Genomic DNA, 57671 nt, shown 5'->3' on the forward strand with positions numbered 1-57671 from the left:
ATTATTTGATGTAAGAGAGTCATAATCGTGTCTCAGTTAACCCCTTGGCAGCATTATCAACAAGATCTCACCCGTGAGAACTTCTCCCACGATCCAGCTCAAGAGCAAGCTGTTAGATCATTACAGCGTGTGTTTGATGAAATAATTGCTACCAATCAACCTATATCTGGTTTATCGAAGATACTAACCGCATTTGGGAAAAAACCAACAACATCGGTTAAGGGGTTATACCTATGGGGTGGCGTCGGGCGTGGCAAAACCTACTTAATGGATACCTTTTATGATGCGCTTCCAGGTGATAAAAAACTCAGGGCGCACTTCCACCGTTTTATGCATCAACTTCATCATGACTTGGGGGAGCTAAAAGGGGTGCAAGACCCGTTACTGACGATCGCAAAAAAAATGGCCAACCAATACCAAGTGATTTGCTTCGATGAGTTTTTTGTTTCTGACATCACAGATGCAATGCTATTGGGCACCTTGTTTCAAGCCCTATTTAAAGAAGGGGTGGCATTAGTGGCTACCTCGAATATTATTCCTGATGATTTGTACAAGAATGGCTTACAACGGGTCCGTTTTTTACCTGCTATCGCTCTGATCAATAAGCATTGTGAGATTTTAAATGTTGATTCAGGTATAGATTACCGTTTAAGAACTCTAGAGCAAGCTGAGATTTACCATTACCCGCTTGACGAATCTGCGGACTTGAATTTACATACTTATTTCAAACAGCTTGCACCAGAGTCTGAGGTGTTAACCGATGCTATTAATATTGATGGTCGCTTAATTAGTATCCGTCAGCAATCTCAAGGAGTGCTGCTCGCCAACTTCAGAGATATATGTGATGGGCCCCGTTCGCAGCGAGATTATATGGAGATAGCGCGAATTTATCATACCGTATTACTCAGTGGGCTTGAGCAAATGGGTGATCAGTTAACCGGTGATGATATTGCCAGGCGTTTTTTAGCTATGGTGGATGAGTTTTACGAGCGAAATGTAAAATTAATTATTTCTGCACAGGTGCCCTTAGAAGACATTTATACTAAAGGTATGCTCAATTTTGAGTTTCGTCGCTGCCGTTCAAGATTAATAGAAATGCAATCCCATGATTATTTAGCTTCAGAACATTTACCTTAAAAAATAGTATCAATACGAAATTAGCTGTTATTTTGAGCAAAATTAAATAGTAAAAGTGCTGCTAAAACGATCAAACTATTTAACGCTTTTTATAAATATCAGGTGATTTCTATCTCATGTTTGCGTATAATCCGCACCTGCCCTCGTTACTCCGTCGAATTGGGCGGAAGTTTTAAGCCAATATTCATGCTCGAAGGGGCAAGAATCGGTCCATTTTGTGTTAATTGCGACTTGCAGTTGGCATGTGAGACAGAATTTTAAACATTGGGTTTTTGTAAAAAATGAAGACTACATTTAATGCTACATCAGAAACAGTCACACGTGATTGGTTCGTCGTTGATGCCGAAGGTAAAACTTTAGGTCGTATGGCTACTGAAATTGCTACTCGTTTACGCGGTAAGCACAAGCCTGAGTACACACCTCATGTTGATACTGGTGATTACATCATCGTTATTAATGCTGAGAAAGTTACCGTAACTGGTAACAAAGCTGCTGGTAAAATTTATTACTCGCACACTGGTTTCATCGGTGGGATTAAGCAAATTTCTTTTGAGAAATTGCAAGCTCATAAACCTGAGATGATTATCGAGAAAGCTGTTAAGGGTATGTTGCCAAAAGGTCCATTGGGCCGTGCTATGTTCCGTAAACTTAAGGTTTACGCAGGCACTGAGCATAACCATGCTGCACAACAACCACAAGTTCTTGATATTTAAAACGGGAGTAAGCTAATGTCTGCAACTCAGTACTACGGCACTGGCCGTCGTAAAACATCAACTGCTCGCGTATTCGTTAAAGCAGGTAGTGGTACAATCGTTGTTAACCAACGTCCACTAGATATATATTTTGGCCGTGAAACTGCTCGTATGGTTGTTCGTCAACCACTAGAGCTAGTTGAAATGACTGATAAATTCGACATATATGTAACTGTTAAAGGCGGTGGAACCACTGGCCAAGCAGGTGCAATTCGTCACGGTATTACTCGTGCGTTAATGCAACTAGACGAGACTTTACGTCCTTCTCTACGTGCCGCTGGTTTTGTTACCCGTGATGCTCGTAAAGTTGAGCGTAAGAAAGTTGGTCTACGTAAAGCACGTCGTAAGCCACAATTCTCGAAGCGTTAATTCGCCTTTGGAATACAAAAAACCCAGCTTATGCTGGGTTTTTTATTGGCTGCAGTTTTATAATGATAAGCTAAATGCATTCAAATTAACGGGGAGTTCAAATGACATTACAGCTTTTAATGACAGCAATTGCCTTGGTATTAATCGTTGAGGGGCTTGGTCCGTTATTGTTTCCACAAAAATGGAAAAAGTATTTATTTGAGCTTTCTGGGCAAAACCAAAATGTTCTCAGACGCTTAGGTGGATCTTTAGTCACAGCGGGGATCGTTTTATTGATTATTTTTTAATAAAATACTTGCCTATAACCCCCTAAAATCTGTTAAAATTCTATTTTATACCACAAGACGTTGCAGCTAATAATGGGCAAAAATGTAGTCGTACTCGGCACTCAATGGGGTGACGAAGGCAAAGGTAAGATTGTCGACCTTTTAACAGAACAGGCAAAATACGTAGTTCGTTACCAAGGCGGCCATAATGCCGGTCATACTTTGGTAATTGATGGTGAAAAAACAGTACTTCATTTAATTCCATCTGGAATTTTACGTAATAACGTAAAATGTTTGATTGGTAATGGTGTCGTTGTTGCCCCTGATGCGTTGATGAAAGAAATCAACATGCTGAAAGAGCGCGGCGTACCTGTTGAAGAGCGTTTACTTATATCTGAAGCGTGTCCGCTAATATTACCCTTCCATTGTGCACTTGATATTGCTCGCGAAAAAGCGCGTGGCAATAAAGCGATTGGCACAACGGGTCGCGGTATTGGGCCAGCTTATGAAGATAAGGTTTCACGTCGTGGTCTTCGCATCGGTGACTTATTCAATGCAGAACTTTTTGCAACTAAACTAAAAGAAGTGATGAAATATCACAACTTTATGTTAACTGAATACTACAAGGTAGAAGCTGTTGACTATCAAAAAACGCTAGATGATGCATTGGCTATTGCTGATTATCTGAAGAGTTTATGTGTTGACGTTACTGAGTTATTAGATACCGCCCGTAAGGCTGGTGAGCCAATTCTATTTGAAGGTGCTCAAGGTACATTATTGGATATCGACCATGGTACATATCCATTTGTAACCTCTTCTAATACTACTGCTGGTGGTGTTGCAACAGGCTCAGGTTTTGGTCCACGTCATATTGATTATGTACTTGGTATCATGAAAGCTTACACTACACGTGTAGGTGCTGGTCCTTTCCCAACGGAATTAGCCAATGAAATTGGTGATTACATTGGTGAGAAAGGCCAAGAGTTTGGTGCGACGACGGGTCGTAAACGTCGTCCTGGTTGGTTAGATGCAGTGGCAATGCGCCGTGCAGTTCAAATCAATAGCGTAAGTGGTTTCTGCTTAACCAAGCTAGATGTATTAGATGGTCTAGAAGAAGTTAAAATCTGTGTTGGTTATCAAAACCCAGATGGTACTGTTTCTAAAATTACGCCACTAGCTGCTGAAGGCTATGAGCTAGTTACACCTATCTATGAAACCATGCCAGGTTGGAAAGAAGTGACTTTTGGTGCGACTTCAATTGAGCAACTTCCTGCTGCTGCAATTAACTACATCAAACGCATTGAAGAACTATTAGAAACGCCAATCGATATCATCTCAACCGGTCCTGACCGTAATGAGACCATGATTCTAGTTAATCCGTTTAACTAAAATCAATATCGTAAAAAGGCCGCGTTAAGCGGCCTTTTTAATGAAAGCGGCTTTGAAAGTATTGGCTTAGTCCTTAAGAAAAGTGTGCAGCGGCCGATTAATAAGTTAATCAAACTGTCATAGAGAATTATTATGTTACGGCTTTCATTATTTCTCACACTTACGTTATTATTTGGCTCGTCTATTCAAATTGCCAAGGCCGTCTCTGGCGCCTATGATATTTATAGCGATGAACAACTCATTAATCTGATCCGCAGTAATCAATATCTTCAACGTGTGAAGCTTGATGAGTGCCAGTTAGTACAAGATATTGAAGCTAGAGCAGAAGTGCTACAGCAGCCCTTATATCAATTTTTATGGGGCGAAATGTTAAATCACGGCGTGTGTGTGAAAGCACATCCTTCTCGTGGAATAGCAATATTACAAACGGCCGCCGAGCAAGGCAGTGCCGAAGCTATGTTAAAATTAGCTGATTATTACTACCGAGGACAACTGGTGGTAAAAGATCGACATCGTTCAGTGCAATACACATTACCTGCAGCAGCGAATGGTGATGTAAATGCACGTATGATGTTAGTTAAACTGTTTGCTGAAGGTTATGGCAGCCCAAAAGATTACGAAATGGGCTATCATTGGCTTTATAACAGTATTTTTGATGATGAGAGTCAGCAAAAGAAAGCGACTTCATTGTTACAACAACTTGCTGTAAAAATGCCCACAAGTATTGTTGAAAGGGCCCAGCAGCAACAACTTTATATGCAATAAGGCATACAATATTATGCCGATGATTTGGAAATTGAATGATCACCGATCCTCATTTTGAGAGAGAACAAGACAAGTACGATAATCCTATTCCTAGCCGTGAGTACATTTTAGAGTACTTGCGCGCGCAAAAGTCACCCGTTACCCGTGACAAAATCGCCGAAGCGTTAAAAATAACTGAGGAAGAGCCATTAGAAGCCTTACGTCGTCGCTTACGCGCGATGGAGCGTGATGGCCAGTTAGTGTTTACCCGGGGTCAAAGCTACGGTTTACCTGAAAAAATGGATTTACTATCGGGCACTATTATTGGCCACCGAGACGGCTTCGGCTTTTTAAAGCTTGAAGAAGGCGGTGACGATTTATTTATCAATAACCGTGACATGCTGATGTATTTTCATGGCGACAAAGTGCTGGCGCAAAAAGCCGGTACAGATCGTCGTGGACGCCGAGAAGCGCGTATTGTGCGTTTGGTTCAAGAGCGAAGCGCGGCATTAGTTGGCCGATACCATGTTGATGGCGGAATGGCATTTGTTATTGCAGATGATCGCCGTATCAACCAAGAGATTTTAATTGCCAATGAAGATAACAACGGCGCTCGTGCCGGTGATGTTGTGGTGGTTGAGCTAACAAGACGACCAGGTCGCTTTGTTAAAGCAGCCGGTAAAGTCACTGAAGTCCTAGGTAAAACGATGGCACCGGGGATGGAAATTGAAATTGCACTGCGCAATTATGATTTACCCCATACCTGGTCAGATATTATTGAGAAAAAACTTAAGCGTATACCTGATGAAGTGCCTGATTCAGACAAACAAGGCCGAGTTGATTTACGTCATTTACCACTAGTCACTATTGATGGTGAAGATGCGCGTGACTTTGATGATGCGGTTTATGCGGAGAAAAAACCAGGTGGAGGCTGGCGCTTATGGGTCGCTATTGCTGATGTCAGCCATTATGTGCGCACAGATTCAGCATTAGATGTGGAAGCTCGTGAGCGTGGTAATTCGGTATATTTTCCTTCGCAAGTTATTCCCATGTTGCCAGAGAAAATTTCTAACGGATTATGTTCGTTAAATCCCCATGTTGATCGTTTGTGCATGGTGGCCGAAATGACTATTGCCGCCAGCGGTAAATTGTCAGGTTATAAGTTTTACCCTGCAGTGATGCATTCCCATGCGCGTTTCACGTATACCCAAGTTGCCGACATGCTAGAAGGTGGCGTTATTGCCCCTGAACATCAAGCATTGTTTCCACATTTACAGTGTTTACAGTCTTTGTACTTAACCTTAGATGAACGACGAGCTGAGCGCGGCGCCATTGCATTTGAAACATTAGAGACGCAATTTATTTTTAATGAACAGCGCAAAATCGATAAGATTGTGCCTAGAGGCCGTAACCAAGCGCATAAAATCATTGAAGAATGTATGATTTTAGCTAACGTGGCATCAGCTAAGTTCGTTAAAAAGAACAAGGGTGAAGTGTTATACCGTGTGCATGAAGCGCCGTCTGAGCAAAAGTTAGCAAACTTTAAAGAGTTTCTCGCTGAGCGTGGTTTATCGATGGAAGGTGGTTTAGAACCTACACCAGCAGATTACCAAGGTATTATGCTGAAAATTGCAGATAGACCCGATGCAGAGCTCATTCAGGTTATGTTATTACGCTCTATGCGCCAGGCTATTTATAGCCCAGATAATGACGGTCACTTTGGTTTAGCCCTAGAAGAGTATTCTCACTTTACATCACCTATTCGCCGTTATCCCGATCTTGTCCTCCATAGGGTGATTAAGTTCCTGCTGGCTAACAGTGAAGGCACGGTTAAAGACAAGTGGACTCAGGACGGTGGCTTTCAATATACCCTTGCTGAGTTAGATTCATTAGGTGAAGAGTGCTCAACCACTGAGCGCCGAGCAGATGAAGCGACTCGAGATGTGAGCGACTGGCTTAAATGTGAATACATGCAAGATCATGTTGGTGATGACTTCGACGCTGTAATTGCATCGGTGACTAACTTTGGCTTATTTGTGCGCTTAAATGATTTATTCATTGATGGTTTGGTTCATATATCCAGCTTAGCAAGTGATTACTATCAGTTTGATGCTATGCGCCAGCGCTTAGTGGGTGAGAATACCCGTCAAGTTTATCAAGTTGGTGATCCAGTAAGTGTGAAAGTGGCAGCAGTTAACCTAGATGATCGCCAAATTGATTTAATTATGATTGGTGACAACAGCAAAGGTCAGGGCAAACGTCGCAACAGCAACAAGCCACTTACGGCGCGTGATCGTGTTAAGTTAGAAGGAGCTAAGTCTGCTCGTGGCGCTAAAGAGGGTGATAAACCGTCTAAAGGTCGTGGCAAGAAAGTCGCTTCTGAAGGTACTGGCTCAGCAGTTAGCAAAGATTCAGCTAACAAGGGTTCAGCTAAAAAATCGACTAGCAAAAAAACTCGGGTTAAAAAACCTAACGCAAAAAAGGCTGACGCCAAAAAGACCGACGCTAAAAAAACGGCTGTTAAAAAGCCTTTAGCGAGTAAATCGAAAGCTAAGAAGACCGATGCTAATAAAGCCAACAATAGCGAATCAACCGCAAAAGCGGCTGAAGCCAAAAGCAGTAAGAGAAAGTAATTAAATGAAAAAACAAGATGTTATTTTTGGTATTCACGCCGTTGAAGCCCTATTAAAAAACAGCCCAGAGCGTGTTATTGAATTATGGTTAATGCAAGGTCGCGATGATGAACGCTTAGAACCTCTAGTAAATGCAGCCCAAGAAGCGGGTATTAAGTCACAGCGTTCAGCGAGAAAAGTGCTTGATGAAAAAGCAGAAAGTACTCAGCACCAAGGTGTCGTAGCGCGTGTAACCGCAGCCAAAGTGCTTGCTGAAAGTGAGTTAGACGCTTTACTGGATAAACTCAGTGCTGAGCAGAAAACGCCTTTCTTCTTGATACTCGATGGTGTGACAGATCCACATAATTTAGGCGCCTGTATTCGTAACGCTGATGCAGCTGGTGCGCACGGGGTTATCGTACCTAAAGATAATTCTGTTGGCCTAACATCCGTTGTGAGTAAAGTTGCGAGTGGTGCAGCAGAAGTTGTGCCGTTATTTCAAGTGACTAACTTGGCACGTACAATGCGACACATCCAAGACAAAGGTGTGTGGATTGTTGGCGCCGCAGGTGAGGCTGACAGTAACGTCTATCAAGCTGACTTTAAAGGTGCGTTAGCGATTGCTATGGGCGCGGAAGGTAAAGGCTTACGCCGTTTAACCCGTGAAAGCTGTGATTCGCTAATCTCTATTCCGATGTCAGGAACAGTTTCAAGCTTAAATGTATCTGTTGCTACCGGTATCTGTTTGTTTGAAGCGGTACGTCAACGTTTAGTATAACACCACTAATTTGTGATGAAAAAAGCGAGCTGATGCTTAACACCGATCAGTTAAGAAACTGATCGGTTGACAGCAAAAATGATCCTACGAAAATGGCTCCTTCTTTTGAACGGAGTCATTTTTTATGTTGTCTAACTGGCTTATTGATACTGAATTACTTGTCGCCCCCGAAGAACTATCTATCTTTCAAAAAGAATTGCCGTTGGAATGGATTGAACAAGCTTTGGAGCTAACCAACAAAGCAAGTATTAGGCGCAGAAAACTTCCAGCAGAATTAGTCGTTTGGCTCATCGTTGGAATTGGCCTCTACCGAAATCGTTCCATCGCTGAAGTCGTCTCCAAGCTCGACTTAACGTTAGTTGATAAGTTGGGAGAAACCGTTACACCAAGTGCTATCCCGCAAGCCAGACAGCGACTGACAGCCGCTCCCCTTAAAGCCCTTTTTGATATCACTTCTAAACACTGGTGTCATAGGGAAGACAGCCAAGATACATGGCATGGTCTTCAGTTATTTTCTGTTGATGGAACGACATTTCGATGTGCAGAAAATACCGAGAATTCAGAGCATTTTGGCTATATCAGTAATCAGCATAGGAAGCAGTCCGTATACCCAGTAGCCCGCTTATGCGCACTCATGTCATTACGAAGTCGTATGATAAGAAATGTAAAATTTGGTCCGTGTAGTAAAGGGGAAATTAGTTATGCTCGAGAGCTAATTGGATCAGTTCCAGCTAATTCTCTCACTATTTTTGATAGTTGTTACTTTAGTGCAGATCTTATGACAAGTTGGTGGGGAGCCAACCAGAATAGTCATTGGCTTACACCACTCAAAAGTAATACACGCTTTGAAGTCATCGAGCAATACGCTGACAACGATTATCTAGTTGAGATGCCAGTATCACCACAAGCGAGAAAAAAGAACCCAGAGCTACCTGAAAAGTGGCATGCGAGACTAGTGACCTATCAAGAAAAATCCCAGGGCAATCATATTACAGGTGTGCTGAGTTCATTAACCAATAGAAGCAAATACTCCTCTCAAGATATATTAGATGTCTATTTCGAACGCTGGGAGATAGAAAATGGCTATGGAGAAATCAAGCAATATCAACTTGATGAGAGTATTTTATTAAGAAGTCAGACAGTTGAAGGCATTTATCAGGAGATTTGGGGATTACTGATAGCGTACAACTTGATCCGAGTTGAAATAAGCCAAATCGCTAAAGAGGCAGAAGTGTCACCATTACGGATTAGCTTTGTAATGGCGATGCGCTATATACAGGATGAGTTGATGTGGTGTGCAATTGCTTCGCCAGGAACAATCCCTAAAAAGCTCAAAGCAATGAGGGAAAACGTTAAGCAATTTATCTTGCCCAAAAAACGAAAACGGCCCAAAAGTAGGACCGTTCGAATTAACAAAACCCGCTATCCAGTTAAGAGAAGAAACTCTTAACTGAATGGTGTTAAGCTGATGCTCGCTTTTTTGTGTTTGCAACTAAACCCAATGTCTGACTAATTTTTGCGAGTTTCTACTTGGCTTGTAATATTATTTTGGTCTGCGTGGTTAATTACATCATCATTTTTGTCATCAACTACTTGGGTGTAATCAGGCTCATCGTCTAATACATCGTCTTCTGTGCCAACCATATCAAATGCATTATCATCAGGATTAATCATCTGATCCTGCACCGATTGCACATTTACCCTAGGGTCAAAAGAGGCAGCCAATGGTGATGACACTAAATCCCCACCTGCCATCACATAGTCATTACTTGAGCCCTGTTCAGCTTTTTGCTTGTTATTAATAAATAATAAGCGAATAACTAACGTGAAAGCACAAATACTCATAAAGCCATATAGCATATTGTTACCAAAGTGCTGCATCAGTGATGAAGCGATAAGTGGGCCAATACTGGCGCCAATACCAAATGTCACTAAAATTGTGGCCGATAATCCAACTCGCTCATGTTGCTCTATACGAGAATTGGCTAACGCCGTGGCTAATGGATAAAGTGTAAAAGCCAACACGCCAAATATTCCCGTTAAGACTAATGAGATTTGAGCATCAAAAGGCACCAAAGCAATAACCAGCACCAATATACCAAGCAGACCACAGTTAATGCGAATAAGGCGGCTTCTTGGCATTAAGTCAGACAGTTTACCCATAGGCCATTGGGCTAGCAGACCTGCGAAAATAGTACATGACATATATAAGGCGACAGATTGAGGTTCAATACCTTGCGCAGTAGCATAAGCTGGCGCTAAACCATAAAAGCATCCCACTATCATGCTACCCAAAGCTATCGTGGTTAGTGCTTGCGGGGCGCGTTTCCAGTAGTGCTTCATGTTAAGTGGTGCAGGTGTTAATGGCTCTGGGTGAATACGGCGTGTAATTGAAATGGGTACAGTACACAAAGCAAAACAAATTGCGATAAGCAGTAAAGGTTCAATACCTAAGTCTGGGTATAAGCTAATGGCGCCTTGGCCAGCCATTAATGCCAAGTAAGATACAATCATATAACTGGCAAAAACGGTGCCGCGTTGACTCGGTTCAGATTGCTCATTTAGCCAGCTTTCAAGCACCATGTATTGACACATCATGCCCATGCCAACAAGCACACGTAGGATTAACCAAATGGTTAGGTTATCAATTAATGCATGACCTAAGGCAGATGCAGTCACCACACCCGCGCATGCAACAAAGGCACGAATATGGCCAACTTGCGCAATGAGTTTATGACCCACTTTGGATCCACATACCAAACCAATATAGTAGGCAGACATCATGCCACCTACCCATATTTGTGGCACGTCCATCATAGTGAGCTTTAGGCCTAAATATGTAGTCAGAAGACCAGCTGCCAGTACCATCATAAAGGTGGTGCTGTATAACGAGGTAAAACTACGTAATGGACTGGTCATCACACTGCCTCTAAAGGTTATTTATGACTCCGCTTAAATAAGCGTAATTACTGGAATGTGTACAGTAAGTTGAATGTTGTAATTGTATCCGTCTTCTGACTGTCCTGTGGCACATCAGAGGTATATTTAACGTTAACGCCAATTTTAAATGCCCAATCTTGAATGAAGGTATTTCTATAGTTCATATCTAAGGTCAAGGTGTTGTTATCTTGGCCCGTCTCAGCCGTCACATCGGCATTAAGGCTAGTATATTCCTGTAGCTTTACAGAGTACTTAGCCGCAGAACGTAAAATGATATCTCTGTTCGGCGTTGGCTCTGGATCAATAACAGATGAAGAGGGTAAGTCATAACGATAACCAGGACCGAATTCTAAACTGAGTTTAGTTCTATAGTTTTTGATTAAATCAAAACCATAACCTGAGGAAATAGTATAAATTTTGGTGAACGAGCCGTATTGGTTCCAGGTGAATTCACCGCGGCCAAAAACGTATCCTCGCTCTAATTTATAGTTACTTTGAAGATAAACCTCATATTTCTCCGAGGTTGCTTCACTTCCGTCAGCAGAGTAGTAAGCTTTTAAGGTGCCTTCTTGCTTAGTATTAAGGGTGTCGTAAGTCGCATAAGTACGCCCGTTGAAGTTTTTGGTTTCATTATTGCCACTATTAAGTTGCAACCCGGCTTCAATTTCAGCATTAAAACCGTTCTCAGGCTCTTGATAGTCAGGTGGTACGAGAGCCCACGCGGAAGGGGACAATATCAGCAAACAGCAGATAGACAGCGCTTTTTTCATAATGATCACTATTTCTTGTTATCCATTACAACTCATTCTTAACTGCCGACATGATACCTGTATTCAATAACACAGGAAAGAATACTTTATTACTTGAGTTTGTGGGGGAGTTTCGGTATCATCGCGCGCTCAAATCAGTCACTTTAATTCGTTCCTTGCCTCCACATTGGTCTGACTGAGCCAGAAAAGAGGCTACTTAACCGTAAGGAGCAATAAATGCGTCATTATGAAATCGTATTTATGGTTCACCCAGATCAAAGTGAACAAGTCCCAGGTATGATTGAGCGTTACACCGGTGTTATCACCGCTGCTAACGGTACAATTCACCGTTTAGAAGATTGGGGCCGTCGTCAATTGGCTTACCCAATCCAAGACCTACATAAAGCTCACTATGTTCTTTTGAACGTAGAAGCAACTGCAGAGTCTATTGAAGAGTTAGAGACAGCTTTCCGTTTCAACGACGCTGTTCTGCGTAACTTTGTAATGCGCACTAAAGCTGCTGTTACTGAAGCTTCACCTATGGCAAAAGCAAGAGACGAACGTGAAACACGTCGTTCATCTTCTGATGACCGTATGGACGAAGAAAGCGCTGAAGAAAACGCTGAATAATTTACTCTGTGAATAACCATTTAACTTTGTTTGGAACCATTACGCGTTCAAAACAAATGAGCAGTCCCAGCGGTATTAATCATACGATTATTACGCTAGAACATAAGTCACAGAAGTATGATGCAGAGTTATTACGTAACGTATACTGCCTTATACAAGTGGTGTTGAGTGGTCCACGCTTTAAAAGCGTAGCAGATAAATTAAAAGCAGGTGTGCAGGTTGAAGTTGAAGGGTTTCTTTCACTCCAACAAGGACGAAATGGTCAAAACCGTTTAGTTTTGCATGCTGAAAATGTCGAATTGAAAACTTAGGAGACTGTCAAAATGGCACGTTATTTCCGTCGTCGCAAGTTCTGTCGCTTCACAGCTGAAGGCGTTACAGAAATTGATTATAAAGATATCGTAACTTTAAAGAACTACGTAACAGAAAGCGGCAAGATTGTTCCTAGCCGTATTACTGGTACTAGTGCTAAATACCAACGCCAACTAGCTCGCGCTATCAAGCGTGCTCGTTATCTTTCTCTACTGCCATATACTGATTTACATCAGTAATATAGCAGTATTAATTCCTAATCGAATAAAGAGGATTTGATAATGAACGTAATTCTACTAGACAAAATTGCAAACTTAGGCAGCTTAGGCGACCAAGTTTCTGTTAAAGCTGGTTATGCACGTAACTTCCTTTTACCATTTGGTAAAGCGGTTGTTGCGAATGCTGCAAACGTTGAAGTATTTGAAGCTCGTCGTGCTGATTTAGAAGCTAAAATAGCTGCTGATCTAGCTACAGCGACAGCTCGTGCTGAAAAATTAACTGCATTAGAAGGCGTTGTTATCGCTTCTAAAGCAGGTGATGAAGGTAAACTATTCGGTTCAGTTGGCAACCGTGACATCGCTGATGCAGTAACTGCAGCTGGCGTTGAACTTGCTAAATCTGAAGTCCGTTTACCTCTAGGTGCTTTACGCACTACTGGTAACTTCGAAGTTGAAGTGCAAGTACACACTGAAGTTAAAGCTATCGTTAAGATTTCTGTTGTTGCAGAAGCTTAATTATTGCTAACGCTTTAAAAGAACACCGCCAATAGGCGGTGTTTTTTTATGGGTGTTTTTCAACGCTATATCCATAACCATCATTTGATGTCAGATTAAATTCATCGCAACTTCAAAAAATATCTTTTCTCGACCAAGAATTCACTTAATTTAACTCGATTGCTACTTTGTTAACCGCCATCATAAGATTATTTACAGTATGATCCAATGCTGGAATATCATTGCCATCGCAGACGGATTAATTTAACGTAAAGCCCAGCTATTGTGTAAAAATCGTGGTTTTAAAAACCAGTGCATTAGAGATTAATGTATTAAGTACCCCGGCTTTATCCCGAAGTGAATTGAATCGCTTGTTTTGTTTTAATAAAGGACTCTCATGCCTAGTTTGATAAGAATCGTGCTCATTAACACTCACTTACCCGGTGTGGTGGAATTGGCATTAAATGGCCACACTAATATTTGTGGTACAAACGCATCAGGTAAAACCACCTTACAACGTCTGGTACCGGTGTTTTACGGTGAATATCCAAGTCGAGTTGTACCCTCAACGCGTGACAGTTTTGAGCGCTGGTATTTACCGCACGATTCAAGCTACATCATTTATGAATACCAAAAAGATGATGGGCTGCTTTATCAAGCTGTATTAGCATCCGCAGGTGACGGTAAAGGGGTTAACTATCGCTTTATTGCCCGTGGTTTTGAGCTTGAGGATTATGTTAAAAATCGTAATGGCGATACCATTATTTGCCATTCAATGGCGGAGCTTGGACGTGAAGTAAAACGCCAAGATGTTGCTCACACCAATTTATTAAATACCCGTGAATTTAGGGCTATTATCCAAAACGATCGCAGTTTGCTTAATACCGGAGCTAATCGTAATGAGCTGCGCACATACGCGCGTCAATTCTCCCTGTGCGACAGTGAACACTCTTTACGCCATATTGAAAAACTTGCCAAAGCGGTGCATTCCAAAGAAGGTAAAATGGAAACGGTCAAATCGATGATCGCCGCCATTTTAGAAGAAGATGGCGTTAATCCGCCAACCTCTCGATTAAACCCACAAAGGGTTGAATCTTGGATCCGCGAGAGTCAGTTGGTCCAAGGCTTTGAGCAAATCCGTCCTGAATTTGAAAAGCTCGAACAGGAGTTTAATCAGCTGCTTAGTGCTGAAATGCGTCTTGCTAGCTTATCTCGTGGTTACCGAAATGATGAAACCTTAGAAGCAGATCGCCAAGATGCTAACCAAACACTGGCAAAAGAGCTTAATCTTAAGCTTAAAATGCTTGATGAAGAGTGGAAAGATATCCGTGATGAATTACAAAACGAAATATCTGCCGCAAAAGGTGACACCCAGAAGTGTGAGCATGAATTAGATGCGATTGAAGAACAGCATGGTGGTTTTTTAGATGCTGATATCGAACAAGCAAAAGCAGATTTAGACAGTTTACCCAGCTGGCGCCAAGATGTTGAAAACTTAAATGAGCGTCACAAATTACAAACTGAAAAACATCAAGACATTGAAGCTGCATTTAATGGCAGACGTTCAAAAATTGCCGAACAATTACACAGTGAATTAGAGACATTACACAAAGAGCAAGATACTCAGCGTGAAACCCGTGACAAACAACGTGAGTTAGCCACTGACGATTTAACTCAACTTGAAGGTTTTTGGCGCGAACAAACCGATGCTGGCAAAGCTAAGTTTAGCGAGCAAGAATATCAACTGAAGTTAACCGCCGCAGAACTTAAACATCAAGTAGATAGTGTGTCATACACTGAAGATGAAAAAGTGCGTTTGGCCATCTTTGATGAACGAATTAGCCTAGCAGATGAAGAGCAGGAAAGTTGTAATCAAAAGGTTGAACGCTTAACCACAGAAGAGCGCAAGCAGCGCGCTAAGCGTGATCAAGCTAATGAGTCGCTGCGCATTGCCAGTATTCGTGTTAATGAGCGTGAGCAAGCCAAAGAAGACATTCATCATATGTTGTTCCCGCAATCGCATACTTTATTAGAATTCTTACGTAAAGAAGCGGTCGGTTGGGAACATTCTTTTGGCAAAGTCATTGCGCCAGAGTTACTGCATCGCACCGATTTACACCCCAGTGTAGCCAACCAGGACAGCGATGCGTTGTTTGGGGTCCATATTGACCTAAAAGCCATTGATGTGCCTGATTATGCACAATCTGAGCAGGATTTACGGATTCGCCTAGCTAAGGCCGAAGAAGCCCTTAAAAGTGCACAAGAGTTGCAGGCTGAACATGAAGATCAGCTCGTTGCTATGAACGATGTGCTAGACAAACTTAACCGTGAACTGACCTTTTCCCGTACGGCTTATAAAAATAGCCGTGAAGATTTACGTCGATTATTTGATGAAAAACGCAGTGAGCAACAACGTATTGATCAAGCGCTCACTGAACGAAAAGCAGAATCGGGTAAGCGATTAATTCAGTTAGATAATGAATTGAAACAACTGAAAAACCAGCATGTTGAATGGTTGTCAGAGCAAAAATCCCAAGCGCTTGAAGCGCGTATGGAAAAAAATGCTTATTGGCAAGAAGTGGTCGGTGCTATCGATAACCAACTTGGGCAAATTAAGGCCAATATTGAACAGCGTCGAACCAATGCCAAAACCGAGCAAAAAGCCTGTGAAACCTGGTACAAAAACGAGCTTAAATCCCGCGGTGTTGATGAAAGTGCGATTTTGGCACTTAAACGTGAGATTCGTGAATTAGAAGCCAAAATTAGTCATGCAGAACAACGTCGTAGCGATGTACTACGATATGACGACTGGTATCAACATACCTGGCTATCTAGAAAACCTAAACTGCAAACTCAGCTTGCGGATGTTAAACGAGCAGCTTTGGCGCTTGAGCAGCAGCTAACCAACAAAACCAATGATATTAAGAGCCGCCGTACAGACTTAGAAACCCAGCGCAAAGCATCTGATGCCGCTCAGGTTGAAGCGTCTGAAAACCTCACCAAACTGCGTGCGGTTATGCGTAAGTTGGCTGAGCTAAAACTGCCGGCTAATAAAGAAGAAGCCAGCGGCGGCATTGGTGAACGTTTACGCCAGGGTGAAGACTTATTACTTAAACGTGATTATTTACAGGGCTCAGTGAAGCAATATATCGAGCATTTTGATAGCGTGATTGCCAGCAAATCAGGCTCTAGTTTGGCTGAGTTTTGGGAACGTGCCCGTGAAGAATCGAGTTATGTAAATGACAAAGGTATTCGCTTATTAGATTATCGTAAGTTGGTGCCGCAGCTTGAGCAGCTATTAAACGTAATGGTGCCACAATCGTTAATGGCCATTCGTGAACAGGGGCGTATTTTCGGGGTCGATTTAAGCGCATATTATGATGTGTTAGCTGACATTGACCGTCGTATCGCCTCCCAAAGTGCCCGTATTACCCGTGAAGTGGGTGAAGAGTTATTCCTTGATGGGGTATCAGAATCTGCGGTACGCATTCGTTCACGTATTAGTGAGTTAGAGTTTTGGCCAGAGCTTGAAGTGTTTGTAAAAGCCTTTAAAGCCTGGAAAGCCGACAACTTCAGTAGCCTTCCTGACGAGCATTACACTAACAGTATGCGCCGCGCATTAGACATAATTGGTCGAGCGGCATTAACCGGCGGTATTGCCAAATTATTGGAGATTGAACTGCGCTTGAAAGAGGGTAACAGCGATCTAATTATTCGCACCGATCGCCAGTTAAATGAATCTTCCAGTCATGGTATGGCTTACCTTATTTTATGTAAGTTTTTACTGGCCTTTACCCGATTATTGCGTGGCAAAGCCGATGTCACTATTCACTGGCCGATAGATGAGTTGGGCACCTTGCATCATACTAACGTCAAGAAGATATTTGATGCCTGTGAAAACAACAATATTAGCGTGTTAGGTGCATTCCCTAACCCTGAGTCAGAAGTGTTAAATCTGTTTGCTAACCGTTATATCATCAACAAACAGACTAAAAAATTACAAGTGGTTAAGCCTAAAGCGAATCCATTAGCAGCACGTTTAAACCAGCACAACGCTAAAACAGAGGAGTTAGCATAATGACTAGCGAAGTTTATGATAACCATGACACTGTATTGGTAGGCGCAGGTGCCATCATAGAGCAATTATTACGCGGCGAGTTTATTTGCCGCGTCACTAATGAAGATGGTTGGCGAGCACTGAAAAATAACAGTACCCGTGAACGTGTAGAAAGCTATTTGAATCAAATTAATCGCACCATTGCCAGCGCAGGTGAAGGGGAAGTGTTTTTTTGTGGTTATTTGCAATTGGGCGAAAGTGAACGCAAAGTGGTTTCTAGCCAGTTTAAAGAAATCTGCGGTGCGCTAATCCCCCTAGTGGAATGGTTAGTGTTAGTGCAAGAAGCCAGTGGTCAAGATGCTCCATTAAGCGAAGGCGCACCCATTCGATTAACTGAGCTGCAAGCGCGCATTGAAGATACCCCCGCTTTTAGTGAGCAACTGACCAAACTAAGCCATTATCGTTTATTTGGTTCAAGCAGTACTAATGTTGACGGCCAAATTAAGCTGGTATTTAAGCGCTTAGTTGAACTGGGTTATCTAACTAAACCGAACGTAGAAAAACAGATTTATATTGCCACTGGTAAATTAGATTACTTGTATGAAGTGATCCGCTTTATTGATGAAACCGAAGGGTTAAGCTTAGAAGCACAGGCTGAAACCGCGACCCAGCGGGAGTTAATATGAGTAACAACTTGCATCAAGCAGGGGTAAAGCTGCTTAAGCAGCTTGCTCGGCATGCCGATGTGATTATGGATGCCTATCTAGCGGGCTCGGTGAATGAATCAAGTCATGACCCGGCTGTGATTGAAAAACTGAAAAAAAGTGGCTTGTTATGGCGACCAGAGCCCGATCAAGAATTACGTTTGAAGCGTTCAGTGCGGGCATTGTTAGAAGAAGGCTTAAGTGATGAGCGCAATCGCCAAATCGACTCCAATGTAGGCTCTGCATTAGCGACCATAAAAACCTTAGCCGATCACTACAAAGAAGCCCGTCATAATGTGGATCACGGCGCGGCAGAAGCATACCTTGCCGATTTAAGTGAGCATGTTTACAGTTTTACCGACAGCTTACGTTATTCAATTCGGGTGCTATGGGGACGCATTAACAATGAGTTTGGTTATGTTGGCACCATTAACGCCAAAATCCGAGAAAACGAATTAGCCCAAAGCCAGGTCAGCGAGCTATTGAATGGCTTAGAAATGTTCCAGTTCAGCGAACTGGGCGAAATAGCTGGCGATATTCGTGAGCTGCGCCGTTTATTGATCACCAGTTTACAAGATACCTTAAGTTACTGTACCCAAGAACTCAGCGTAGTGCAGGGGAGGTTATTTGAGTTACTGGGACGTTTTAGACAAATTAGAGGCCGTACCCGTTTATTAAAAGGTTGGCTGCTACACACCAGTTTACACCCTGATTACCAACCTGATAATCATGCTGGACATAATAACGTCCCCGCTTTGTTCAACTATGCTGAAGCTATATTAAAACCTGCACATGTGGACGTTAGTAATCCGCACCATGAGCTTGATCTGATGAACATGGTGGCACAGGTCAAAGCCATCAGCCGTGATGAGCGCATTGTGACTCAGCGGGATTCGAATTTCACTTTCGAAATAACCGATGTAGAAGATTTCGATATTCCTGACAACCCACTTAAAGTGGCCGTTGATGAATATTTCTGCGCCATTATTGACTCAGGCTTGCGTCAATCTGCACTGGAATATCTAGAGCAACAACAACTTAACTGGGACAGCGAGAGTTGGTTGTATCAAGTGATTGGTGGCTACGAAGCCTTACCTATGGAACATAAACAGTACTTTGAGTTAGAACCTATAGGCAAACCTGATCCGATTTATACTGGTAACTTCATTGTAACCGACGTTGAATTGTGGCTGGCGTAGCGTGTGGCTAAGTTAACCAAAACACAGTTTAATGCAATCCAAACCGTGGTGATCAATCGATCTCCACGGACTAAGCTCACCAGCAATTGGCAAAAAATATTTGATCAATTTGCTATTGGTGAGCCTGATGGTGCGGGTAAACATTTATATTTTAGTGGTAAAGATTACGATTTACTGCGTGAAATGGCACAACTCGATACTGGCTTTGATGTGCAGAATGTGAGCTTTAATCAGCCACGAAATACCTTAGCTGCCCAAGGTAAAAAAGAGAAGTATGCCAATATTCGCCCCGATGCCAATTACGTTTTAGTTAAACTTCCACCTCAATGTTATCCACCTTTTGCTGCACAATATAGCCTGAGAATGACGGTTGAGCAGGTGGAAGCCGTTTGTCTTCAATTTAACTTGCTGCATCTTATTGTGGTTGAAAACTTAGACAGCTTTGATGAGTTCAAGCACTTTCAATTTGAGCAGTCGTTAGGCAGTGTCATACAGCAAGCTGTGATTATTTATCGAGGCAGTGGCGCGCATTCACCTGCAGGCTGTAAACGCCTACTGCACGTGATTGCACAAAATGAAGTATTACAGCCAATCATGCAGATCAGCGCCTTTACCGACTTAGATCCCGCAGGGTTGCAAATTGCGCAGTTGCTTCAAGGTTGCAGGTATCTGATTGCACCCACATTGGTCAATGAATCAGCACCTTTGTTACCTCAGCAAGCTCAATTATTTCAACAATCTCCATTGTCGTCATTAAATGATCCTGATGATTTTGATAAACAATGGCGGCAGCAAAAGTACCTTGATAAGGTGACATTACACAACTGGCGCAAATTAGTAGACTGGCTGCAACAACATCGTATCAGTATTAAACAGCAGCATATGTTGGCGCATCAGCTTGAGTTAACATTAATCCCTATTCAAGAATAGATTGACCTCTTTTTTTCACTAGTCAATATGCTTTTGTAATTGATTATGCTGTTTGCGATAGGTTAATTGTTTTGCTATTTCATCCTATAATCACAATTATTTTTTTGCATTTAAAATCATGAGTTTATTCTTGATGTACTGATTATTTTCGTGCTAATTAACATTTTTATTCGTTAACTAATTGAAATCTGTATTTTGATAGCTCAGTATCTTGGCACTAAAACAACAAGCCTGAATTAATCTAGGCAATAATAAGGATATACAAGTCAATGATGAAGTCATTATCAGCCCGTATTTTTACGGGTCTTTTTCTAGGGGTAATTTTAGGCAGTATTGTGCAATTTGCACTTGCTGATGTTGCATTTTTCTCCGGCACGTTAGTCAATATTACCGGAGGAATTGGCACCATGTTCGTTAATATGATCATGATGCTTGTGGTACCACTGGTATTTGTCAGTATTATTTGCGGCGTATGTGAGCTGCAAGATTTAAAAAGCTTTGGCCGCTTAGGCGGCAAAACCTTTGGTTTTTATATCATAAATACCGTGGTAGCCATTCTGGCGGCATTTATCGTGGCCATGCTCATTGAACCCGGTAAAGGCGTTGATATGAGCAGTAGTGATTCTGCAGCGATTACCGCAACAGAATTACCAAACCTCGTCACTTTAATTGTCAGTATTGTGCCCAATAATCCTTTTTCTGCTTTTACCTCTGGCAATATGCTGCAGGTGATCTTTATGGCATTGCTATTAGGTGGCGTAATGAAGTCAATGGGCAGTGCCGTTGAGGGTGCGGTTAAAGGTTTTCAAACCGCTAACAAGATTATGATGCGTTTGATTTCTGTCGTGATGAGCATTGCGCCTATCGGGGTGTTTGCCTTGATGTTCAAACTAGGGGCGACTTTAGAGCCAGAAGTCTTTGTCAGCGTGGTGGAATATTTAGTACTCATTTTAAGCTTATTACTGCTATGGATTTTTGTGGTTTATCCCTATGCAGTCAGCTTTTTTACGCCTATTTCAGCGAAAACATTCCGCGCTAAAACCCAAGAACAAATCCTGTTCTCATTGTCGACCGCATCATCAAATGCCACCATTCCAGTCACTATGCGTACGCTTACTGACAAGCTTGGTGTCAGCAAAGCGGTTGCAGGGTTTGGCGTGCCGTTAGGGGCAACGATGAACATGGGCGGGGTGTCTATTTATATTACTATCGCTATTTTCTTTGTGGCCAATGCCTATGGCATGCCAATCAGTAATGAGCAAATTCCGGCATTACTGTTTAGTGTGTTCTTATTGTCTGTCGGTGCAGGTGGTGTGCCCGGCGGTGGTATGGTGATGATTGGCGTATTAATCCATCAAATGGGTTTGCCAGTAGAAGCTTTTGCCATTGTGGCTGCATTAGACCGTATTATTGATATGGTGCTGACATCATGTAATGTAGTGGGCGATACCGCAGTATTAACTATTGTAGATCAAACCGAAGCGCCACACCGTGTTGAAGAAAAAGTGTAATAGCTAGCTTTATGTATCATAAAAAAACGGCCTTATTTAAGGCCGTTTTTTGTTTTGTAGAGCGTATCGATATCCAAGGTGATGTTAACTGCCTTAGCGTTTATCTTCGACTTTTGCCATTAAGAATAATGTTGCTGCTTCCATTTCAGTTAACCCTAACCCCGAGATTTGTTCAAATGATCGGGCAATATCGCGATACGCCTGGGGATAATTGTGTTCAACAATTTCAAGTTCAACCAGTAAATTAAGTGATTGTGATTGGCCAATAGGGTACCCCATCATTCGATGGTACTTAATCGCTTGTTTAAATTGCAGTCTTGCCTCTTCATTACGTCCAAGTCGCTGGTTAATGACACCAGCAAGTTGTGCAATATAGCCTAAGTATAGCCATTCATTCACCTTGGCTGCGTGAGTTTTGGCAACTGACAGTAACGCTAATGCTGGCTCAATTTCAGTCATTTCTAGAGCTGTCTGGGCTAGTAATAACCTTAATTTTGCTAGTTCACGTTCGTTGTTAATCGCTGTAGCGTGTTCAATTGCTGAGGTTAACGTTGCTTTAGCTAAGGTATATTGGGTGTGTTGATATTGCAGTCCTGCTAATAATCGTCTGGCGAGTAGGTTTTCAGGTTCTGCAGCAATAGTCTGGGTTAATTGCTGTTGTGCAAAAGTCCAGTCGCCAGATTGCATAAAGCCAAGACCTTTAATGAGTTGTAAATTATCAAAGTTTGAATGATATGTTGAAGGTGGTGCAGTATTGTTAGGGTTTATCTGTTGGTTAATATCAGCTGCGGTTAAAGTCATTAATGAATCTACTGTTGCTGCCTCAATTATCTGTTGTTGCTGATGATTTTCTTGATGCAAATTATAGGTTAACTGATAGCCGTTATTGGCTTTGGTGATATTAGCTTCAATAATATATGTGGCACCGGAAATGGCCATTAATCTTTTTATATCAACATGATGCTCAGAGTTATCTAGAGTGCTACTAATCGTATTACCAGCATCAGCGAGCTGCATCATACTGATCACATCTTCAGTCTGCAGTATGGGGAACTTAGCCCCTAGCGTTAATTGGTGGTTGAGATTATCCATTGCAGCGTACATATTCCACCAAGGCTCAGTGGCTTCTGCTGTTAATGTTATCGGTAAAACCAAAACAGATCCTGATGAGGGTGCGTCGTTTGAGTTTGAATTGATATAGCTATAAGCCCCTATGCTGAAAAGCACAAATACAATAACTATCCCAAGATATGTATTTTTATGAGATTGGACACTGCGCGACATCGTTGTCGTCCTTAGGTAACTGTCAAGCGGGCTAACTTAGAGGTTAACCAAGCCATTGTAAAGTAAAGGCCTTAGGTTCAAACAAAAGTTTGATGACACGATTATTTTACAAACAAAAAAACCGCCCAAAGGCGGTTTTTTGTTAATGGTTATAACTTAATCAATTACAGGTTCTTCGCTATAATCAATGCCATGATAACTCAAGCAGGTGTCCACTTCGTTGGCGCTGCCTAGAATCACGGCCACACGTTGATGAATTTCAGATGGCACTATGTCTAAAATCGTTTCATAGCCGGTAGAGGCTTTGCCGCCAGCTTGTTCAACCAAAAATGCCATTGGGTTGGCTTCATACATTAACCGTAGCTTGAATGGTTTTGCTGGATTTTTGTTGTCTGTTGGGTAAGTAAAAATACCGCCACGACAAAGTACACGATGTACATCACCTACCATAGCCGCAATCCAACGCATGTTGAATGACTGCTCACGAGGACCGATTTTACCTAATAGTAAATCGGCAATATAGGTTTGCATTGGCGCTTCCCAAAAACGTTGGTTTGACATATTAATCGCAAACTCAGCGGTATCAGGGGTAATTTGTACATTGTCATTAGTCAGTAAAAACTCACCGCTGCCAGGGTTTAGGGTATAAAACTGTGTTCCGTGGCCTGTGGTTAATGCCATCATGGTTGACGGACCATAAAGCACATAACCGGCAGCCACTTGGTTGCGGCCAGCTTGTAAAAAACTTTGCTCGTTTAGCTCACCTGTTGGTGCAGGTAATATTGAGAAAATTGTGCCCACAAGTGAGTTAATATCAATGTTTGATGAGCCGTCTAAAGGGTCAAAGCACACTAGGTACTCGCCTTGTTTACTCACTTCAACCACATAATCTTCTTCTTCTGAAGCTAATCCGCGTACATTGCCTTCCGCTTTTAACGCATCTTTAAGCATATCATTAGTGATCACATCTAATTTCTTTTGTGTTTCACCTTGAATGTTTTCTTGCTCTGTTGCACCTAATATCCCGGCTAACGCACCATGACGCACCGCGCCACTAATGGCCTTTGAGGTGTCAGCTAACGATAATATGAGCTCAGTAAGAGAGGGTTTGACTGCTTGTGTTGTTAGGGTTTGTGCCAAAGTTTGCATGCTTATTCCTATGACAAGTTTAAGGTTAAGGTCGGTTATTCTTGAAGATGATTATAATTAATTATTTTTTGAATCTTATTGGCGGCGATCATACCCTAGAATGGCGTAAATTTCAGCGCTTGATGAGGCATTTTCGTTTTAAGGTGAATTCAGGCAGAATGCGTGAGTAAAAATTTTTTAGGAAAAATAATAATGACCCTTACATGGAAGCAACAAGCCTTGGCTGCTTTTTCTGCAGTGCCTTTTCTATTTGCCAGTACATCACCTATGGCGACTCAAATGACATCAGTTAATCATGCTCAACACACAACTAGCATCAATACTATATTTAATACCACTTTACCGCTCACTGGTTTAAAGGGTGGCGATAACGCATTAACTATAGAGCGCATCCACGCTTCGCCAGCATTGGCGGGCTCAAGTCCTAGAGGATTAAGTTTATCGCCAGACGGTAAACGTGTGACATACCTTGCTGGTCGAGATGATAACCAGAGCTTTTATGATCTATGGCAAATGGAGATCAGCAGTGGTGTACGCAGTCGTTTGATTGATGCGGACAAATTAGCCGCGGATGAATTATCCGATGAAGAGAAAGCCCGTCGTGAGCGTCAACGTATTTATGGTCAAGGGATCATGGAGTACTTTTGGGCTGATGATAGTCAGTCAATTTTAATTCCTGCATCTGGTCAATTGTATCTTTTTGATGTTAAAAGCAACGCTGTCACTGTACTTGATACCGGGGAAGGTTTTGTTACCGATGCCCGTCTGTCGCCTAAAGCCAATTATGTGTCTTTTGTGCGCGATCAAAACCTATTTGTGCTTCATTTAACCAGTAAAAAAATTACCGCGTTGACCAAAGACGGTAAAGGGCCGATTAAAAATGCCATGGCAGAGTTTGTCGCCCAAGAAGAAATGGACAGAATGACAGGTTACTGGTGGTCACCTGATGAATCACACATTGCCTTTACCCGCATTGATGAGTCAGGTGTAGAACTTGTGACCCGCAATGAGATTTATGCCGACGGTATTAAGCTTACTGAGCAGCGTTACCCTTATGCAGGTAAGCCAAATGTAACTATTGAACTGGGAGTGGTAGCCATCACTGACATCAAAACCCAATGGATTGATTTAGGTAAAGAAACAGACATTTATTTACCACGAGTAAAATGGTTACCAGACAGCCAACATTTATCATTTCAATGGCAAAGCCGTAATCAACAAGCGTTAGATTTACGCATTGTGGATATTAGCAAGCCAACTGACATTAAAACCATTGTTAAAGAGCGCAGTAATGCCTGGGTTAATTTAAATAATGATCTGCACTTTCTAAAACAGCAATCAGCTTTAGTTTGGGCGTCAGAACGTGATGGTTTTAACCACCTTTATTTATTTGATTTAAACGGTCAACTGATACGCCAATTAACGCAAGGTGAGTGGGTGGTTGATAGCCTTGACTATGTTGATGAAAAACAAGGTTGGTTGTATTTTTCTGGTCGCAAAGACAGCGTGGTTGAGCGTCACTTATATCGAGTTAATTTAGCTAAAGGCAGCCAAAGCATAGAACGTATTAGTGAACGCTCTGGTATGCATCAGAGTGTCTTTGCTGAAAATAAGCCAGTATATCTAGATTACTTCAGCAGTTTACAGCAGCCACCGCAAATTAGTTTGCATAACGAATCTGGCAAGCAATTATCTTGGGTTGAACAAAATGAAGTGAATGCTTCGCATCCGCTTTATGCACTGGCAGGTCAGTGGGCAATGCCGGAGTTTGGCCACTTAAGCGCCGATGATGGGCAAATATTACAATATCGCTTATTCAAACCTGTGCCGTTTGATGACAGTAAAAAATACCCAGTAGTGGTGCGGGTTTATGGTGGGCCACACGCCCAATTAGTGGTTAATGCATGGAGCGAGGCTGATTACTTTACCCAGTATTTATTGCAACAAGGTTATGCGGTGTTCCAATTAGATAACCGCGGCTCAGCCCATCGCGGCACAAAGTTCGAATATGTGATTTATCAAAACATGGGTGATGCAGAGGTTCGCGATCAAAAAGCCGGTGTCGATTATCTGCGTAGTTTGCCATTCATCGATGGCGATAATGTGGCGATTTATGGTCACAGTTATGGTGGTTACATGGCGTTGATGAGCCAATTTAAAGCCCCTGATTACTTTAAGGCAGCTATTGCAGGCGCACCAGTCACTGACTGGCGCTTATACGACAGTCATTACACTGAGCGCTACATGGGTAACCCAGAGGCTAACAAGCAGGGTTATGATGCCGGCAGTGTTTTACCTTATGTGAAAAACTATCAATCTGGCCTGTTGATGTACCACGGCATGGCGGATGACAATGTGTTATTTGAAAACAGCACTCGGGTGTATAAAGCCTTGCAGGATGAAGGTAAGTTATTTCAAATGATCGATTACCCAGGTTCTAAGCATTCAATGCGTGGTGAGAAAGTGCGTAATCATTTGTATAAATCGTTAGCCGCCTTTTTGGATAGCCAATTGAAGTAAGGGCTTTTGGATTTGATGTTGTAGGAAAGCGAATGCGGTTTAGGCCTATTCGCTTTTTTTGTGTTTAAGACTTTGGCTGTACTGGTATTGGGTAGCTTGTTTCAGTGTTGAGCCTCAATTGATTAGAATGAGTTATTGAGCTTAATTTATTTACCCAATATGATAATGGTCGGTGATGTAGGTTAGTTTAAGCTGATAGATATTTAGGGAGGTTTGATGACGTCAGGGAAGAATAAGTTTTTAATCTTGGGTGCAACGTCTAGTGCGGTAGCAGCTTTAGCTCATTTAGGTTGTATCATTTTTGGTGGTGACTGGTATCGTTTTTTTGGTGCCGGTGAGCAAATGGCTAGGATGGCTGAAAATGGTGATTGGTATCCTACAGTCGTGACTTCTATTATTGTTTTAGTGTTAACTCTTTGGGCGCTATATGGTTTGTCTGGCGCTAAAGTGATACCTAAGCTGCCTTTGCTAAAGCTTGGGTTACTCGTTATCTCTTTCATTTACTTAGTTCGTGGCGTCGCATTTGTTATGATTATGCCGATGTTTCCCGAAAACAGTTTGACGTTTTGGATTGCCAGTTCAAGTATTTGTTTAGGTGTAGGTGTCCTCTATTCTGTGGGTACTTTTCAAAATTGGTTAACGCTAAGTGGAAAAGCTAATGCCTGAATAAAAAACGAGCGAAGAGAGCTCTTATTTTGCCAGTCATATTTCTACTTTATTTGCTAGTGGGTTGTCAGCTTACATAATGAGTGGTGTAGAACTACCTTATGTGTAGTTTATTGATTCATTTCATATTGTAAAAATACTAACAAGAGCAGGAGTATTTGGTTTATTGTTTTATCCATTTAGTCAGTTTTTTCGTTGACTGTATTCAGACTCAAAAGCAAATATCAAGTCTAATAAATAAAACCAAGGCCCAGAACCGGCCTGAAGATATGGCTAAATCCCCTTGATTTTAGTAGGTAAAAAACGTCGTTTAAATGACCACAAATTAGATTGCTCTCTACCTAGGTAAAGTTTGCTTCCGCTAATTTAAAAGCGACTTAATCAGTAAAAGTGCCTGTTACACTGTTTTAATCAAGTCGCTATTTTCGGGCTCTACTTCATTATTCAGCTAGAGTATTAAACCATTCGGCCTAATTTTCTAGCGAATAAGGTAACGGCATAATCGTTAAAGCAGATTCTTCATCACCAGCAATACGCAAAATCGCATCTGCTTCAGTGTTATTGGCTAGCACAGCCGTTAGCAATACTTGGTCGCCTTGCTGAACAAACTCAATGATAGCGCCGCCACGGCGATAGCCGCCTTCAAGGGCTATTTCTAATGCGGTTTCTTCGGTTAACGTTTGGCTACTGGTGCCAGATAAGATATAAAGTGCGCGTTTGTTACCACCACGATACTTCATACGGGCGATGGTTTCTTGCCCCATGTAACAGCCTTTGGTAAAGCTGATGCCATTAATTGACTGCACATTGCACATTTGCGGCACGTATTGGTTGGCATGTATGCCTGGAATATTAGGGTAACCTGCTTTGATTTCTAATGCTTGCCATGCCGCGGCGCTGTATAAGGTTTGGTCTGCATAAATAGCTTGGGCTTTTTCTGGGCTTAACATGGCGATGAAACGCTGGCCATCTTTAAGCAGCAAACCACCATCAACCACAGTGACTTCACTTGCAGTTTCAGGGCTAACTTCGGCAAAATGTTGTTTTACAAAAGTGTTGGCATCGCTGCCTGCAATACCGATTAATTGCCAGTTAGCTGATGCATCAACTAACTCTGCTTTACTAAATACTGAATATTTTTTTAACTGGGGTAAATCAATCGCTAATGCGCTGGTGGGCATCAGCATAAATAAGCTGTCTTGTAATGCAAAAGCGCGGAAACTGGCTAACATTTTACCTTTGGCATCACAGTGCGCGCCCCAGCGCCATTGGTCTGCGGTAAGTGAGGTAATATCAGTTGTTACCTGGCCATGAATAAAACTGCGACCTTGCTCCCCCGTTACTTCTATAAGACCTAAATGATTCAGGTTAGCTAGCATTATTGCAGGTGTGTCTTGGGTGGGGGCCCAATCTGGTTGACTTATTGAAAGGCTCATAGGATTTTCCTGTAATACAGCAACATAATGCCAGCAGTGTAGCCCAATCGGTGGGGACTCTAAAGGGGCAAGGCAATAAAAAACGACTATCTAAATATGATAAATAGTCGTTTTATTGTTACTGTGATCTGACGCTACCGATATTAAAACAATACGCGGGTACGAATTGTGCCTTCAATCAGTTTCAGTTCACCTAAGGCTTCTTCAGCTTGATCAGAATCGACTTCCATTACCACGTAACCAATTTCAGCGGTAGTTTGCAGATACTGAGCAGCAATGTTGATACCTTTAGCTGAAAACGCTTGGTTAATTTTGATCAACACACCAGGACGGTTGTGGTGAATATGCAGTAAACGTGAGGCGCCAGCGTGTTGCGCTAGTGATACTTCAGGGAAGTTAACGGCAGATACAGTAGAACCATTATCAGAGTATTTAGCTAGCTTGCCTGCCACTTCAATACCAATGTTTTCTTGAGCTTCAGCGGTGCTGCCACCAATATGCGGTGTCAGTATCACATTGTCTAGGCCACGAAGTGGGCTAACAAATTCATCGTCATTTGATTTAGGCTCAACGGGGAATACATCGATAGCCGCGCCTGCAATCTGCTCAGATTTAACTGCCTCTGCAAGTGCATCGATATCAACCACTGTGCCGCGAGAAGCATTGATGAAGAAACTGCCTTTGCGCATTTGGCTGAATTCTTTTTCACCAAACATATCTTTGGTTTGTGGCGTTTCAGGAACATGTAAGCTTACAACATCAGCTGTGGCCAGTAATGTTTCTAGGCTGTGAATTTGTGAGGCATTTCCTAGTGGTAATTTATCTTCAATATCAAAGAAAATGACGCGCATACCTAAGGTTTCAGCCAAAATACCGAGCTGAGTACCAATATGGCCGTAACCAATGACGCCTAGTGTTTTACCACGAACTTCGACACTGCCATTGGCACTTTTTAGCCAGCCACCACGGTGACATTGAGCGTTACGTTGTGGAATGCCGCGCATTAGCATGATGATTTCACCAATGACTAATTCTGCCACACTGCGGGTATTAGAGAATGGCGCGTTGAAAACAGGCACACCGAGTTTTTCAGCTGCGGCAAGATCAACTTGGTTGGTTCCAATACAAAAACAGCCAATGGCAACCAGCTTCTCTGCATGGCTAAGTACTTCAGCAGTTAATTGAGTGCGCGAGCGTAAACCAACGAAATGGGCATCCTTGATGGACTCCAATAACTCACTTTCGCCTAGTGAGGCTTTGTGATATTCAATGTTGGTATAGCCTGCTCTTTCTAGTACATCTACCGCACTTTGGTGGACGCCCTCCAACAGCAGGATTTTTATCTTATCCTTGTCAAGCGAATGTTTCGCCATGATATGGGTACCCTCTAATGTATAATTGCTGATTTAGTACCTAGTTAAATTAGTACTTATGCTTATAATATCAATTAGTTTATGCTTGATATCTGTTCCCAAGTGACGTCAAGTTACTAACCTTAGAAACGGCCAATAAGGTCAATTCTACTTTGGGAATAATTTGCGACTTCCAGCGCCTAGTCAAAGTAGCACTTTTTTGGCCAGTTGTGGAGGGCTAGATGGCTAAAGTTAATATTCTAATTCTAGAACAATATCGAATAAGAGGAATTTACATTGCTGAATAAAGTTATATGGATGGTAATTTATGTCGCGGTGCTACTTTGGTCCGTGAGTGATCCCAAAGATATGTTCACTTGGTGGTTAGAAGCGATACCCGCTTTAATCGCGTTACCACTGTTATTTTTTACTCGAAACCGCTTCCCGTTAACCTCGTTGGCCTATTGGTTGATTTTATTCCATTGCATAGTGTTAATGGTTGGGGCCAGATATACCTATGCTGAAGTACCGTTATTTGATTGGTTAGCGCAAGTGATGGGCAGTGAGCGCAATAATTATGACAAAGTCGGTCATTTTGCCCAAGGTTTTGTGCCTGTTATTGTCGCCAGAGAAATAATGTTGCGTAACGGAGTACTTCAGTTGGGAGCTTGGTGCCAGTTTTTGTCGGTATGTTTTGTATTAGCGTTCTCTGCATTCTATGAACTAATAGAATGGTGGGTTGCCGCCGCAACGGGTGAAAATGCCGAAGCCTTTTTAGGCACTCAAGGCTATGTATGGGATACCCAGTCTGACATGTTTTTAGCCTTGATTGGCGGTATTTGTGGATTAGTCTTATTAACTAGTCTGCATAATCGACAAATTCAAAATTTAAATGTCGCTATTAAGCCCTAGTTAAAAACTTTATGATTTATCAGTCAAAAATACGATTAATACTTTTGACTGATAAACTTTCTCTTTGTTCTAGTTAATTTCTACTACCCTTATTACTCAGTTTATCCATTTACCTTACTTCTAGGCGTTTATGAGCAATTGTATCTGGCTTCAAGGTAAGATTTAGGTATAAAATCAAACACAGGATGATGTTCAAGTATTAAGCACTTTGGCTTATTGATGATGTGGTTAAACCTCATACTTAGGAGCACTTGAACAAATTAAACTTTTCAGGGAGAAGAGTGATGAGTTCCAATACATATGAATTGGTTTTTTTACACCAATTATCGGCACCTTGTCATTTAGCTATTCTTGCTGAATCGATAGGCCTAAAGACACGCATCGTCAAGAGTGCTGCTGAATTAGAGTTCGAAAAAAAGTCTAATAGTTTTTACCTTGTGGCTCAAAAAGGCGCAGCCCTTGATAGCAAAGGTATTCCTCTATTAGTATCGCGTATTGTTAATCATGTCCCCGTAGCCTTATATCAAGTAGAACGCGGCTCATTAGATCAAGAGACTGCATTATTGCTGGGGGTGCGTGGACTGCTATATTCAGATCAACGAATGGACTTAATGTTAACTGGTTTACGTAAGATGGTATCTGATGAGCTTTGGTACGACAGACCATTGATCAGTAAAATTTTTAGACGTTTAGTTCAAAAACTTGATAATAATAACGAAATCCCTGCAGATACGGTTGCCATGTTACAAATGCTGACTAATCGAGAAAGGACCATTATTCAGCTAGTGTCTAGTGGTGCTAGGAATAAAGAAATTGCCCATCGCTTATGCATTAGTGAGCACACTGTAAAAGCCCATATCTCTTCTGTTTTTCGTAAAACACAATCCCGAAACAGAGTTGAACTATTACGCTGGGCGCAAACTTATCAAACCCATTTTGAATTGGTAAGTTAGGACCGTTAAGGCTGCCTTTTGGCGTTTATGTAGCTGATTGAGTTTGCTGGGTTATTGAGTTGGCTTAGTTAATTTAGTCGGTTAGGTTTCAGTAGGATTAATTGAGATATTGGAGTGAACTCAATGAGTAACGGTAAATAAAAGGGAGCAATATAATTGCTCCCTTTTTGCATTTTAGTGTGATTTATTACACGTTATATCTATAGTTTAGTTTTGAATGACTAACGCGCTGTTGAAATCACCTGTTTGTGAGACATTAATCGTGTTATCAAAACCAGTTTGCGAGCCTGTCACTAGGTTATCATTACCCGTTTGTGTCACCATGAAGCTGTTGTTATCACCCTCTACAGTGAAAGCTCCACTCGATTCACCACCCACCCAGTTACCATTACCTGATTGCATGATATCAACTAAGTTTTCATTGCCCATAACCAGTAAATCAACCAGGTTGAGATCACCCACTTGAGTGACATCCACTTGAGTATTAAGATCGCCTAGAACAGAGACTATGGCTTCATTATCAGTGCCATCTTGTTCAACATCCACTTTGTTATCATTGCCGAGAATATCAACATGGCCAAAGTTAATATCACCCTCTTGATCGATATCAATTAAATTATCATTACCATCTGCTAATGCTTCTATGGTGTTTTGATTTCCATCCGATGAAAGATTGAAATGGTTATCATCGCCGTAAGCACCGAATGCAGCATAGTTATTATCACCTTCCTGCTCTAGATCAGCATCATTTTGATCGCCAATAACTTCAAATTCAGTTAGGTTATTGTCACCATGTTGCTCAATATCGATAATGTTGTCAGAACCATTTACAGCCGCTACAAATGTTTCTCCAACAGTGTTGTTTTGGCCTTTTTGATCAATCTCCATATCATTATCGTTACCAGTAGTGAACTCTAGTACGGCATTATTATTGTCACCTTCTTGTTCAATATTAATATCGTTATCTGAACCTGAAAGTGAGTAAACAAAACCGGTATTTAGATTGCCAACCTGTTCAATATCAACAGTGTTGTTATTACCTAAAATGCCACGAACGGCAGCTAAGTTGCTGTCGCCTTCTTGATAAGTGGTCACATCGTTGTTATTGCCTACATTAGGAGTTAAATCTAATGCAATTAAACCTGCTTGGTTGCCGTTGCCAATTTGGGTTGTATCACCATCGTTATCATTGCCTTGAACGCGAAAGACGCCATAGTTGTTATCACCTTGCTGGCTAATTTTGCTGCTATTGTTATCGCCAAGTAATTCAACAATACTTTCATTCAATTCACCTACTTGTTCAACATCGACATTGTTGACATTACCTGTAATTTGCACATCACTTTGGTTGAAAAAACCATCTTGAATGACTTTAGTGAAGTTCTCATCGCCTTCTAAGGCAACATTAGAAATATGCCAGTCAGCAGTTTGATTAACTTCAACTTCATTTTCATCTCCAACTGACGTCACGTAAGACTCTAACCACACACCATCTTGAGCAATGCTCGCGCTTTGATCGTTACCAGTTTGACTAACATCAGATACATTTAGAGAACCTGTTTGCTCAGATTTTACATCCTGGCCAGCACCGTTCTGCATAATGTTAATACTGCTTTCATCACTGGCAAAAGCTTGTGAAGACAGACCTGCTGCAATGGCTAAAGCTAGTAAGGTTTTAGTTGTTTGCGATTTCATATGACGCTCCCTGTTTAATATTGCGTAATTGTGATTGCAGCACCATCTGCAATCTGTTCAATTGAGAAATTTGCACTTCCTAGTTGGTTTAACTGCACTCGATTATCGTTTCCTGTTTGGGTAACCGAAGCATTATTGTTTTCACCTGCTTGCAACAGCTCGACTTCATTATTCACACCATATTGGGCAATATAAGCCTGATTCCCTTCTCCTAGCTGCAAAATAGAAGCCTGGTTAAGTTCTCCTGCCTGTATAACACTGGCTTGGTTTAGCATGCCCTGTTGGATGATATTGATCATGTCGCCACGATCATTATTTTCTAACAGCGCTTGCAATGTGATAGGTAAATTTAGATCAAGTTGTTCTGATTTAATCTCTTGAGCATAAGCGGTTAATACAAAGCTTGGCAGCAGGAGGGCGATGCACAATGTTTTTGCCATTGAAATCTGCATGATCACACTCCTTTGCATTACGTGAAACATTTCGGCAATGACTCATTAGGTAGAGCCAAATTAACTCGACCAACTTACGGGGTTAACAATTGCCTCACAATTGGACTAAAGAGTATTAATTTGCGGATGTAAAATGCAGTTTATTATAAAATTAAATTTTTATTTTCATTTATTTACAGCGGTTTAGGTTGCGTTTTTCGTAAAACTCATTCTAATGGGTTAGGTTAAGTGACTTAGTAGTAAAGTGGTAATTATCTAAGTCATTCTTCCCAAAGCTATTACATTGTGGCAACAATCTGTAGGTAATAAAATTGCCGGATGAATATGTCCTTGATAAGTCAAAAGACACTCTTTTGATATATTCAGCAGTACCGGTTCTGGAATCAAAAAGGATGATATGAAACCAGTATATGTCGATTAAAATAACACCTGTTGCATTAGCCATAGCGTCTGCAATGGCAATGACTTCCGCAGTGCCAGTGATGGCTAAGCAAGCAGTGACTTACCAGCAAGATACCATCTTGGTGGTGTATAAAGACAATGTAACTAAATTTGAACGTTCGTCAGCGCAAAAGCTTGTTGGCGCAACCATTAAAGACATCAATGCAGACGGGGTGGATGATAAATTCAGTCACCTTTTGAATGGAAAGTTGGCTCGTTTAAGTCTAAGAAATGGTGCTAATGTTGAGCAAGCGATCAAAATGATCAGCAAACATCCGGCGGTTAAATATGCCGAGCCAAACTACATTGTCCGCGCAATAGGTGTTCCCGATGACCCAAGTTTTGTTGACCTTTGGGGCTTACATAATACCGGCCAATCCGGTGGATTAGCCGGTGCAGATATTGATGCCGTGTTAGCCTGGAATACGTCAACGGGTGACCGTAATGTGGTTGTTGGCGTAATTGATACTGGGGTGGATTATAATCATCCTGATTTGCAAGCGAATATGTGGGTAAACCCAGGTGAAATCGCTGGTAATGGTATCGATGATGATGGTAATGGTGTTATTGATGATATTCACGGCTATAACGCAAATGCCAATACTGGTGATCCAATGGATGGCAATGGCCACGGTACACATGTTTCGGGCACTATTGGCGCTAAAGGTAACAATGGTGTAGGTGTCGTTGGCGTTAACTGGGATGTTAGTATTATTGGTTGTCAGTTCTTAGATGCAAGTGGTTCAGGTACAACTGCAGCCGCAATTGCCTGTATTGATTACATGACAAATCTCAAGCTAAACCATGGTGTCGATGTTAAAGCGACAAACAATTCATGGGGCGGTGGTGGCTTTAGCCAAGCGCTTAAAGATTCTATAGATTCAGCAGGTGATGCAGGAATTTTGTTCTTAGCAGCAGCGGGTAATGACGCATACGATAATGATGTTACACCTAGTTATCCAGCAAGTTACGATTTAGATGCCATAATGGCCATTGCCAGTACTGATCGCAATGACAATATGTCAGGCTTTTCTCAATGGGGTTTAACCAGCGTTGATATGGGCGCTCCTGGTTCGGCTATCTTGTCCACAGTACCTGGTGGCAGTTATGATACTTATTCTGGTACATCAATGGCAACGCCCCATGTTACAGGTGCGGCGGCTTTGGTGTGGCCACTTAATCCAGATCTTAGCGCGGAAGAAATGAAAGAGTTACTGATGGCATCGGGTGATTCTAATGCGTCATTAACAGGACTAACAGTAGCTGGTACGCGTTTAAATGTGGCATCAGCCCTTGACCAAGCAAACCCAGCACCAGGTTATCGCTTTACTGCTTCACCCGCATCACAAGAAGTGGAAGCGGGCAGTGCAGTAAGTTATGATTTTAGTCTAGGCAGCGTAGCTGGTTGGAACGGCAATGTCGCATTGACGGTTGATGTATCACCAAGCTTAAATGGCGTGAGCTTATCAAGCGCATCAGTTGGTGCTGGTGATGACTTTACTGTTGATGTAGTAACTGAAGCAAATGCAGCCTGGGGTGATTACGTTATTACGGTAACAGGAGATGATGGTGCAACTGTTAAAACCAAATCAGTAGCACTAGCCGTTTATCCACAAGGGCTGAGTGATTTCCCTTATAGCAATAATTCTCCAGTGGATATTCCTGATAACAATGCCGGAGGTATTAGTAGCACAATTAATGTTGCTGATGATATTGCAGTTTTTGGATTAGCGGCAAATGTTGATATCTCTCATACTTGGATAGGCGATTTAATTGTTACTTTAACATCGCCCAACGGGACTGAAGCTGTTCTGCATAATCGTGATGGCGGCAGTGCTGATAATATTGTTAAATCATGGGATTTAAGTGCATTTAACGGTGAAATGGCCATGGGCGATTGGACATTATCTGTGTCTGATAATGTTGGCGCAGATACGGGGACACTGAATAGTTGGGGGCTCACCATTTCGGGTTTAGGTGACTCAGCTCCAGCTGCCCCTGTTGCAGGATTTGAATATGTGATTGATGGATTAAATGTCAGCTTTACTGACACGAGTTCAGATGCCAATAATGACATAACTACCTATTCCTGGGACTTTGGTGACGGTTCAATCTCAGCTGATGCAAATCCTGTGTACAGCTATGCCGCAGCAGGTGTTTACACAGTGAGCTTGACGGTAACTGATGCTGAAGGAAATACTAACGCCACCATGATGGATGTCGAAGTGTTTGCACACAGTATTGAAGCCTATGTTTCTCGGGTATTAGTCTCACGCCGTGGTAGTGCACTTGTTGACCTGAGTTGGGACGGGGCTGTTGGTGGAACTGTCGATGTGTATCGTGATGATGAGATGATTACTACCACAGATAACGATGGGCGTTACCGTGACCGTTTCAGTACAACGGCAAGCTCGGTAACATACAAAATCTGTCAAGCATCGAGCGCCTTGTGTTCAGATTCTTTTGTAGCACAGTTTTAAGTGATAAAAAATTGAGTTAACTTACTTAATGTAAAAGATAATTAGGGAGCATTTCTGCTCCCTTTTTTATTGCGAGTAATACAGTATATGAATTATAAAGCGCAATTTACCAGTTAATTATTTCTTCTGATACCATCTCACAGTACACTGGAAAAACAATTGTTAACTGGATGTATTCAATGAGTATTTGGTTTAGAGAAGTAACACTTGCAGATTGCGAGCGCTTAGATACAGGGATGAATGGCAAAGGTACACTGATGCAAACCCTAGGGATTAAAATTACCGAAATTGGTGATGACTATCTTAAGGCCACTATGCCCGCCGACCCTAGTGTACACAACCCACTTGGTATAGTGCATGGTGGTGCAAACATCGCGCTTGCTGAAACCGTTGCCAGTTATGCAGCAAACTTTGTTGTTGATTTCACCAAGTTCTATTGTGTTGGCCAGGAAATTAATGCAAACCATCTAAAAGCCTCTCGCAATGGCACATTAACTGCCACAGCAAAGCCAGTTCATATAGGCAAACGCAGTTCAGTGTGGGAAATTTTAATCCATAACAGTGCTAATGATTTATGTTGTATCTCACGGATGACAGCTGCGGTTGTTGAACGTTAGACCTCATCATATTGAGCTAAAATCTGTAGGTATGTTGAGATGAATTTTAGCATGGAAGATCCACAGACCCAGACTATACTCAATAAAACAGCGTGATAGGGGAATAAATATGGATACAGCAACAGTTTGGGAATGGGTGGGGTATCTTGCTTCGGTAGTGGTGGCGATATCCTTAATGATGGCGAATATAAAAAAACTTCGCTGGTGGAACTTAGTCGGCGCAGCGTTATTTGTTGCCTATGGTTTAGCGATTGATGCTATTCCAGTCGCGTTAGTGAATTTTTTCATTGTGTTAATTGATGCTTATTATTTAGTAAAATTGTATCGCGAGCCTGCAGCGGAACCATCTTCAGAATAACCTTGTTATTTTGCGACAACGCCGAAGCATGCTTCGGCTTTTTATTGCATTTTTAATCGGTTCTTACTTTCTTATATACTCTCCTGATTATCATAATCGATTGTTACTATCTATTTTAATCGTTTTTATTGTTTACCATTATTCTATATTATCGCTTTATACGATAACGACAGCCGAGGGAAACACAATGGCAACCGTTTACGACTTAATCGAACAGTGGTTACTTGAAAGTAATTAGGGGAATATAAATGAGCAATGTAAATTATTTAACCAGTCAAAATGGTGCACCAATAGCTGATGATCAAAACTCTCTTTCAGCAGGTGAAAGAGGGCCTCTTTTACTGCAAGATTGGCATTTGATTGAAAAGCTGGCGCACTTTAATCGCGAGCGTATTCCTGAGCGTATCGTACATGCTAAAGGTACAGGTGTTTATGGCGTTTTTACGCTGACTAAAGATTTAAGTGACTACACCATAGCAGATCATTTTAACGGTGTGGGTAAGCAAACAGAAACTTTTGTGCGCTTCTCTACCGTAGGTGGCGAAATGGGATCAGCAGATGCAGAACGTGATCCTCGCGGTTTTGGATTACGTTTTTATACCGCTCGCGGTAATCATGACATTGTGGGTAATAATACCCCGACATTCTTTTTACGTGATGGTATTAAGTTTCCAGATTTTATCCATACTCAAAAACGTCACCCACAAACTAACCTAAAAGATCCACAAGCCATGTGGGATTTTTGGGCGCAAAACCCAGAAGCTATGCATCAAGTCACCATATTAATGTCTGATCGAGGCATTCCTGCAAATTATCGTCAAATGCACGGCTATGGGTCACACACATTTTCACTTTGGAATGCCAAAGGTGAGCGCTTTTGGGTTAAGTTTCACTTCAAGTCTCAACAAGGCGTAGTTAATTTAACCAATGAGCAAGCAGATAAGCTAAAGGGAATTGATCCTGATTCTTCACAACGTGACATGGTTGCCGCACTCGCTGACAAAAACTTCCCCAAATGGGCGGTTAATGTGCAAATTATGCCAGAGGCTGAAGCCAATACTTATGCTATTAATCCGTTCGATTTAACCAAAGTATGGCCGCACTCTGATTATCCATTGATTGAAATAGGTGAACTTGAGCTGAACCGCATGCCAGAAAACTACTTTGCCGAAGTGGAACAAGTGGCGCTATCGCCAAGTAACTTAGTGCCTGGTGTCGGCGCATCGCCAGATAAGATGTTGCAAGCGCGCTTGTTTGCCTATGCCGATGCCCAACGTTATCGCATTGGGGCAAACTATAATCAGTTACCGGTTAACTGTCCGCATGCAGCTAAAGCCAACCATCATCAACGTGGTGGGGCAATGGCGGGAACTCAATGTCCATTTAATGGCAGCCAAACCGGTGGTGATGCGAGCGCTAACTATGGTCCGAATACCTCGACAACACCATTGCAGGAAGTGACTAATTTTGCTGAGCCACCACTGCGTTTAGACGGAGAAGCAGCGCGATATAGTCGTTACAACCAAGATGATTTTAGTCAGGCGGGTAATTTGTATCGCATGTTCTCAGCGGATGAAAAGCAGCGCTTAATTAACACCATTAGCGGATCGCTTATTCAAGCAAGCCTAGATGTGCAGCAAAAAATGGTCGCACATTTTAGCCAAGCAGATGATAATTATGGCCAGCGCATTGCAAAGGCATTAGGCTTATAGCAAACCCGTTAAGTTAGTGCTGATGGCATTTATATTGGTACATAAAAAGGACTGAAATTATTCAGTCCTTTTTAGCGTGTGCGGTTTGTTATTCATGCAACTAGGTTGTGCAAAGCTTGCACCCTTAGAAAATAAATTCATTATTGCTATTAAAGTTAAGGATAACCCATGAATCTTCGCGCAGTCGCTACAATTCTGTTCAGTGTTTTGTTATTACTAAGTGGTTACAGCTATAGCAATACCTCCTTGTTACAAGGCGATAATCTTTCTAAAGATGCAAGCATTAAAACAGTACCAAAACCACAAGATATCAATATCTTAATCCAAGCCGCTATAAATGATTCATTACAGCCATTCAGTGGCAGCGTCATGTTACTCGAAAATGGCATACCAGTTTTCGAACTGCAAAAAGGTGAGGGCATTCATCAAGCGTCAAGCTTCGTTATGGCATCACTCTCTAAACAAATCACCGCAACTTTGGTATTGCAAGCGGTTGATGCTGGCAAGCTCGACTTAAATCACTCACTTAATCGTTATCTTTTTGACCATGTAACACTGGATAAAAGTAAGCTCCAACATGGCATTGAGACGAATTCCGATAAAAGTGCATCTTCATTTCTTTCCAACCAATATGATGAAAGAATTACCATACACCATCTGCTTAGCCACACATCGGGAGTGGATGAACTCGGCAAGCCCAATCGATTTGAGCCAGGGAGCAAATTTGAATACTCCAACTTTGGTTATGCGCTTTTAGGTCAACTGCTCGAAAAGGTAAATCAACAATCATTTGCTATGCAGATTGCTCAATTTTCACAGGTTAACAAGCTCAACGGACTTTATGCGCAAGTAGGCAGTATTGAAACCATTCGACAAAACCTGGCTTCGCTGGCTATAGGCTTGAATGAATCGGATGTTATTGCGCCTGCAAATCTGGTTATTGACGCATCATTACTTCCCGCTGGAGGATTGATTGCATCTGCAGCTGCGTTTGCCGAATTTCAGCATCAATTACACTCAGGAAAGCTTATCAGCCCTAAAAGCTATGATCTTATGACACGCTCTCATACCCGTATTAAATTTTTATGGCCGAATATGAGTTATGGCTATGGGCTTAGAATCAATACAGAAGATGGCATCACAGAATACAGCCATACAGGCTACTTACCTGGATATATGTCTATGTCACTTCATTACCCTGAGTTTAATCTTGATCTGGTCATGTTAGAAAACCTATCCTTAAATCTAAATGATCTTAGCCGCGTTTTTGAACTTCACACCCAGATACGCCAAGCCATTCGGAGCAATTTACAGCTCACCAAAAAGTCACATCCAATATTGTCTGAGTGAATTTAGCTATCTAATATGTTCTGCAGCCGTATCCATGCCGTTCTTATGTCACTTTGGTTGCATTCCAACAAGCCTCTTAACGGAGTTTTAGTGTTAAACATTGCTACCCCTAAACCGATTGTTTGGGTATTAAATTGGTTTAAATTTATGTGCTTAGATTCTTTAGAGCGCTGTTGCTTTGAAGACGGCCGATACTATAGATGACTAATATTACCAATTGGTAGTGCCAAAATTTCCATTTTATGGTGAGTGTGATTAGTGTGATTGTTGCAATTGGCATTTAGCGAGCAGAACGAGGAAGAAAGCAGTACTGGATATACCACCAACTTTGTAGGATAAATATTAAATACTCAACTATGCTTTAGTGACTATTGCTAATAATGGTAATTGATTTCAGGCGCTATACTTTAAGCAGAATAAGGATATTTAGCGTTTTACCCGCACCGAGGTGATATGCAGCTTTTATTATTTTTTCATTTGGTCAAAGGATTGCTAGCACGATTATTGTTGGTATTGTCAGTCGTTTGTTTATTAAGCTTATTTTCGACCCCAACAGTATTGGCTAAGCAAACAAAATCACAATCATCTACGGTATTAAAATTTTGTATAGAAGATACTGAATTTCCACCTTTTAATTATTTTATTCGAGAAAATGGTAAACCTACTGCTGTAAGTGATGGTTATGACATTGAATTATTAGCTTTAGTTTTTTCCTCAACAGCTTTTGAATATGAAATTCAGGTACGTCCTTGGGTGCGATGTTTGCATTCTTTGCGTAATGGTTCGATTGATGCAGCCATGAGTGCATCGCTCAATGCCAAACGAGAAATCGATTTTCGTGCCTCCGAAGCCTATTATTATCTCACGCCAAGCTACTTTTACCTTAAAAGTAGCTTTATCTCAGAACCTATCATTGAAAAATTGGAAGACCTGTCGAAGTACGGTCAGGTATGTGGAATAAAGGGCTTTAATTATGTACAGTTTGGCTGGCCGCCACACTTAGGCCTAATAGAGACTCCCTACATGAGCCATTTGTCAGACATGCTCAAGAAAAATCGCTGTAAATTCTTTCTTGACCGTAAGGAGTCATTTTATGGCACCTTAGCCCTGAAACAACATGACCTTATTCCGCCAGACTTGGTGTCTAGGCCAACACCCAACAATGTAAAAGAAAGTTTTCATATGCTGGTATCAAGAAAGTCATTACATCAAGACATGATCCTTAGCCTTTTTAATGCCTCAGTGCGTAAAATGGAAAGCAGTGGCGAATTGGCTAAATTACTCAACAAGCATCAACAAAAGATCGGTGCTAATCGGTATACCGAGGAATAATCTCAATCATGGTTTTTTTTACATTAATGGTCGGATGATTTTAATTAGTTGGGCTGTTAATCAAGAAAAAACTCTCTAATAGCGGCTTCTTCCTCCATAGCATCCTGATAGCCTTTGCTAATCAGTTCGCTACAAAATCCGGGTTCAAACAGCAAGTAACTGGCAAAACTAGCGCCGCCTCCCTTACCCGTCGCGCCTGTGGTTTTCATCAAGGATCGCATGGCAAATGGCATGGTGTGCACGTGCTTAGCGGCGACTTTATCGAATTCCATTCTAGGGTTTAGCGCTAACAAATTAACTGCCCGAACTTCACCTTGCTCAGTGTAGGCAACTTGATTTTGAGTGATTCGAATCAGATCGTTCATCCTTAGCATGATATCCACATCATGCTCTAAGCTATCGACAAAGGCGCTATTAAATAAGTGCCCTACCATTTGTGCAAGCGAAGGCGAATGGGTGGTGGTTTCACGTTTGGGAATGACTCCCGCGTTACCACTAACCCCTATGACCAAGATTTTATCTGCACCAAATTTAAGTACAGGACTCAGTGGCGCTAGTTGTCTTAAGGCACCATCGCCAAAATATTCTCGGCTAACCTTCTCAGCGGGAAATATTGTAGGAATGGCAGATGAAGCCATAAGATGTTGAACTGCTAATCGTGTTGGCACCCCCACTCTGCGGCCTTTGCGCCAGCCTTTGATGTCTGATTTACCTTGGAAAAAACTGACCGACTCTCCTGATGTGTATCCTGTGGCGTTAATAGCGACAGCATCCAAATAACCGGCATCAATACGTTTTTGTATATTTTTAAATTGTATTGTGTGCGCGAGTAAGGCCCTTAAGGGGTCATTATTTAAAAAAGCCAACGGACGATTCATGCCAATGCCTTGATTTAGCATGGACGATAATAGGGTGCCGCCACTTTTGAGCAGATCCCATGCCCCCGCTTTATAAACCCGATCTACTGTTATGTGCTGCCAAAAATATTCAACCTTTTTTACCGCAAGACGAAAATTGTTAGCTGAAGCCGCCAGACCTACGGCATTAATTGCACCCGATGACGTCCCGCTAATAATTGAGAAAGGGTTGTGCGCATTTTTGTTGTGTAAATCAGCTATCGCCTTAAGTACACCGACCTGATAAGCACCTCTAGCACCGCCACCGGATAACACTAAGGCTCGTTTGGTCATAGTAAGATCTCTTTTGAGTTATTATCTTCATGAAATGGTTATTACATGTGCTTATTAATAGTCATGTCCCATATGACCTAGATTCACCTAGTTATCCGTTCTAGTACCTTGTAAGCATAGAACAAGTTACAGGTTATATAAGATTGTTTGCATAATTTTAACAATAAAATATGCTGATTAAATCGGCGCCTTATCATGTATTTTGTCTTATTGATTTAAAGCACGTTGTTGGCATTGAGGTCGCTGGTTTTTTAGCTGGCAGCTTGCTGCTGATAGATTAAGTGGTTAAATGTGTTTTGGACTTGGTTCTGGGGAAATGATTTAACTTACTCAGACAAATATCATCAAGAGGAGAGTGGTATTCGCTAGATGGTGTAGAATAGAGCACCTGAATAGGCTGTGAGTGGTTATTTATCACCCTTTGCGTGCTGCGCAGCTTTAAATTATTTACTGTAAACGAGATTTCAATGTCGAACGTCAATACCCTCGAACTTAATGGCTTTGTGCAACAATGTACCAGTGCTTTAGCTGATAATACGCTGCAACGTTTAGTGTTTTCAAAATACTGTGGCGACAATAAAGAACTTAAGCGTATTGCTATGCGTCCAGTGGAGCTAAAAGGCCTACGGTTGCTGTCTTGTTTATATGAATACCGTACCAATCACATTACTAAAAATGTTGAACTGGCTGAGGTTGAAACTTTGTGTCAACAATGGCTCGAAAGCGAATTTCAAAATGCACATTTGATCACCCAAGAGTGGGAGGTTCAACTGAGTATCAGCAAGAAAGGCAAGGTATTGATCAATAAATACCGCAATAAAAATGTGCCTAAAGCTGGTGAGGTCGATGCCGCAATTAATAGTGAAGCCGCGCCGCATAACCGTGCTAAAAAACGTTTTGTTGAACAAGACCGTCCTTATTTGCGCGAGTTAGGTATTACTGATGCCAGTGGCGAAATTATTCCTGCTATGTCGCGTAAGTGGAAGCAAATTAATAAATTTATTGAAGTGTTGTCACGTGCTATTGATAACACAGGTCTAGCCAACAATAGTGAAGTGCACATTGCCGATTTTGGTTCAGGTAAGGCGTATTTAACCTTTGCTGTGCACGACTATTTTATCGACAAACTACAGGTGAGCACTCAAGTTACCGGTGTAGAACTTCGTCAAGGGCTGGTTGATTTATGCAATCAAACCGCGACTAAGCTAGCGTTAACTGGGATTAAGTTTGAGCAGGGCGATGTGCAACACTTTAAAGCCCAGGGGATTAACATCATGATAGCCTTACATGCCTGTGATGTTGCCACTGATTATGCTTTGCATATGGGGATTCAAACTGGCGCGGAAATTATTATGTGCTCGCCGTGTTGTCACAAACAAATCCGCCCACAAATGAAAAGTCCGACTTTGCTAGCACCGTTATTACAGCATGGTATTCATTTAGGCCAAGAAGCTGAAATGGTCACCGATGGCCTGCGCGCATTACTGCTTGAAGCCCACGGTTATGATACTCAAGTATTTGAGTTTATTTCACTTGAACACACCAGCAAAAATAAAATGATTTTGGCTCAAAAACGCACCCAAGCTCGCGATAACAGCGCTATATTGCAACAAATTGCCGACATTAAAGCTTTTTATGGCATTGAAGAGCAATGCTTAGAAACCTTGCTAGGTTAGACTAAAACGATATTATTTAAGCGGCTTAGATTTAAACTGAATGTGTTTAAGTTGTTTTAAATTTAAGTATTGGACCTAGCTCTCGAAAGTTAAGTTTTAGCATGTGAGGTACTGCATCAAGGTGAGTTGCAGTTTACCGTAGCTTTTAAGTTGCCAAAGATTTTCTATACAGGCTAAAGATGAGTGAGCTTGATTTGGTAATTGTGGCGTGCAGTTTGGTATTGCTGTTAAATCGATAATTAGACTGTTAATAAGTGCCGTTAACGGTTGAGTATCTTGCTTTAATTGCTCACTGCACACTTTATGTTGCAGCATAGCGTGGCTAATCAGCATTATGCAGCGTAATAGTTGCTCAAAGGTACTCAGGTAAAGATCAGCTCTCGTCGAGGTGTCGGTTAATTGCTGGTTGTGTAGTTCATCTAGGGGATTACTTTCGCTATCAATCAGGTTAGCCATGTACTCCAAAGCGCTTTCTAGTTGCAGCCAATGGGTGAGTCCCATTTTGAGTAATGGTTTAAGTACTTCTGGGGATATATGGGCTGAGCTTTTCAGGTTATCTAGTTCAGTGGGCCAGTTAGTATTGAGCTTAATAGGGACTCGTCCTGATAATAAATAGCCTGTTAATGCCTTACTTTTCTGGCCTAATCTGAGTGGAATATACTCAACCATAATTAAGCCTAATAAGATTAAATCTGCACTGTTACCCTTTATCAATTCAAATTCCAGTTCACTTATTACTCCGTTATTTTTAGGGGTAATGACTTGTCCACTATCTAGCGCGACCTCAATCGTGCTTTGGTTGATGGCTACTACCCAAGTTTTTCGTGTAAAATTTGTGTCAAAAATAGCCATGAGCGCAGAGTTTAGCTCAGCGATTGCGGCGCCTTCTGGCCAAATATGTTCGGGAAATAAAAAAAGATTGGGTGTTTTTTCAGCGGTCGACACATTATATTCAGGGCGACTATGAAGGCCGTTAATAACACTCCCTGCCGTTTTAAGGGTTTGCTCTTGATGGTTTTTTGAGCCGCGGACACGCAAGCCCATATCCCATTGTGCTAATTGTAATGTGCTAGTATCGAAATAATGATTAAATAAAAAGTCACTTTTACAGTAAGATGTATTAGGCAGTTTATTAAGGTTTTTTATTAATGAATCATGGTCTTGGGGAGACACCAACAGTTTCAACTCAATTTCAGCATTCATTGACTTATTACTCACCTTGTAATCAAATATTCATTAATGCGTCATATTTAGTTCACAATGTCACATTTCTGTAATAAAAATCCCTTAGGATTGCACCGCTCAGATAAATTATACTCTGTGCTGCAAGTGTAAATCACAGTAGTGCGAAATTGAAACTACACTGTTTCTTTATGTGGACGCTTGAGTTAGTATGCGCCCGCTTTTCCAAGTTGGAATTAATTAAATAGGTAAACGGCAATGCCAGTAAACTCTATTTTAGGTGTATTTGCAAAATCACCTTTAAAGCCTTTAGAACAGCATATCGATAAAGTTCATGAATGTGCTGCCCTTCTTGTTCCTTTCTTTGACGCCACAATGGCAGGAGGTTGGGATGAAGCGGTTAAAATTCGCAAACAAATTAGCTTGCTTGAAAAAGAGGCTGATTCGTTGAAGCGAGAAATCCGCTTAACTCTGCCTGGTGGCTTATTTATGCCGGTTGAGCGCACTGACTTACTTGAGTTGTTAACTCAGCAAGACAAAATCGCCAACACAGCAAAAGACATTTCCGGCCGTGTCATCGGACGTCAATTAGTCCTCCCTAAACCAGTACAAGAGTCGTTCAATGCTTACCTTAAGCGTTGCCTTGATGCTGTTGCGTTAGCAAAACAAGCAATTAATGAACTTGATGACTTACTCGAAACAGGTTTTCGTGGTCGTGAAGTGAAGTTGGTTGCCAATATGATCAACGAATTGGATAAAATTGAAGAAGATTCAGATGATCTTCAAATCCAGGTTCGTCGTCAACTGTATGCTGTTGAGTCAGAATTGAATCCAGTTGATGTAATGTTCTTATACAAAATTATCGAGTGGGTGGGTGGTTTAGCTGACATTGCTGAACGTGTAGGCTCCCGTCTAGAGGTTATGTTAGCTCGTAACTAATCACAAGGTTATCAAGGAAAAGACATGGTTGATGTATTAATCACCAACGGCCCGACGCTAATCGCGCTTGCGGCCACATTTGGTTTTCTGATGGCGTGGGGTATTGGTGCAAATGATGTTGCCAATGCAATGGGAACTTCTGTAGGTTCTAATGCCATTACGATTAAACAAGCGATTATTATCGCAATGATTTTTGAATTTGCTGGTGCTTTTTTGGCAGGTGGAGAAGTCACCAGTACAATTCGAAACGGTATTATTGATGCTGCTTACTTTACCGAACAGCCTGAGTATCTCGTTTACGGTATGATTGGTTCACTACTTGCGGCGGGTATTTGGTTAGTTGTTGCATCAGCTTTAGGCTGGCCTGTATCGACCACTCACTCAATTATCGGTGCTATTATTGGTTTTGCTGCTGTAGGTGTTAATGTTGATGCAGTTGCTTGGGGTAAGGTAGTTGGAATCGTAGGCTCTTGGGTAGTTACTCCTGCTATTTCAGGTTTCATTGCTTATACCATCTTCCAAAGTGTGCAAAAACTGATTTTTGATACAGAAGATCCATTGGGTAATGCCAAACGTTATGTGCCGTTTTATATGGCATTGGCTGGCTTTGTGATGTCACTTGTGACTATCACTAAAGGCTTAAAACATGTTGGTTTACATTTCTCTACTTTAGAAGCTTACTTACTCGCTGCTGCTATAGCAGTTGTTGTGGGTCTTTTAGGTAAAGTTGCCATTTCTCGTTTAAAAATGAGCGAGAAAGCGGACCGCCAAACACAATTTGGTAACGTTGAAAAAGTGTTCGCAATTTTGATGGTTGTTACAGCATGTTGCATGGCATTTGCCCATGGTTCAAACGATGTAGCTAATGCTATTGGCCCATTAGCGGCTGTGGTGTCAGTTGTTGAAAGTGGCGGTGTTATTGGTTCTCAAGCTGTTTTAGCATGGTGGATCCTTCCGCTAGGTGCTGTCGGTATTGTGTTAGGTTTAGCGATATTTGGCCAACGCGTAATGCAAACTATCGGTAAAAACATTACTCATTTAACACCGAGTCGTGGTTTTGCTGCTGAGTTAGCTGCAGCTTCAACGGTTGTACTTGCTTCAGGAACAGGTTTACCTATTTCTACAACACAAACCTTAGTGGGTGCTGTGTTAGGTGTGGGAATGGCGCGTGGTATTGCTGCAATCAATATCGGTGTGGTTCGTAACATCGTAATATCTTGGGTAGTGACTTTACCAGCCGGTGCAGGCCTATCTATCGTGTTCTTCTACATAATTAAAAGTATCTTTAGTTAATAATAGAAGTTAATCTCGACTTAAGAAGGAAGTCATATGACTTCCTTCTTGCATTAATGGGATTAAGTAAATAGCATTAATGGGATTACATAAATAACATGATTGCTATTTGATAGCGTTAGGGAAAAGGCTGTGTTGAAAGTCATTAATTTTTTTGCTTTGTTATTGTTGTCGTTGAGCGTTAATGCTCAAACGTCTTCACATTATATTTCAGATGATGTGTTTACCTATATTCACGGTGGACCCGGCACTGATTTTCGTATTATTGGTAGTGTAGAAGCGGGTCAGCCTATTCAGTTTTTAGGTAAGACAGAGGGTGAGTATTCTCAAATTATCGATAATAAAGGCCGTGAGGGCTGGGTTCGTAGTGCGTTTGTTACCGAACAACCTAGTTTAAGAGAGCGTTTTCCGCTGGTTGAGCAAGAGCTTATTAAGGTTAATGAGCAACTTAATCAAATCTCATTGGGAACCGATAATGTTAGTCAAGACTTCGAGTTAGCCAAGCAAAAAGTGACAGAGCTTCAAGTTGCCTTAGAAAAAGCCTTAGCTGAACGAGATACCGCCCAAGCTAAAGTAGATACGACTAAACAAGATCAACAATATCAGATGTGGCAACAAGGTGGCATTATTGCTGGTATTGGTGCGCTAATTGGGATCATTTTAGTGTATTTACCCCGTCCTCAGCTGCGTAAAAAGAGTCGGTGGATGTAATTAGTCGACAATATATCAAATTTCAAACAGAAAGGCTAACATATCATGTGTTAGCCTTTTTTGTTTTTTAGCACTGTAAGGTACTGATAATTATAAGTAGATTTTGTTCCTGACATTATCATTAAGTTAGCTAATATTAAACAGGTAAACCTTCTGCTACATTTTATGTGCACCGAAGCGAGTTTATGGACTAATAGAGAGTGTTCTTGATCACATTTTGATTGTATACTCGCCCGAATCGTACATTGTATACAAAATAAAATGCTGTAATGTACGTCACACCCATTGGTTTTTACCCTCCTTCAACTGACCATGATGGAAGCGATTATGATGTTCAAAGCGAGTGAAGTACTGGGCGGTCGCTATGACAACGCCACTCTCGAAGAATTGTTTAAAGCAGTTACTGACAATTACATTGTTGATGAAGAACAGTATCTAGCAGAGTTAATTACGCTGGTGCCCTCATCCGATGAAGAAATTCAGCAGGTGACTCGTCGAGCACATGAATTGGTGACTAAAGTTCGCCAATTTGAAAAGAAAGGCTTGATGGTTGGTGTTGATGCTTTTTTACAGCAATATAGCTTAGAAACCCAAGAAGGCATTATTTTAATGTGTCTTGCCGAGGCCTTATTACGCATTCCAGATGCTGACACAGCCGATGCATTGATCGATGATAAGTTATCAGGTGCTAAGTGGGATGCACATATCAGTAAAAGTAGCTCTGTACTGGTTAATGCCTCTACTTGGGGATTAATGCTGACGGGTAAAATCGTTAAGTTAGATCGTAAAATAGATGGTACTCCAAGCCATTTGATTAATCGTCTAGTTAACCGTTTAGGTGAGCCTGTGATCCGCCAAGCTATGCTTGCTGCGATGAAGATTATGGGTAAACAGTTTGTGCTTGGTCGCAATGTTAAAGAAGCATTAAAGAATAGCGAAGACAAACGTGAAATGGGCTATACCCACAGTTATGACATGTTGGGTGAAGCTGCGTTAACCGCTAAAGATGCACAAAAATATTTTACCGATTACAGTCATGCTATTCGCGATCTCGGTGCGCAGGCATACGATGAAACTGACGCGCCAAGACCGACTATTTCAATCAAACTTTCAGCGTTGCACCCGCGTTATGAAGTGGCCAATATCGACCGCGTATTGACTGAATTATATGACACCGTTATTAAGTTAATAGTCCAAGCTCGCCAGCTAAATATTGGTATTTCAATTGATGCTGAAGAAGTTGATCGTTTAGAGTTATCTTTAGCTTTATTCAAAAAGCTGTATCAATCACAAGAAGCAAAGGGCTGGGGCTTACTCGGTATTGTTGTTCAGGCTTATTCTAAGCGTTGTTTACCGGTGTTATGTTGGATTAACCGCCTTGCTAAAGATCAAGGTGATGAAATTCCGTTGCGCCTGGTTAAAGGCGCCTATTGGGACAGCGAGCTTAAATGGGCTCAACAAGCGGGTGAGGCGGGTTATCCGCTGTATACGCGTAAAGCGGGTACCGATGTATCATATCTAGCCTGTGCACGTTTTTTATTATCCGAATCAACTCGCGGTAACATTTACCCACAGTTTGCTACCCATAATGCACAAACGGTCGCTAGCATAGATGCTATGGCGGGTGATCGCCTATACGAGTTCCAACGTTTACACGGTATGGGACAAGAGCTTTATGACACTATGCTTGCTGAAAGCGGTGCCAAAGCTGTGCGTATTTATGCACCAATTGGTGCCCACAGAGATTTACTACCCTACTTAGTGCGCCGCTTATTAGAGAACGGTGCCAATACATCGTTTGTACATAAGTTGGTTGACCCGAAAACCCCAATCGAGTCTTTAGTGGTACACCCTTTGGTGACACTAAAAGGCTATAAGAGCTTTACCAATCATAAGATTGTTAAACCGGCGGATATCTTCGGCGTTGAGCGTAAAAATTCTAAAGGATTAAATATGAATATTATTTCAGAGTCTGAGCCATTTTTTGCGGCAATCGAGAAATATGCTCAAACACAATGGCAAGCAGGCCCATTAGTTAATGGCAAAACCTTAACCGGTGAAATGCGAGACGTAGTTAGCCCATTTGATACCACTAAAATGGTCGGTAAAGTGGCTTTTGCTGATAGCCAAGCGATTGAAACTGCTATTGCATCAGCTGAGAGTGCTTTTGCTCGCTGGTCACGTACTCCAGTTGAAATCCGTGCCACTGCATTGCAAAAACTGGCTGACTTATTAGAAGAAAATCGTGAAGAGTTAATTGCACTTTGTACCCGTGAAGCGGGTAAGAGTATCCAAGACGGCATTGATGAAGTCCGTGAAGCAGTTGACTTTTGTCGCTATTACGCGGTGCAAGCGAAGAAAATGATGGCTAAGCCAGAATTGCTTCCTGGCCCAACAGGTGAGTTGAATGAGTTGTTTTTACAAGGCCGCGGTATATTTGTGTGTATCAGCCCTTGGAACTTCCCATTAGCGATATTCTTAGGTCAAGCAAGTGCGGCATTAGCTGCGGGTAATACCGTTATTGCTAAACCTGCTGAGCAAACTTGCCTAGTGGGTTATCGCGCGGTTCAGTTAGCGCATGAAGCGGGTATTCCTACCGACGTGTTGCAATTCCTACCAGGTACTGGCGCGACAGTAGGGGCTGTATTAACCGCTGACGAGCGTATTGGTGGTGTATGTTTTACTGGTTCTACCGGTACGGCTAAGCTAATTAACCGTACTTTAGCAAACCGTGATGGTGCAATTATTCCGTTAATTGCCGAAACCGGTGGCCAAAATGCGATGGTGGTGGATTCAACTTCACAACCTGAGCAAGTGGTTAATGATATTGTGTCTGCCTCTTTCACCAGTGCCGGTCAGCGTTGTTCAGCATTACGAGTACTATATGTACAACATGATGTTGCCGATCGCGTAATTGAAGTGATGAAAGGCGCAATGGAGCAATTAACCATTGGCAACCCAAGTTCTGTGAAAACAGATGTGGGCCCGGTAATTGATGCGGCGGCTAAAGCGAACTTAAATGCCCATATTGATCATATTAAGCAAGTGGGTAAATTAATTAACCAACTAGCGTTACCTGCCGGGACTGAAAATGGTCACTTTGTTGCCCCGACAGCGGTAGAGATTGATTCGATTAAAGTGTTAGACAAAGAGCATTTTGGCCCAATCCTGCATGTTATCCGTTTCAAAGCGGCTGATTTAGGTAAGGTTATCGATGAAATTAATAGTACGGGTTATGGATTAACCTTAGGTATTCATAGCCGTAACGAAGGTCATGCTTTAAATCTTGCTGATAAAGTGAATGTGGGTAATGTGTACATTAACCGCAACCAAATTGGCGCAGTAGTCGGTGTACAACCATTTGGTGGTCAAGGTTTATCTGGCACGGGTCCTAAAGCGGGCGGCCCACACTATTTAACCCGTTTTGTTACCGAGAAAACCCGCACCAATAATATTACCGCTATTGGTGGTAATGCGACATTGTTATCGTTAGGTGACTCTGACGAATAAGTGTTAATCGCTTAGTGTTAGTTAAAATAATGCCCGCAATTGCGTAACACCATTCAGTTAAGAGTTTCTTCTCTTAACTGGATAGCGGGTTTTGTTAATTCGAACGGTCCTACTTTTGGGCCGTTTTCGTTTTTTGGGCAAGATAAATTGCTTAACGTTTTCCCTCATTGCTTTGAGCTTTTTAGGGATTGTTCCTGGCGAAGCAATTGCGCACCACATCAACTCATCCTGTATATAGCGCATCGCCATTACAAAGCTAATCCGTAATGGTGACACTTCTGCCTCTTTAGCGATTTGGCTTATTTCAACTCGGATCAAGTTGTACGCTATCAGTAATCCCCAAATCTCCTGATAAATGCCTTCAACTGTCTGACTTCTTAATAAAATACTCTCATCAAGTTGATATTGCTTGATTTCTCCATAGCCATTTTCTATCTCCCAGCGTTCGAAATAGACATCTAATATATCTTGAGAGGAGTATTGGCTTCTATTGGTTAATGAACTCAGCACACCTGTAATATGATTGCCCTGGGATTTTTCTTGATAGGTCACTAGTCTTGCATGCCACTTTTCAGGTAGCTCTGGGTTCTTTTTTCTCGCTTGTGGTGATACTGGCATCTCAACTAGATAATCGTTGTCAGCGTATTGCTCGATGACTTCAAAGCGTGTATTACTTTTGAGTGGTGTAAGCCAATGACTATTCTGGTTGGCTCCCCACCAACTTGTCATAAGATCTGCACTAAAGTAACAACTATCAAAAATAGTGAGAGAATTAGCTGGAACGGATCCAATTAGCTCTCGAGCATAACTAATTTCCCCTTTACTACACGGACCAAATTTTACATTTCTTATCATACGACTTCGTAATGACATGAGTGCGCATAAGCGGGCTACTGGGTATACGGACTGCTTCCTATGCTGATTACTGATATAGCCAAAATGCTCTGAATTCTCGGTATTTTCTGCACATCGAAATGTCGTTCCATCAACAGAAAATAACTGAAGACCATGCCATGTATCTTGGCTGTCTTCCCTATGACACCAGTGTTTAGAAGTGATATCAAAAAGGGCTTTAAGGGGAGCGGCTGTCAGTCGCTGTCTGGCTTGCGGGATAGCACTTGGTGCAACGGTTTCTCCCAACTTATCAACTAACGTTAAGTCGAGCTTGGAGACGACTTCAGCGATGGAACGATTTCGGTAGAGGCCAATTCCAACGATGAGCCAAACGACTAATTCTGCTGGAAGTTTTCTGCGCCTAATACTTGCTTTGTTGGTTAGCTCCAAAGCTTGTTCAATCCATTCCAACGGCAATTCTTTTTGAAAGATAGATAGTTCTTCGGGGGCGACAAGTAATTCAGTATCAATAAGCCAGTTAGACAACATAAAAAATGACTCCGTTCAAAAGAAGGAGCCATTTTCGTAGGATCATTTTTGCTGTCAACCGATCAGTTTCTTAACTGATCGGTGTTACGCAATTGCGGGCATTATTGTTTATCCCGTTTTATCAACGCAGTTGAGACAGACTCTATTGCAGAGTCGGTATGATAGCGGGTTGGTATTTTTGTTATATGATTGGCTAGATTAGTGGTGTTTTGTTTAATGATTGAGCTATTTTTGTAAAAAACCGACTGGAAGGAAAGAAGTCTAGACGTCTATGTTGCAATTTGAAATAACTTCTCTTATTCTTGGCGCAGATGATTAGGATGTGTAGGATGTAATCCTAGTATTCACTCAGATGAATATTGCTTTTCCGTCACAAGCCTAAAAATATAGAAAAAGAGAGATGACTTTGACTAAACCCACCACAAGTAACAGTTCGCCAACGGCATCCTTTATTGCTTTGTTGCCTTTATTTGTTTTTCTCGGACTATTTATTGGCGCTGGAGTGTACTTTCAAAGCCAAGATGTTGATTATGCTTTTTATCAACTGCCGAGTGTGATTGCTATTTTACCTGCCATAATGTTGGCATTGCTGCTGTCTAAACAAAAAATCAACAACGCGATTGAAACCTTCATTGAGGGCATTGGCCATAGCAATATTATCGCCATGTGTTTAATTTATTTACTGGCGGGTGCATTTGCTTCTGTTGCGAAGGCAACCGGTGGTGTTGATGCTACGGTTGCTTTAGGTTTATCGCTGATTCCTGCTGACTTATTATTACCCGGTTTCTTTATGATAGCGGCATTTATTGCTACTGCTATGGGCACGTCAATGGGCACTATAGCGGCAGTGGCGCCTGTCGCTTTGGGTGTGGCAGACCAAGCACAAATTGAATACGCATTAATGGCGGGTGCGGTAATGTCTGGGGCATTGTTTGGTGATAATTTATCCATTATTTCGGATACGACTATCGCTGCGACTCGCACTCAGGGATGTGATATGAAAGATAAGTTTCGCGAAAATTTAGTCTTTGCTATTCCAGCCTCAATTTTAACGCTTGTTGCTTTTTCATTTGCAGGCCAAGGGCAGGCTACTATTGCCCCACAACAAATTGAATTTATAAAAGTATTACCGTATTTAACCATATTGATTTTGGCCGTTTCAGGGTTGAATGTATTTGTGGTGCTAACCTTAGGTATTTTACTGGCTGGCCTGACAGGGATATTAGCTGCAGATTACAATGTCATCCAATTTGGCAATGATATTTATACTGGCTTTACCAATATGCAAGAAATCTTCATTCTTTCTATGTTGGTAGGAGGTTTAGCGGCACTGATGCAACAGCAGGGTGGCTTGGCCTTTGTGAATGATAAGGTCGAAGGGCTAATTAGCCGTTTTTCTAAGTCTGCGGGCGATACGTCACCACGCGCAGCTGAATTAGGCATAGCGAGTATTGTTGCGGCAACAAATACCTGCGTGGCAAATAATACGGTTTCCATTGTGGTGACTGGCGATATCGCTAAAGACTTAGCAGAAAAACACGGCGTTAGCCCTAAGCGAGCTGCCAGTGTAATGGATATTTTTGCCTGTATTATTCAGGGGTTGATCCCCCATGGGGCTCAAGCATTATTAATAGCATCAGTGTTTACTATTAGCCCATTAACGGCGGTATCGAATGTCTGGTATTGTATGATTTTGGCGGTTGTTGCAGTCATTATTGTGATATTTCGAAAGCGTGCATAATCTATCAATATTGATTTAAATATACCATCTGCTGACTGTATTAGCATTAGTACCAGTAAGCCCTAAACCGTGTTTAGGGCTTTTACTTTTTTAAAGATACAGGTAAGCTCGATTGTCTTATTTCTCATACCTGATCGCCTTGAATAAACAGCATACAAATTACGACTTACATCTAGTGATTGTCTTTATGTCATTAGCTGCGGCAATTATTGCCAGTATTGGCGTCTCGTCTGCATTATTTGCACAAGTACAACAAATGCAAACCAGCATCTTTACTATTCGTCCTGATATTTTAGGGGATTATATGAATTCTCCTTTAGCTGTGGTGTTTAACCTGTCTTTGCTTGCTGCTGGTGTATGTTTCTTGTTAGGCACTTTGGCTATTTATTTTACTTTTTCGGATGTCTTAAGCCGAGGAATTGCCGTTGTAGGGGGTATTGTTGGCTTGAGTATTGCGCTGATGGGGATGTTTCCAATTAACTTCTTAGAGTTACATCGTAAAGTTTCAACCTTGTACTTAGTTGGTTCGCTAGTCTTGCATTGCTTATGTTTCGCTGATTACTTTAAACCCAAAAGTACCATGACTCGAGTGGTGTTTGGATTATCGATAGTGGCAATAGTCACGTCCGTTAACTTAATTCGTTTATTAGATTGGCATTTACTTGATTTCCCTTCCTGCGATGATAATGGCAGTCATTTCTGTTGGGTGTCGTCTAGTATGTGGTTGTTAACTCAAACGAATATTTTATGGTGTGTATGCCTTGGGTTAAGCATACGCCAACACATAGTTGTACAACAGTCATTATCACGTCACTTTGTGTCAGCATAAACCAGTATGGCTCAATATCGTTTAGCCCATTACCTTGCCCTTTGCGGCATCGCCTCAAGGCGTCAATGTTCAAGAATCATTGAGGCTAGTCGAGTCACTATTAATGGCTGTCTAGCCATACATTCAACGGTTATTGATACTGACTTTATTGATGATATTCGTGTCGACGGTGTAAAAGTACTTAAGCCTGAAGATAAAGTCTATTGGTTATATCATAAGCCTGTAGGAGTCGATTGTCGTTTAATTGAAAGCGACCCTAGTAGTTTGCGGCATCATTTACCTGAAGGGCCAAGATTGTATCCTGCAGGGCGATTAGACAAAGATTCCCGAGGACTATTATTACTCACCAATGACGGTCAATTAACCCAGCGATTAATGCATCCTGATTTTCATCATTCAAAAACCTATCATGTCAGTGTTGATAAACCTTTTGATGAGCTGTTTTTGGCGACAATGGCTGCGGGCGTGACCTATCATCAAGCCAGTCAAAACGTCACGACTCGAGCGTGCCTGGTAAAGTCTTTGGCTTCGGTACAATTCGAAATATTATTGACCCAGGGATTAAACCGACAGATCCGTAAAATGTGTCAAACACTAGGCTATCGGGTGATTGATTTAAAGCGAGTCGCGATAGGGGAGGTAGAATTAGGTGATTTGCCAGAAACAAAACGGCGACCGTTAACGGCCGCCGAATTAAGCATGTTAATGCAACCAAT

At 41.7% G+C, this 57671-nt stretch carries 47 protein-coding genes (1 of these 47 only partly in view); 36 read left to right on the top strand and 11 right to left on the bottom strand.

Annotated elements, in window-relative coordinates; all coding sequences use genetic code 11:
- Nucleotides 1–27 precede the first annotated feature (27 nt).
- From zapE to ACRWP9_RS04810, 9 genes are all read left to right on the top strand, one after another.
- Entirely contained in the window at nucleotides 28–1137 is a 1110-nt protein-coding gene (gene zapE / locus ACRWP9_RS04770; RefSeq protein WP_434928148.1) for a cell division protein ZapE, read from the top strand.
- Nucleotides 1138–1418: 281 nt separating this feature from the next.
- Complete coding sequence (gene rplM, locus ACRWP9_RS04775) at nucleotides 1419–1850, top strand: 50S ribosomal protein L13 (protein WP_226411384.1); 432 nt, start codon at nucleotides 1419–1421, stop codon at nucleotides 1848–1850.
- A 15-nt stretch (nucleotides 1851–1865) separates the two neighbouring features.
- The gene (gene rpsI / locus ACRWP9_RS04780) at nucleotides 1866–2258 is read left to right on the top strand and encodes a 30S ribosomal protein S9 (RefSeq protein ID WP_235086614.1); all 393 of its coding nucleotides are present in this window, start codon (nucleotides 1866–1868) and stop codon (nucleotides 2256–2258) included.
- Nucleotides 2259–2359: 101 nt separating this feature from the next.
- On the top strand, nucleotides 2360–2545 hold the full coding sequence (locus ACRWP9_RS04785) for a DUF2065 domain-containing protein (RefSeq protein WP_226411380.1): 186 nt from the start codon (nucleotides 2360–2362) through the stop codon (nucleotides 2543–2545).
- A gap of 72 nt (nucleotides 2546–2617) precedes the next feature.
- A complete protein-coding gene (locus ACRWP9_RS04790; RefSeq protein ID WP_434928149.1) occupies nucleotides 2618–3913 on the top strand; it encodes an adenylosuccinate synthase in 1296 nt (431 codons plus the stop codon).
- 132 nt (nucleotides 3914–4045) lie between these two features.
- Nucleotides 4046–4678, top strand: coding sequence for a tetratricopeptide repeat protein (locus ACRWP9_RS04795; protein WP_434928150.1), 633 nt, complete (start codon nucleotides 4046–4048; stop codon nucleotides 4676–4678).
- 35 nt (nucleotides 4679–4713) lie between these two features.
- Nucleotides 4714–7290: a ribonuclease R gene (gene rnr / locus ACRWP9_RS04800; protein ID WP_434928152.1), complete on the top strand. Its 2577-nt coding sequence runs from the start codon at nucleotides 4714–4716 to the stop codon at nucleotides 7288–7290.
- Nucleotides 7291–7294: 4 nt separating this feature from the next.
- Nucleotides 7295–8047, top strand: a complete 753-nt coding sequence (gene rlmB, locus ACRWP9_RS04805) for a 23S rRNA (guanosine(2251)-2'-O)-methyltransferase RlmB (RefSeq protein WP_226411375.1) — start codon at nucleotides 7295–7297, stop codon at nucleotides 8045–8047.
- A gap of 124 nt (nucleotides 8048–8171) precedes the next feature.
- Entirely contained in the window at nucleotides 8172–9497 is a 1326-nt protein-coding gene (locus tag ACRWP9_RS04810) for an IS4 family transposase (RefSeq protein ID WP_434928153.1), read from the top strand.
- A gap of 59 nt (nucleotides 9498–9556) precedes the next feature.
- Here the strand turns inward: ACRWP9_RS04810 and ACRWP9_RS04815 are convergent, their stop codons facing one another.
- Entirely contained in the window at nucleotides 9557–10966 is a 1410-nt protein-coding gene (locus ACRWP9_RS04815; protein ID WP_434928155.1) for an MFS transporter, read from the bottom strand.
- A 47-nt stretch (nucleotides 10967–11013) separates the two neighbouring features.
- A complete protein-coding gene (locus ACRWP9_RS04820; protein ID WP_434928156.1) occupies nucleotides 11014–11757 on the bottom strand; it encodes a DUF481 domain-containing protein in 744 nt (247 codons plus the stop codon).
- 216 nt (nucleotides 11758–11973) lie between these two features.
- Here ACRWP9_RS04820 and rpsF point away from each other — a divergent pair, with 216 nt between their 5' ends.
- From rpsF to ACRWP9_RS04865, 9 genes are all read left to right on the top strand, one after another.
- Nucleotides 11974–12366: a 30S ribosomal protein S6 gene (rpsF, locus tag ACRWP9_RS04825; RefSeq protein ID WP_226411372.1), complete on the top strand. Its 393-nt coding sequence runs from the start codon at nucleotides 11974–11976 to the stop codon at nucleotides 12364–12366.
- Nucleotides 12367–12374: 8 nt separating this feature from the next.
- A complete protein-coding gene (gene priB, locus ACRWP9_RS04830; RefSeq protein ID WP_226411371.1) occupies nucleotides 12375–12677 on the top strand; it encodes a primosomal replication protein N in 303 nt (100 codons plus the stop codon).
- 12 nt (nucleotides 12678–12689) lie between these two features.
- Complete coding sequence (gene rpsR, locus ACRWP9_RS04835; protein ID WP_226411370.1) at nucleotides 12690–12917, top strand: 30S ribosomal protein S18; 228 nt, start codon at nucleotides 12690–12692, stop codon at nucleotides 12915–12917.
- Nucleotides 12918–12959: 42 nt separating this feature from the next.
- On the top strand, nucleotides 12960–13412 hold the full coding sequence (gene rplI / locus ACRWP9_RS04840; protein ID WP_226411369.1) for a 50S ribosomal protein L9: 453 nt from the start codon (nucleotides 12960–12962) through the stop codon (nucleotides 13410–13412).
- A gap of 376 nt (nucleotides 13413–13788) precedes the next feature.
- Entirely contained in the window at nucleotides 13789–17469 is a 3681-nt protein-coding gene (locus ACRWP9_RS04845) for an ATP-binding protein (protein WP_434928157.1), read from the top strand.
- The gene (locus ACRWP9_RS04850; protein ID WP_226411367.1) at nucleotides 17469–18134 is read left to right on the top strand and encodes a hypothetical protein; all 666 of its coding nucleotides are present in this window, start codon (nucleotides 17469–17471) and stop codon (nucleotides 18132–18134) included. The genes ACRWP9_RS04845 and ACRWP9_RS04850 overlap by 1 nt, the downstream gene beginning before the upstream one ends.
- Nucleotides 18131–19351, top strand: a complete 1221-nt coding sequence (locus tag ACRWP9_RS04855; protein WP_434928158.1) for a phosphoenolpyruvate carboxylase — start codon at nucleotides 18131–18133, stop codon at nucleotides 19349–19351. Before ACRWP9_RS04850 ends, ACRWP9_RS04855 begins: the two co-directional genes overlap by 4 nt.
- A 3-nt stretch (nucleotides 19352–19354) precedes the next feature.
- Nucleotides 19355–20281, top strand: a complete 927-nt coding sequence (locus ACRWP9_RS04860) for a DUF7281 domain-containing protein (protein ID WP_434928159.1) — start codon at nucleotides 19355–19357, stop codon at nucleotides 20279–20281.
- 269 nt (nucleotides 20282–20550) lie between these two features.
- Nucleotides 20551–21792: a dicarboxylate/amino acid:cation symporter gene (locus tag ACRWP9_RS04865; RefSeq protein WP_434928160.1), complete on the top strand. Its 1242-nt coding sequence runs from the start codon at nucleotides 20551–20553 to the stop codon at nucleotides 21790–21792.
- A gap of 93 nt (nucleotides 21793–21885) precedes the next feature.
- Here ACRWP9_RS04865 and ACRWP9_RS04870 read toward each other — a convergent pair whose 3' ends face one another.
- Both ACRWP9_RS04870 and ACRWP9_RS04875 read right to left on the bottom strand, forming a co-directional pair.
- Nucleotides 21886–22947: a hypothetical protein gene (locus ACRWP9_RS04870; RefSeq protein ID WP_434928162.1), complete on the bottom strand. Its 1062-nt coding sequence runs from the start codon at nucleotides 22945–22947 to the stop codon at nucleotides 21886–21888.
- Nucleotides 22948–23232: 285 nt separating this feature from the next.
- Nucleotides 23233–24225: a class 1 fructose-bisphosphatase gene (locus ACRWP9_RS04875; protein ID WP_434928163.1), complete on the bottom strand. Its 993-nt coding sequence runs from the start codon at nucleotides 24223–24225 to the stop codon at nucleotides 23233–23235.
- Nucleotides 24226–24417: 192 nt separating this feature from the next.
- Between ACRWP9_RS04875 and ACRWP9_RS04880 the strand changes: the two genes are divergently transcribed.
- Both ACRWP9_RS04880 and ACRWP9_RS04885 read left to right on the top strand, forming a co-directional pair.
- Entirely contained in the window at nucleotides 24418–26745 is a 2328-nt protein-coding gene (locus ACRWP9_RS04880; RefSeq protein ID WP_434928164.1) for a S9 family peptidase, read from the top strand.
- A 216-nt stretch (nucleotides 26746–26961) separates the two neighbouring features.
- On the top strand, nucleotides 26962–27411 hold the full coding sequence (locus tag ACRWP9_RS04885) for a hypothetical protein (protein ID WP_434928165.1): 450 nt from the start codon (nucleotides 26962–26964) through the stop codon (nucleotides 27409–27411).
- 470 nt (nucleotides 27412–27881) lie between these two features.
- Here ACRWP9_RS04885 and ygfZ read toward each other — a convergent pair whose 3' ends face one another.
- Together ygfZ and serA are read right to left on the bottom strand one after the other, a co-directional pair.
- A complete protein-coding gene (gene ygfZ / locus ACRWP9_RS04890) occupies nucleotides 27882–28847 on the bottom strand; it encodes a tRNA-modifying protein YgfZ (RefSeq protein ID WP_434928166.1) in 966 nt (321 codons plus the stop codon).
- Between the two features lie 143 nt (nucleotides 28848–28990).
- Nucleotides 28991–30220, bottom strand: a complete 1230-nt coding sequence (serA, locus tag ACRWP9_RS04895) for a phosphoglycerate dehydrogenase (protein ID WP_434928167.1) — start codon at nucleotides 30218–30220, stop codon at nucleotides 28991–28993.
- 297 nt (nucleotides 30221–30517) lie between these two features.
- On the opposite strand from serA, the gene ACRWP9_RS04900 reads away from it, so the two are divergent.
- Nucleotides 30518–31111: a DUF2238 domain-containing protein gene (locus tag ACRWP9_RS04900; RefSeq protein ID WP_434928929.1), complete on the top strand. Its 594-nt coding sequence runs from the start codon at nucleotides 30518–30520 to the stop codon at nucleotides 31109–31111.
- Between the two features lie 284 nt (nucleotides 31112–31395).
- Entirely contained in the window at nucleotides 31396–32064 is a 669-nt protein-coding gene (locus tag ACRWP9_RS04905) for a response regulator transcription factor (RefSeq protein WP_434928169.1), read from the top strand.
- A gap of 207 nt (nucleotides 32065–32271) precedes the next feature.
- On the opposite strand, the gene ACRWP9_RS04910 is transcribed toward ACRWP9_RS04905, so the two are convergent.
- Complete coding sequence (locus ACRWP9_RS04910; protein WP_434928170.1) at nucleotides 32272–33759, bottom strand: curlin; 1488 nt, start codon at nucleotides 33757–33759, stop codon at nucleotides 32272–32274.
- 14 nt (nucleotides 33760–33773) lie between these two features.
- On the bottom strand, nucleotides 33774–34211 hold the full coding sequence (locus ACRWP9_RS04915; protein ID WP_434928172.1) for a curlin: 438 nt from the start codon (nucleotides 34209–34211) through the stop codon (nucleotides 33774–33776).
- A 410-nt stretch (nucleotides 34212–34621) separates the two neighbouring features.
- Between ACRWP9_RS04915 and ACRWP9_RS04920 the strand changes: the two genes are divergently transcribed.
- The 6 genes from ACRWP9_RS04920 (at nucleotide 34622) to ACRWP9_RS04945 (ending at nucleotide 42501) form a co-directional block, all read left to right on the top strand.
- Complete coding sequence (locus ACRWP9_RS04920; protein WP_434928173.1) at nucleotides 34622–37132, top strand: S8 family serine peptidase; 2511 nt, start codon at nucleotides 34622–34624, stop codon at nucleotides 37130–37132.
- Nucleotides 37133–37311: 179 nt separating this feature from the next.
- A complete protein-coding gene (locus tag ACRWP9_RS04925; RefSeq protein WP_434928174.1) occupies nucleotides 37312–37749 on the top strand; it encodes a PaaI family thioesterase in 438 nt (145 codons plus the stop codon).
- Nucleotides 37750–37858: 109 nt separating this feature from the next.
- Entirely contained in the window at nucleotides 37859–38107 is a 249-nt protein-coding gene (locus ACRWP9_RS04930) for a YgjV family protein (protein WP_226411347.1), read from the top strand.
- 248 nt (nucleotides 38108–38355) lie between these two features.
- Nucleotides 38356–39819 (top strand): catalase KatB, encoded by a 1464-nt coding sequence (gene katB, locus ACRWP9_RS04935; protein WP_434928176.1) that lies wholly within the window; start codon nucleotides 38356–38358, stop codon nucleotides 39817–39819.
- 168 nt (nucleotides 39820–39987) lie between these two features.
- Nucleotides 39988–41169 carry a serine hydrolase domain-containing protein gene (locus ACRWP9_RS04940; RefSeq protein ID WP_434928177.1) on the top strand — a complete coding sequence of 394 codons (1182 nt, stop codon included), beginning with the start codon at nucleotides 39988–39990 and terminating at the stop codon, nucleotides 41167–41169.
- 453 nt (nucleotides 41170–41622) lie between these two features.
- Entirely contained in the window at nucleotides 41623–42501 is an 879-nt protein-coding gene (locus ACRWP9_RS04945; RefSeq protein ID WP_434928178.1) for a substrate-binding periplasmic protein, read from the top strand.
- Between the two features lie 56 nt (nucleotides 42502–42557).
- Here ACRWP9_RS04945 and ACRWP9_RS04950 read toward each other — a convergent pair whose 3' ends face one another.
- Entirely contained in the window at nucleotides 42558–43691 is a 1134-nt protein-coding gene (locus tag ACRWP9_RS04950; RefSeq protein WP_434928179.1) for a patatin-like phospholipase family protein, read from the bottom strand.
- 467 nt (nucleotides 43692–44158) lie between these two features.
- Between ACRWP9_RS04950 and ACRWP9_RS04955 the strand changes: the two genes are divergently transcribed.
- Nucleotides 44159–45367: a class I SAM-dependent methyltransferase gene (locus ACRWP9_RS04955; protein WP_434928181.1), complete on the top strand. Its 1209-nt coding sequence runs from the start codon at nucleotides 44159–44161 to the stop codon at nucleotides 45365–45367.
- A gap of 96 nt (nucleotides 45368–45463) precedes the next feature.
- Here ACRWP9_RS04955 and ACRWP9_RS04960 read toward each other — a convergent pair whose 3' ends face one another.
- Nucleotides 45464–46570, bottom strand: coding sequence for an inorganic triphosphatase (locus ACRWP9_RS04960; RefSeq protein ID WP_434928182.1), 1107 nt, complete (start codon nucleotides 46568–46570; stop codon nucleotides 45464–45466).
- 237 nt (nucleotides 46571–46807) lie between these two features.
- On the opposite strand from ACRWP9_RS04960, the gene ACRWP9_RS04965 reads away from it, so the two are divergent.
- The 4 genes from ACRWP9_RS04965 (at nucleotide 46808) to putA (ending at nucleotide 53002) form a co-directional block, all read left to right on the top strand.
- On the top strand, nucleotides 46808–47488 hold the full coding sequence (locus ACRWP9_RS04965) for a TIGR00153 family protein (RefSeq protein WP_434928183.1): 681 nt from the start codon (nucleotides 46808–46810) through the stop codon (nucleotides 47486–47488).
- 24 nt (nucleotides 47489–47512) lie between these two features.
- Nucleotides 47513–48781 carry an inorganic phosphate transporter gene (locus ACRWP9_RS04970; protein WP_226411331.1) on the top strand — a complete coding sequence of 423 codons (1269 nt, stop codon included), beginning with the start codon at nucleotides 47513–47515 and terminating at the stop codon, nucleotides 48779–48781.
- Between the two features lie 132 nt (nucleotides 48782–48913).
- Nucleotides 48914–49492 carry a TIGR04211 family SH3 domain-containing protein gene (locus tag ACRWP9_RS04975; protein ID WP_434928185.1) on the top strand — a complete coding sequence of 193 codons (579 nt, stop codon included), beginning with the start codon at nucleotides 48914–48916 and terminating at the stop codon, nucleotides 49490–49492.
- A gap of 315 nt (nucleotides 49493–49807) precedes the next feature.
- Nucleotides 49808–53002, top strand: coding sequence for a bifunctional proline dehydrogenase/L-glutamate gamma-semialdehyde dehydrogenase PutA (gene putA, locus ACRWP9_RS04980; protein ID WP_434928931.1), 3195 nt, complete (start codon nucleotides 49808–49810; stop codon nucleotides 53000–53002).
- Nucleotides 53003–53059: 57 nt separating this feature from the next.
- Here putA and ACRWP9_RS04985 read toward each other — a convergent pair whose 3' ends face one another.
- Complete coding sequence (locus ACRWP9_RS04985; protein ID WP_434928186.1) at nucleotides 53060–54385, bottom strand: IS4 family transposase; 1326 nt, start codon at nucleotides 54383–54385, stop codon at nucleotides 53060–53062.
- Nucleotides 54386–54785: 400 nt separating this feature from the next.
- On the opposite strand from ACRWP9_RS04985, the gene ACRWP9_RS04990 reads away from it, so the two are divergent.
- From ACRWP9_RS04990 to ACRWP9_RS05000, 3 genes are all read left to right on the top strand, one after another.
- Nucleotides 54786–56126, top strand: a complete 1341-nt coding sequence (locus tag ACRWP9_RS04990) for a Na+/H+ antiporter NhaC family protein (protein ID WP_434928188.1) — start codon at nucleotides 54786–54788, stop codon at nucleotides 56124–56126.
- Between the two features lie 187 nt (nucleotides 56127–56313).
- A complete protein-coding gene (locus ACRWP9_RS04995) occupies nucleotides 56314–56955 on the top strand; it encodes a hypothetical protein (RefSeq protein ID WP_434928189.1) in 642 nt (213 codons plus the stop codon).
- A 6-nt stretch (nucleotides 56956–56961) separates the two neighbouring features.
- Nucleotides 56962–57671 carry the 5' portion of an RNA pseudouridine synthase gene (locus tag ACRWP9_RS05000; RefSeq protein ID WP_434928191.1) on the top strand. The gene runs 13 nt beyond the window's last position, so only the first 710 of its 723 coding nucleotides appear in the window; it begins with the start codon at nucleotides 56962–56964; the stop codon falls past the right edge of the window.

The sequence above is a fragment of the Shewanella sp. HL-SH2 genome, from assembly GCF_051164935.1.
GTDB classification, from domain to species: Bacteria; Pseudomonadota; Gammaproteobacteria; order Enterobacterales; family Shewanellaceae; genus Shewanella; species Shewanella glacialimarina.

What these genes read in the sequence shown, in the direction of transcription:
- ACRWP9_RS04785 (WP_226411380.1), top strand. Translation starts at nt 2,360, where the DNA reads ATGACATTACAGCTTTTAATGACAGCAATTGCCTTGGTATTAATCGTT.
- ACRWP9_RS04910 (WP_434928170.1), bottom strand. Translation starts at nt 33,759, where the DNA reads ATGAAATCGCAAACAACTAAAACCTTACTAGCTTTAGCCATTGCAGCA.
- ACRWP9_RS04845 (WP_434928157.1), top strand. Translation starts at nt 13,789, where the DNA reads ATGCCTAGTTTGATAAGAATCGTGCTCATTAACACTCACTTACCCGGT.
- ACRWP9_RS04880 (WP_434928164.1), top strand. Translation starts at nt 24,418, where the DNA reads ATGACCCTTACATGGAAGCAACAAGCCTTGGCTGCTTTTTCTGCAGTG.
- ACRWP9_RS04915 (WP_434928172.1), bottom strand. Translation starts at nt 34,211, where the DNA reads ATGCAGATTTCAATGGCAAAAACATTGTGCATCGCCCTCCTGCTGCCA.
- katB (WP_434928176.1), top strand. Translation starts at nt 38,356, where the DNA reads ATGAGCAATGTAAATTATTTAACCAGTCAAAATGGTGCACCAATAGCT.
- rpsF (WP_226411372.1), top strand. Translation starts at nt 11,974, where the DNA reads ATGCGTCATTATGAAATCGTATTTATGGTTCACCCAGATCAAAGTGAA.
- ACRWP9_RS04900 (WP_434928929.1), top strand. Translation starts at nt 30,518, where the DNA reads ATGGTAATTTATGTCGCGGTGCTACTTTGGTCCGTGAGTGATCCCAAA.
- ACRWP9_RS04965 (WP_434928183.1), top strand. Translation starts at nt 46,808, where the DNA reads ATGCCAGTAAACTCTATTTTAGGTGTATTTGCAAAATCACCTTTAAAG.
- ACRWP9_RS04990 (WP_434928188.1), top strand. Translation starts at nt 54,786, where the DNA reads ATGACTTTGACTAAACCCACCACAAGTAACAGTTCGCCAACGGCATCC.
- rpsR (WP_226411370.1), top strand. Translation starts at nt 12,690, where the DNA reads ATGGCACGTTATTTCCGTCGTCGCAAGTTCTGTCGCTTCACAGCTGAA.
- ACRWP9_RS04945 (WP_434928178.1), top strand. Translation starts at nt 41,623, where the DNA reads ATGCAGCTTTTATTATTTTTTCATTTGGTCAAAGGATTGCTAGCACGA.
- ACRWP9_RS04970 (WP_226411331.1), top strand. Translation starts at nt 47,513, where the DNA reads ATGGTTGATGTATTAATCACCAACGGCCCGACGCTAATCGCGCTTGCG.
- ACRWP9_RS04820 (WP_434928156.1), bottom strand. Translation starts at nt 11,757, where the DNA reads ATGAAAAAAGCGCTGTCTATCTGCTGTTTGCTGATATTGTCCCCTTCC.
- rplM (WP_226411384.1), top strand. Translation starts at nt 1,419, where the DNA reads ATGAAGACTACATTTAATGCTACATCAGAAACAGTCACACGTGATTGG.
- ACRWP9_RS04940 (WP_434928177.1), top strand. Translation starts at nt 39,988, where the DNA reads ATGAATCTTCGCGCAGTCGCTACAATTCTGTTCAGTGTTTTGTTATTA.
- ACRWP9_RS04810 (WP_434928153.1), top strand. Translation starts at nt 8,172, where the DNA reads ATGTTGTCTAACTGGCTTATTGATACTGAATTACTTGTCGCCCCCGAA.
- ACRWP9_RS04865 (WP_434928160.1), top strand. Translation starts at nt 20,551, where the DNA reads ATGATGAAGTCATTATCAGCCCGTATTTTTACGGGTCTTTTTCTAGGG.
- ygfZ (WP_434928166.1), bottom strand. Translation starts at nt 28,847, where the DNA reads ATGAGCCTTTCAATAAGTCAACCAGATTGGGCCCCCACCCAAGACACA.
- ACRWP9_RS04850 (WP_226411367.1), top strand. Translation starts at nt 17,469, where the DNA reads ATGACTAGCGAAGTTTATGATAACCATGACACTGTATTGGTAGGCGCA.
- ACRWP9_RS04855 (WP_434928158.1), top strand. Translation starts at nt 18,131, where the DNA reads ATGAGTAACAACTTGCATCAAGCAGGGGTAAAGCTGCTTAAGCAGCTT.
- ACRWP9_RS04985 (WP_434928186.1), bottom strand. Translation starts at nt 54,385, where the DNA reads ATGTTGTCTAACTGGCTTATTGATACTGAATTACTTGTCGCCCCCGAA.
- putA (WP_434928931.1), top strand. Translation starts at nt 49,808, where the DNA reads ATGGAAGCGATTATGATGTTCAAAGCGAGTGAAGTACTGGGCGGTCGC.
- ACRWP9_RS04995 (WP_434928189.1), top strand. Translation starts at nt 56,314, where the DNA reads ATGTCATTAGCTGCGGCAATTATTGCCAGTATTGGCGTCTCGTCTGCA.
- serA (WP_434928167.1), bottom strand. Translation starts at nt 30,220, where the DNA reads ATGGCGAAACATTCGCTTGACAAGGATAAGATAAAAATCCTGCTGTTG.
- ACRWP9_RS04925 (WP_434928174.1), top strand. Translation starts at nt 37,312, where the DNA reads ATGAGTATTTGGTTTAGAGAAGTAACACTTGCAGATTGCGAGCGCTTA.
- rplI (WP_226411369.1), top strand. Translation starts at nt 12,960, where the DNA reads ATGAACGTAATTCTACTAGACAAAATTGCAAACTTAGGCAGCTTAGGC.
- ACRWP9_RS04930 (WP_226411347.1), top strand. Translation starts at nt 37,859, where the DNA reads ATGGATACAGCAACAGTTTGGGAATGGGTGGGGTATCTTGCTTCGGTA.
- ACRWP9_RS04795 (WP_434928150.1), top strand. Translation starts at nt 4,046, where the DNA reads ATGTTACGGCTTTCATTATTTCTCACACTTACGTTATTATTTGGCTCG.
- ACRWP9_RS04920 (WP_434928173.1), top strand. Translation starts at nt 34,622, where the DNA reads ATGTCGATTAAAATAACACCTGTTGCATTAGCCATAGCGTCTGCAATG.
- ACRWP9_RS04815 (WP_434928155.1), bottom strand. Translation starts at nt 10,966, where the DNA reads ATGACCAGTCCATTACGTAGTTTTACCTCGTTATACAGCACCACCTTT.
- rlmB (WP_226411375.1), top strand. Translation starts at nt 7,295, where the DNA reads ATGAAAAAACAAGATGTTATTTTTGGTATTCACGCCGTTGAAGCCCTA.
- ACRWP9_RS04960 (WP_434928182.1), bottom strand. Translation starts at nt 46,570, where the DNA reads ATGAATGCTGAAATTGAGTTGAAACTGTTGGTGTCTCCCCAAGACCAT.
- rnr (WP_434928152.1), top strand. Translation starts at nt 4,714, where the DNA reads ATGATCACCGATCCTCATTTTGAGAGAGAACAAGACAAGTACGATAAT.
- ACRWP9_RS04875 (WP_434928163.1), bottom strand. Translation starts at nt 24,225, where the DNA reads ATGCAAACTTTGGCACAAACCCTAACAACACAAGCAGTCAAACCCTCT.
- ACRWP9_RS04950 (WP_434928179.1), bottom strand. Translation starts at nt 43,691, where the DNA reads ATGACCAAACGAGCCTTAGTGTTATCCGGTGGCGGTGCTAGAGGTGCT.
- rpsI (WP_235086614.1), top strand. Translation starts at nt 1,866, where the DNA reads ATGTCTGCAACTCAGTACTACGGCACTGGCCGTCGTAAAACATCAACT.
- ACRWP9_RS04885 (WP_434928165.1), top strand. Translation starts at nt 26,962, where the DNA reads ATGACGTCAGGGAAGAATAAGTTTTTAATCTTGGGTGCAACGTCTAGT.
- ACRWP9_RS04955 (WP_434928181.1), top strand. Translation starts at nt 44,159, where the DNA reads ATGTCGAACGTCAATACCCTCGAACTTAATGGCTTTGTGCAACAATGT.
- ACRWP9_RS04905 (WP_434928169.1), top strand. Translation starts at nt 31,396, where the DNA reads ATGAGTTCCAATACATATGAATTGGTTTTTTTACACCAATTATCGGCA.
- ACRWP9_RS04790 (WP_434928149.1), top strand. Translation starts at nt 2,618, where the DNA reads ATGGGCAAAAATGTAGTCGTACTCGGCACTCAATGGGGTGACGAAGGC.